The sequence below is a fragment of the Sphingomonas sp. CFBP 8760 genome, assembly GCF_014841615.1.
Lineage (GTDB): Bacteria > Pseudomonadota > Alphaproteobacteria > Sphingomonadales > Sphingomonadaceae > Sphingomonas.
The window spans coordinates 1-57671 of the sequence record NZ_JACYUG010000016.1; the positions used below are offsets into that span (position 1 = coordinate 1).

Sequence of the window (57671 nt, forward strand, 5' to 3'; positions counted from 1 at the left end):
CCTCCGGTTCCGAAAACACCTTATCTTGGTGTCCACGAAACCGGCAGCAGCTCAGCCATCGCGCTCGGACATTGCCGCCGCCGGATAGATCGAGCGCTGAAGATCGTGAGCTTCGGCAAGGAACCCGACGAGGCTGCGCTGCAGCTCGAACTGACCCGGCAGATTAAGCTGATCGACGTCGCTGCCATCGGTCGCGAGGTCCGCCAGGCTCTTGCCGATGCGATCACCGCTCGGGATCTACCGGCTCTGCTGAAGGTCTACGATCGGAAGGATCAGGTGCTGGCCGGTCTCGCAGCGATGAAGGGCGTGAAGAAGGACGCCTTCGTCGCCTGGGTCGCGCGCGCGATGAAGGGCGCCAATCGACCCGAGCTTCGCGACGCCGTCCGGTCGATGCTTCCCGTTCCGATCGCGAGCTAGCGCATGGACCGCGCCGGATGATCGAGCGACCCGTGACGCATGGTCATCGGGCGCTCGCTCCTTCCTTGAGCCTGGCCAAGCGGCTGCATCGCCACCAAAGTCGGTCAGCATCGACAGGACGGTCGGAACGCCGATGCGGAGTGGCCCACGAGAATGGCGGTCGCGATGACCGAAGGAGGAGGGGCGCCGTGATCGATGATCGTTTCATCGCTATCCGTCTCCGTTCTGACATCGAAGATGCAGTGGACCTACGATCGGAACTGCGCCGACCCGATTGGTCGAGCGCTTCGTTGGAGAAAAAGGCCATAACAGGGCGCGCCGGAAGGATTGCCACGTCTTCGACATTCTCGTCGGCGCTTGACATGGAGCGCCTCATTGCGCTCGTCGGCGTCAGAAGCCAGATCGTCGGCGGCAGCGCCGCGCAGGACGTGATCCAACCGCTGGCAGAGGTGATCACGTGATGAAGAACCGATATCAGCTCCGCCAGTACATCCGCTTCCAGCTGGAGCAGATGAGTCCCCGGAACGAACATCACCTCTTCGAGGAACTGGCGTTCGAGCTCGCTCGCCAGACCGTGAGCCGCCGGCTGATACCCGCGACCGGTCCTGTCCAGGCGGGGGGCGATCAGGGACGCGACTTCGAGAGCTTTCGCTCCCATATCGCCAACGGTCGTACCCCCTCCGGCGTCGCGGCCGGCATCGACGGCGATTCCGTGCTCGTATTCGGCTGCACGCTCGACAAGAAGCTCGAAGGCAAGATCAGGGGCGACATCGGAACGATGTGCAGTGGCGATCCGAAGCCCGACGCGATCTACTACTACGCCGGGCCCGACCTAGCGGTCGCCAAGCGGCACAAGCTGCAGGCCTGGTGCCGCAGGGAGCACGGAGCCGAACTTGAGATATTCGATGGGCAGGCGATCGCCAGTCTTCTTGCCGAACCCGAGCACTTCTGGATCGCGGAGCAGTTCCTGGCCGTGCCGGCCGAGATGTATCCGCCCATCGAGGCCGACGGCGAATACGCCCGCCTGAAGGACCGTTGGTTCGATGCCGTACGGGAGATCGCCAATCAGGCCGATCTGATCGAAGTGAAGCGTGGACTGCGCAAGGCCACGTTCACGCCGGAATTCAGGCCCGATCTTGGCAGGTGGCTGACCCTCATGGAAGGCATCGCGCGTTCGCAGGAAGGAGCCATCCAGCGAAAGGCGCTATACGAGATCGCCGTCGCCCACCTACGTGGCCGAGGACAGCTCGATCCGGTGGAGTGGGCTCTCGATCGGTTCTTCGAGAGCTTCGCCGGGGAAGCCGATCCCGACCCTACCGACGTGGAGGATGCGACCGTGCTGGCGTCCTATGTTTCCTCCGCCTGCCGTCAGGGCGACTACTCGGCGCCGCTCGAGAAGGCTCTGGCCTGGACGAAACAGGCGCGGGTCGCCATCGATCGGGCGTTGGCCGGCGATCTCGCCACAGGCTCGCGGTTCCGCCTGCTGCTCGTCCGCGGACATCTCGACTTCGACGCGGCGACGGCCGCCGATACCGGAGACGTGCGTGCCGAAAGGCTGTTGACGCACTGGGAGTTGGCGATGAATCTCGCGGCGGAGTCGCCCTTCGCCGACGCCGACGCACTGGCCACGCTTCTGGAAATGGTCGTCCCGGTGATCGGCGAGCATCCCCGCTTCCGGGCTCTAGCCGACCGGGTGGATGACGTCGTCGCCGAACGGGGCGGAAAGGCGGCAGCGGCGGACCAGGCGCGCAGACGCGCCCTCGGGTATCTGCAGGCCGACCGCCTCACGTCGGCGATCGACCAGCTGCAGCGCGTCAAGGAGGGATGGTTCACCTCCGAGAACATGCATGGCTCGGTGCTCGCCATGCTTCAGCTGGCTCAGGCCTATCTAACGCTGAACTTGCCCCTGGCCGCCCGCTACTATGCCGCTGCGGCGTTCTACGCGATCGGTCATCACACGCGAGACGGACTGCGTCCGATGATCTCGCACGCCGCCTTCCTCTACGCCAACACCTACCTGCTGAACGGCGAGGGCCTGACGTACATGGCGGCGGCCGGGCGCGCTGCGGAACTGCATCTGAGCTTCAGCGCCGATCCCGAAGATCTCGAGAAGCAGGACGAGTTCTCGGCTGCCATCGCCCAGTCGAGCCAGATGCGCGCGATGATCGCGACGATGGCTCCCGCCCTGCTCCCGCATGCCGACGCGATCCTTGACGGCTGGACGATCGACTCCGCCTATGGCCGATCGATCCGGGAGATGAGCGGCAAGAAACCGTGGAGTGCGATGAGCGTCCGTGAGGTCGAGGCGAAGCTCGCCGAACAGACCGGCCAGGGCCTCTTCAACGACCTGGGCGATACGCTGCGCTTCCAGTGGCACGCGCTCGGCATCGACTGGTCGATCGAGGCGGATGCCGGATCGCGCATCCATGCGGAGCGCATAGGGGCGGCCTTGCAGATCGCGCTCGTCGACCTGTCCGACGAAGACCTCCTGATCATCCCGGGCGACGTGCATGTCCGGGTGGAGATCGGCGTGACATCGGAGTCCACGATGCAGCAGCAGCCCGACAACGGGGTTCTGACGTTCGTGATCACGCTTCCCGCTTCCGGGGAAGCCGGGGACGAAACCGCACGGACGATGGCGATGGTATCGACCATGATCCTGCAGGCTACCGCCATGCCGTTCGAGGCATACCGCGCAGTGCTCGAGACCAAGATGAAGCGCGGCCTCACCGCTCGTGCATTTTGGGTGCAGCCGGCCGGACAGCTGCTGAGTGACGTCAGGACGCTACTCGTCGGCGGCCTTCCCGATTTGACCGCGGAAAGTCAGCCAAACCTCGCGGAGCCGCCGCCTCTGGCACACCCGGACCTTGCCTGGCGGGACGGCCCCGCCCCGGGGTACTCCGCCCGGCTTGCGCGGATCGCCCTGCAAAACCGCTACTCGCGGACCGCGGTCGTCGCACGGGAGGTCGTTCCGCAACTCATGGTTAACCCTACGTCACGCCGTGCGATCGATGAGCAGCATCGCTCTGGTGTTCCGGACTGGCAGCTGATCAACGCGATATACAGCATCGTTCTCAACGCCTCGGTGGAAGAGGAATCGAGAGAGACGCCGCTCCACGACTTGCCAGTCCATATTGGGGTCATGCGGCGTGCGATGGAGCGCCTGGAAGCCGGCCAGATCCCCGACGTCGACCCGGCTGCGTTCACCGCTGACGCCCTCCAGTTCCAGATGGACCTCAACGTCCTGGCCACGCTGAAGGGGTGGGGGCTCGAGCTCCACCGTCAGACACCTGATGCCGACGCTGTCCGACGGTTTCTCGATGCTCGCTACAACGGCTCGACGGACGACATTCCACACGAGAATCATTTCGGCTGGGCCTTGCCGACCGACGACGGATCGTCCGGATGAACCGACGCATCGGGCGTTCGTCAGATCATAGCGCCTGAGCGACCGGGGAAGGAGTGCATGACGATGTCATCCACCGTCGGGACGGTGCTAGGGCGATGGCGGCTCCGAATGCTTCCCGCCAGCATGCACTGATCGAATGGCAGCACGTGCCTGGACCAGGCAGCAGCTACGGCTGCCGCTTGGCCCTCATCGTCTCGACTCTCTTCTTATGGACGTTACGGGTCCATCGCGCAGACATCACGATCGCGGCATCAATAAGAACGCACAACGCGCCGAGCCGTTGACAATGCTACGCCCGCACTATGCGATTCCCGAAGATCGATCTCGAGTACCTATGCCGTGACTCGTAATTCGGGTCCTGGGCGCCGAAACGCCCGATCATGGAGGCGTAAGGGCAAAACATGTCGTCGGAAACCGATATGGAGATCTACGAACGGGGACTCAGATGCCACGAGGTCGAGCCGAGGTTGACGATCATTCCTCCGCCGTTCCAGCGCGTCGCAGGTATGACGGCCTACGCTGAGAAGAAGATGTGCTTCAGGTTGACGCCCAGCCTGTCGTCCCAGTACTCCTCAGTGACGTCGTCGATCACGTGCCGGTAGTCGTTGGCGGCGTTGTTCACCAGCACGTCGAACCCGCCGTTCGCCTCGGTGAGCCTTCCGATGACGGCCTTCAGTTCCTGGACGTCCTTGAGATCGACCCGTTCGTACGCGACCGTGCCTCTGCCGCCTCGAAGGCGGTCGACCAGCGCCTTGGATTCCTCGTGCGCGATGTCGAAGAAGGTGACGTTCGCCCTTTGGCTCATGAACGCCTCGACGATGCCCGCTCCGATGCCAGAGCCGCCGCCCGACCCGAGGACCCGCTTGCCATCCAAGCTGGGTTAGCACGCCTGCGTCGACGTGGTTCTGGTCATGCTCGTGCCGACATCGTCCCCTGCAGTGTCCGGAACATCTCTCGAATTCCGAATGTCCATGGCCGTGCATCCTTCGACGTCACGACGCGGTTCTCTAAACGGCCGAGGCTGGAGGATCCGATCCGGACGACGTCGCCGACCTTGTCGGTGAAGCCCAGACCAGGAACGTCCCGGTCCTGGACAGGCGTGAGTAGTGTTCCCAGAAACAATGGGAAGCCATCCGGATACTGATGTTCGTAAAGCGTCTGACGCACGAGTTCCAGAGGATCACGGCTGATCTGGTTTATCGAACTGCGTCCCTCCAGGCGATAGCCATCGCCACCTTCGATCTCCAGTTCGATCTCGGCACAACGAACGTCGTGGATCGTGAACGAAGCATCGAACAGCCGGACGAAGGGGCCGAATGCACAGGAGGCGTTGTTGTCCTTGGCCTTGCCGAGCAGGAGCGCGCTTCGTCCTTCGAAATCCCGTAGGTTCACGTCGTTGCCCAGCGTGGCGCCGATCGCGGCGCCTGCCGCATTGACGACGAGGACCACCTCCGGCTCGGGATTGTTCCAGGACGAGTCCGATCGAACGCCGACGTCGGCGCCCCATCCCACCGTCGACAGGACGGGAGCCTTGGTGAAGACCTCGGCATCCGGACCGATGGCCACTTCCAGGTATTGCGACCACATGCTGGCATCGATCAGGGCTGCCTTCAGTCGTTCAGCCTGCTGACTGCCGGGGGCGACAGCTCGAAGTCCGTCTCCCACTCTGTGTTCGAGTTCGGCGCGGATCGGCTCGCCTCTCCTCGACGGGCTCGTTGGATCCGCCTCGGGCTTCATAGGCTCATCGTCGCCGAATGGGGGACGTAACGCCTTGGCAGTCCGACCGGCGATCGATACCTCGACACATCAACTCGACGAGACGTAGATGCCCCGCATTCCAGCCGAAACCGAGATTCCGATCTATCTCTCGCTGTCGCGCGAGGGAGCGCAACGACGGGCGATCAGGGGACGTGCGCTCGTCGTCGTGCCCGATCGCCGCGGCTTCAACGACTTCGGTGCAATCTACCGGGCCGACCTTCATCTCGTCGGCGTGGAGGACGCAGACGAACCCTTGCGGATGCGCCTCATGATCGACGGCCATCGGGTCACGCAGATCTATCTGATCGATCACCTCGGCGTTACCGGCCGGCACGGTCGTCGCCCACGAACGAGCATCGGTCGGATCGAACAACCCTTCGTCTCGGTGCTGGAGAACGAAAGGGACTATCGACGGCTGGTGGAGCTGCTCGGTTTCGACGACGCGATCGGATGCCTCAGACGGATGCGCGATGCGGTGCTGGCGCGGCTCGAACAGGAAGCCGACGACGTGCAGACCCAGCGGCTCACCCGCACTATCGAGTTTCATCAAGGAGTCCTGCGGGACGTGGGCACGTGGACCGCGTTCCGTCAGGGCGATCGCTATCTCACGCCAAACCGCAGGCCGGACGTCGACGATGCGGCGAGCTCGTTCACCGTCGAGGCCAGCATCCGCGGCATGGTCGGCGAGCATGTGCTGGACGCCGACTTCGGCGAGGACTTTCCCCTGTCGCGCCGGACGATGGTGCTCGTCGGTCGGAACGGCACCGGAAAGACGCGACTGTTCGAAGCGATGATCGACGGATTGCGGATCGCAGCGCCCTGGCAGGCGGAACTCGACGTCGACCGTGCCGCGACGTTCCGTCCGCGGCCCGATTTCTCGCGCCTGATCGTCATTTCGTCCGTCGCATCGGATCCCTATCCTAGCTCGCTGCCGCCCTGGGAAGGGATCGACTACCGCTATCACCGAATGATCGGGGCACGCGGCGGCGAAGACGGCGGACTGACGATGGCGCTGGTCGACTGCCTGCGCGCCGATGGCGACGTCCAGGGCTTCGAGCGTCCAGGGGCCATGGAACTACTGAACGCGGTGCTCGGACCGCTCGGCATCGCCGACGAACTGTACGTCGCCCTGAACGAGCCGACGGGGCCGGACACACTCCCGGCCCCGATACGAATAGGCGAACGCGACTACTTCCCTCTCTTCCGACGGATGAACGAACAGCGCAATCTGCAGCTGTATGCTCGCATCGACACGGACCGTCCGCCCGTCGTCTTGGCAGGGCTACGCGCCCGCAACCTCAGCAGCGGCGAGGTGGCGCTGCTGCGCTTCGCCGCCTATTCGGTGGCGTCGCTGCGTCGGGGAACGATCTTCCTGTTCGACGAACCCGAGACGCACCTGCACCCGAACTACATCTCGCAGTTCATGGAGATGCTGGACCGGCTTCTCGAGGGGTCGGGATCGATCGCGCTGATCGCGACGCATTCGGCGTACGTCGTGCGGGAGGTACCGTCACGTCGGGTGCGAATGATAACCCGCGATGCCGACGACGACACGATCATGATCGATCCACCGACCCTGCAGACGTTCGGTGCGAGCATCGACACCATCTCGCAGTTCGTATTCGGCGACATCGGGCCGAAGCACCGGTTTCAGCACGTCCTCGAGAAGTACGTCGCGGACAATCCGGCAGCCACGCTTCACGAGATCCGGCAGCGCTTCGCTGACGACCTCAACCCGGAGACGCTGTCGTATCTCGCTGAGCTGGTCGATCACCGGGGCGATCTGTGAGGTTCCTGCCGTTCCCACCGGATGCCGGAGACGAGATCATCCGGACACAATGTCTCAAACCCGACTGGTCCGGGCGAGAGGCGCAGTGGCTGACGGCTGCGGCGAAATACCGTCGCTTCAGAGGAAATCCGTGGAGGGTGCGTCCCGCCGGCTTCGTCGACGCGGATGCAGACGCACTGTTCGCCCTCTACGATTCGCGCGGTCGGTCAGGGCCCATCGCGCGAATTCGACGTCCGGCCGTTCCCTTCAAGAGCTGCCCGATGTGCGGCTCGCTAGGCGGTCGCTCCCTGGATCATGCCCTGCCGCGACAGCGGTTTCCCGAGTTCTCCATCCTGCGCGAGAATCTCGTGCCCGCCTGCGAGATTTGCAACAGTAGCGAGAAGGGCGACACCTACCGTGGTCCCAGCCGGCCCACGCGCTTCATCCATCCCTACTACGATCGCTGGGCGTCGAGGGCTTTGTGGCGGATAGCATTCGAGCATGATCTCGACGTGCTGCGGTTCGAACCGGTCGCGCTTCCCGATCTGCTGCCCCGTCGACGTCGCATCGTCGATTTCCATGTGAAGACGTTGCTGGGTAAGGACTGGCGGGATTCCGTTAGACGGGAATGGAGTTCGCTGCCGGGAAAGCTACGTCGCCGGGTCGGTTCCGCTCCGACGTCGGCGGCGGTGCGGGTCGAACTCGGCGTTCGCCTGCAGGACGCGACGGACACGTATGGCGTCAACAGCTGGGATGCAGGCTTCCTGCGGGGCCTGCTTGCCGATCCTGTCATCGTCGAAGGCCTCGTCGATCGCGTCCGTGCGCTTCCGGCCTGAAGCGAGGCGCTGCTAACGCATGATCGGTCGATGAGCGTGGGCGCGCTTCGTGATGCGATTCCGCGTCCTGACGATCGATGGGCCGCCTCTGCTGGAGCATGGCTTTTTCTGGACGCGATCGCGGGCGCTAAGGGATCACGTTCATCAGAGACCATCCGTTCCAGGCGTGACGATGACTGCGATCTCCTTGATGGTCGAACGGCCGGTCGGGGCCTCGCCATCGAGCACCGGGGTCCCGGCCATGTTCGTCCGTCCGTCGTGCACGACGAGAAAGCCCGTCTCGACTCCGCGCATCCGCATGTAGTGCGTAAGCTGCTGCTCGCCGGCCGCGGCATAGCTGCTCGAGTAGGGGCGGCCGCACATCTTCAGTTCGACGATCACCCGCAGGCCACCGTCGAAGCGCATCAGGATGTCGAGCCGGCCACCGCCGGCGACCATCTCCTCGATCACTTCGGCCCGTCCGCGAAAGCAGGCGCTGAGATAGGTCTGGAACAGTGCCTTGGCGACTTCCTCGGGCCTCGACGTCCATACCCGCTTGCCGCCCTCGTTACGCCAGAAGGTCGACCGCCGGTTGCATGCGACGAATTCAGCGTAGTCTCTGATCGCCTGTTCGACCTCCTCGAGAAGGATCGGATGCCGTGACGTCTGGGACGGGGGCGAGGCCGCTACCAGGGCGCCAGGATCGCCGCCTCTGCTGACTGCCATCCGAATCAGTTCGTTGAACTGGACCTTCTGCGGACCGGTCAGATCGTCACGCTCCAGGGCATTCCAGCACGTCCGGATGGCGAGCTCGTTTTTGCCGTCTCGAAGAGCCGCGACGGCAAGCCGCTCGAGCAGTTCGCGGGTGGCACCGAAGAGGGCGATCCGCTCCTCAACCCTGGAGATGAGAGCAGCCCATTCCTCATGCCGTTGCAGCAGGCGCTCGAGGGCCTCGCGCGCCGGCAGCTCGAGTGGATGTTCCGCTAGAAGATCGTCGAGGCGTGCTCGCGCCCGATCGGTGTAGCCCTGCTGCTCGAGGGCATCGGCGATAGCGAGGGAAAGGAGGTTCCTGGAACGTGACGACGTGGTCCGATCGGCGTTCTGGTCGAGCCGTTCAAGATGCTCGATCCGGTCATCCATGCTCAACGACCGATCGAAGAGGACCGTGGCGAGGCGGGCGGCCAGCATGAGTTCGTCGTCGTCGTCCTGGGCCAGTTCGTCGATGATCGCCCGGGCTTCCACCGGATCGAAGTCGTCGAGCAGCCGTCGGACACGCTCGGCTCGTACGAGTACCTGCGACCCCGAGGCGGCGCCCAGTTCCGCGGCTTCCGCCCGATAGGCCGCTGCGTCGTCGTGACGTTCGAGCCCCTCCGCCGCGAGCCTGGCCAGCGTCAGGATCGAGACGAGAGCGTCCTCGAGACCATGCACGCCCCGGCGAAGCCGGATAGCGCGATCCGCCTCGACGAGGGCATCGGCAAGGAGGCCGAAGTCGAAAAGACGCTGAGCGACCAGATGGAGGATGGCGCCTCTGTCGGCATCGCCGAGCAGACCCGGGGCGTCCACGATGTCGACGAGCGAACGTAGGTTCGCGGCTGCTACATCGACGCCCTGATGAGCGACGGTATCGCACACGATCAGCAAAGAACCGATAGCATCATTCTTTTCTCCTGCTTCCAGAAAGGCGTCGGCGGAAGCCCTCGCGGCCTCTACGGTCTTATTCAGATCGACTGAGGGACTCAGGGCGACGTTGCGCCATGCCCACGCCCGGTCGATCGCCTTCGGATCGTCGGCGAGGACGCGACGCCAACGTACGAGCGCGCTTTCGGCACGGCCCTGGCGCATCGCGACGGTGCCAAGGAACGTTTCCAGTGCGTGCCGTTCGTCCGTGGTTGCTTCATCGGCCAGAAGCGTTCTGGCATCCGCCTCGGCGAGTGGTTCGCGCTGTAACGCGGTGGCGATGGCGACTCTCAAACGTCGTATCGGAATGACGTCTCCATCGACCTGATCGAGGTCGATCCGCAGGGCGGCGGCGAGAAGGGCCTCTTTCATGACGACCAGGCCTTCTTGGATGCCGTCGGTCAGCAGGCTAGCCGCCGCCCCATGCATTCCGGCCGCAGTCGCCTCGTCGATGCGGGCGACCAGTTCGGGTGTACGGTTCTCGAAGACGCTCGTGACGATACGTTGGAGACGGCGGGAGAGGTCCGGATCCACTTCCGTGCCATCGTCGGCTAAGCCACGCGCTAGGAACTGACCTGTCCTCAGGTCGAGCTTCCCCTCGAGCCGACGGAGCGGGGCGGCAACCCGCCGCATTCGATAGCCTGCAGAGGTCAGCGCGCCGGTCACGCGATGCTCAGCCTGATCGAGCGGATCGGCATGCGGAGCAGCCGCTTCTGGATCGGCTCCCGGCACGGGGGCGAGTGCGGCCTCGAAGGCCTCCATATCCGGAAGATCCGGGGGATAACGAACTTCGGCCGCCTCGCCCGTGACTTCGATCTCCAGGCGGAAGGGGGAGGGCGCGGCGGGCGAGGAGACCTCGAAGTGACGTACGGATCGGCCCTCGACGGAGCCCGCGTGATCGACCGTCATCTCGCTTGGTATCGGAAGTTCGTCATCCATGGTCGACCGTCCGGACATGGCGAACAGCGAACGAGCTATCCGCGGGAGGAGCGTAATGCTTCATATGACGGTGATGGACGGACCCGTAACCCCCGTCCAGACAAGATACCGCTGCCTTGGCTCAGTCCGATCGCCAGCCTGGAGATCGTCCCGCAGAGCAGCATCCATCGTCTCGGTCGGCTGCTGCAGGCTCTCTCCACAGCCATCGCAGAACGCCACTCCGGCGGAATGCCGCCAGCGTTGTATCCGAAGGCAGACCGGGCAGGTCGAGACGAGCATCTCGCCTGTCTCGTCGTCGAAGGGAAGGCCTGTCGGGATGCATGCTCGTCGAAGCAGTCCGCGCACGATCGGCAGAGGCCGACGTGGAGCCGCCGAACCAGGTTCGCCTCCTGACGACGACGCCCGACCTCACGGTCCTTCTATCGCAGGCCGCGGATCATACCTTCCAGTCGCATCTCCTGCGCTCCTCGACTTTCTGACGCAGGAATGTCCCGATGGCCACCGGTAGTCGGGCCATACTCATATTCTTGCCGTGACCCCTAAACGAGACGAGCCCCGCGCTTCGCGGCTCCAAAATGATCCGCAAACACCAGGAGGAACGAATGACGCTTGCCAGAATTCACTACGAAGACACGGGACGGGAAGGCTATCTCCTACTTCATAGCTTCGACGGTACCGTGCGCGGGATCGTCTTCCGAAGCGAAGAGGAAAAGAGAGGGGCGCTTGCCGATGGCCGCGCGGCCATCGACTGCACCGCGGTCGAGCGTGGTCTGCTGCCGCGTGGAGCGACCCTGGTGTCACGGGCGACCGCGCGCGATGCGGCAGCGCTGATTGAGGAGCTTCGTGATCCCGCCGATACCGCACCTCGTGATCCGCTGGCTGCGACGAGACTGGCGTTCTCTCTGAAGCTCCTGATGGAGCGCAGCGAATACATCGACGGCCAACGTGATGCGGAAGCGCGCCGCGTCGACCCGATCGCGGCGCGACGCTACGACGCCATCGTACAAGAACTGATCGACGTAGGTCCGATAGCCGAGGAACCCGAATAGCACGTCCATGCCGAAACCGTACGTCCCGGTCGGTAAGGCAGGGCGCAAGGGGACGATCGGTGAGCGTGGTGCGCCGGGGCATGGCGGCAGCGAGAGGGGGGCTAGGATCGACTGCAGGCCGGAGCCATGCGGTCGGCCGACCGGGGTTCGCCCGTGCTGTGACGCAGGCACTTCATTGGAGCTTCATGAGAGCGGTGAGCTTCTCGACCTCGGACCCCATCCTCCTGGCTCCCGCCGGGACCGCATAGACGTTCGCGGCAAGCTAGAAATGCTCCGCGATCCGATCATCGTCAGACACTTCGCGCCACTAGACGCGCCGATCGTCATCCCAGCGGTATCGTTGCTCCTTGAGTTTGTCCCGGACGTGCAGGGCTGCGTCCACCGGCCTGAACTTCCAGCTTGGTCGCATCGTCATCGTGATCAGGGCAGCAAGCGCTGACCGGTCGTCGAAGCGATGCTCGACCAGATGGATGACGGCGTCTACGTCCGCGTCGGGAGGCTGGGATTCATGGAACCGTCAGGCTTGATAAAAAAGATAGCCAAGTGCCGTTCCGTCAAAGCCGTACGACCGCCAGTCGATCTGGCTCGTCGAGCAAGGCCATGGGAAACCATCGATGTCCTGAAGGCGACGTTCGATCCAGGGTCGGTCGAACGCGGCGTTATGCGCGATCAAGATGAAAGCCGCACGCAGCGGGCGAAACGCTTCCTCGTCGTCGATCCTTCGGTCGGGCACGTCCTCTTCGTTAAGACAAGTGATCGCTACGATCTTCGGGGAATGGCCATGCCGGGATGCTCACACCACCGTTAGGCAGGCCGACATGGGTGACGACGCCGGTCCGGTCGAACCGTAAGCGACGCACCGCCAGTTCGATGATCGAACTAAGCGCGGCGTTTCTGCCGGTGGTCTCCGCGTCGACCACGATGCCAACCCTGGTGTCCGTCCCGTCGCCGACGCCGGTCGGCCCCTCCTGCACGTCGAGCCTGTAGTGGACGCGTACGTCTTCGCCGCAGTCGCGGCGACGCGACCGACCTCTGCCGGATCCTGCATGGTTCAATCCTTCCATGTTACCAGGCGGCGGCGGGCATTCCGCCCGCCGCCCGCGCAGAGGCTTTGCTTCTACAGTTCGACGCGCTGCTCGATGTCGACCGCGAACGTGCCGGCGTCGAGCCAGCGGCGGTCCTTTTCGACATGCCGGATGAGCTTCGCCAACGCCTCGGGGACGAGCGCGATGACGAGCGGCAACGAGCGATGGAAGCCGACGTGGATCTCGGCGAGCGGAATCACGTCGTCGTCGAAACGGCGGCGCAGTCGGTGGAAGACCTCCATCGGATGCCGGGCTATGGAGGCGTGGAACGCCTGCATCATGATCGGCCCATCGGCGAAGGCAATCGAAGCCGTGTAGAGCCGTGGTTCGGTCTGGGACCGCCCGGTCCTGCCGCGACGAGGTCTGGTCAGGCGGCTGCGGTCTCCTGTCTGCGGGCCGATCGAGATCCGGCGGGAGGCGTCGTCCTGGTCCCCATAGTCCCCGCCGCGGCGTACCGCAGCCCGGATCGCTGGGGCGGGTAGGGGCGTCGGGACGGCTGCCGGGGCCGGGCCGTCTCGAGCAGGGAATGCTGTTAAGGTCGTCATGTCGTCTTTTCCGAAGCGATTCCATCCGGGGGTGCGGCGTGGTCCGACGTGCGTCACGTTCAGGTGGCGGCGTACGTCTCAACGGGGTCGTCGGCGCAGAGCTCGTCGATGACGGCGGGATCGGCGTCTAGGCCCAGTCCCAGGCCATGGAGCAGGATCGCCCTGTTGCAGTGCTGCAGTTCGAGCGCGGCCTCGACGGCATCCCGGCCGTCGAAGATATCGCGCGAGGCAAGCATCCAGGCCATGGGATCCTCGTCCATGCCTTCGCGCTGGAAGCGTGCGCCCGTCTCCACCGCGACCAGCGCGAGCCGGATCAGGCGACGACGGGTCGTGATCAAGGGGAAGTCGCACGGACTGTCCGGGTCAAGCGGATCGGGTAGCAGGCATGTCGCGTCCGGTTCGTGGATACTGGCGGCCCGTAGCGGATCAAACGTCGTATACATGATGCGCGTCTCCATTCATCGTGCATTCGCACTGCTGCACATGCCTGTTCGGAACCTCGGCCGAACGTCAGAAAGGTAGATACCATCACATATAATTCAACCCTTCTAGAAATATCATTGTTCTTGGATGGTTGACCTGTCGTTCATGCTATCTGGGGCAGCCCCTTGCACGCCAAGAATTGCCAACTATTCTAGCAGCATGGAAATGGACGATGCGATACCGGTGCTAAGCGCTCTAGCGCAGCCGACCCGCTACAGATGCGTATCTCATCTCGTCGACCGAGGAGAGTGCACGGCGGGGGAGCTCGCGCAAGTGCTAGGCGTCCCGGCGAACACGATGTCCAGCCACCTGACGATCCTCGCTCATGCGGGACTGGTGGCTTCGCAGCGTCATGGCCGCAACATCGTGTACGCGGCGTGTGTGGAAAAGATCGCCGATGTCGCAGGCATGCTGTCGGCGCTGGTCCCCGACCCGGCCGGACGGTAGCGCCATCGCCGCCTACGGTCATTTCCACGTCTTCGCGGATGCGACGCGGACGTTCTACGCTAGGCGTTTGCTGGCATGATATTCTTGCAGACCGGAGGTCCGGCATTCGCTCGCCCCTCGTTCGACATCAGCCGATATTGTTCGCCCGTGACCAGCTTCCCGGCGACTACTACCTGCATCATAATCCGGCTCCACGTTATGAATATGCCCGCCGGTAGGGCCGGCTTCTGCGTCGAACTGGCAGCCTTCCATTAACGGATGGTTCTTCGTGCCTCGAGTCAGGCCCCGAAGGCACGACCCAGCCGGATGGCGGGGCGTCGTCCGGTCCTATCGCTGCGTCCAGCATGCGGCGGCCATCTAACAATGCGTCGGGTCGAAGGCCTGATCTCGTATGCCCGATCGAGGGCCGGCTTATGTGCCGGTGGGGTGATCAAAGGCGGCATGGGCGCATTCGTGATCTTCCCATGTCGGTCATTCCTTCGGAAGGGAATGGGCGGCAGGACCTGCGTCTCGACCGTGGTGCAGCAGGTGATCCATCTACGACCCGTCGATCCATGACGCGTTGGGGTTGGAGCAGAGCCCTATGGCAAGCATCGATACCGACGTCATATGCGCTATGCCGTCATGGCCGAAGACGACCAGGGAAGCGACGCCACGCCCTGTGTTCTGACGATTCCATTGCGGGGCGGTCGCACGTCGTGAGATTCTGGTCGCTTGCCACGGCGCCATGGGATGTCTTAGCCGTTGTTGGGTCCGAGCTCGCGCATGTGCTTGCGCAGCTGGTTGCAGGCTGGTGCCATCGCGGCGCCTGCATCGTGCCCCTCCTGAAATCGGTAGGTGATCGTAGTCACGCCGGCGAGGTCGCTCGGCAGCTTCACCTTCTCCCCCCGAGGCTCCATCAGCAGCGCACGCGCTCGACCTAGTCGTCCCATGAACAGGCCAAGCTCGAACACGACGTTGTCCCGTGGGCTGGGCCACTCCTGCGTCTTCTTCTCGTCGCTCGTCACGTCGTCCGGATGGGCGATGGCGATGGCGAAGTCCGCGCGGTCCACCTCGTCCTCGAGGGTCTGCAGCGTGTAGCCGGTGGCTCGGAACACGCCGTCGGTCCAGACCACGACGTTGAAGTCGTCGTAGTCCAGCGCGTTCTGGATCTCGCGTGCTATCGATATCGCGCCGACGGACGAGATGACGAACACCCGGATGCGGTCCCGATAGGCTCCGATGCCAGCGTTCCGCTGTAATAGACGACGAGCGAGTTCCTTGGCGATCGTGCGGTAGATTTCGGAGTATCTGTCTCCGAGATCGGCGAGGTCGTCCTCCGTCAGCTTGGCTGCGACGACCTCGTCGACTGCGACGACGTCTGCCGAACGACGTTGCGTCGGCTGGATCGCCGACATCTCGCCTACGTGGTCTCCGGCCGACCGCTTTGCCTGGTGGCGGCCGTTGACGATCACATCGACGGTACCGGCCAGAAGTAGATAGAGGTCATTGTCGTCGGCGCCCTGCTCGATCAGCTTGCCGCCCGGCTGGACCTCCACCAGTTCTGCCTTCTCGGAGATCTCGTTCGCCAGTTCCTTGTTCCCGTTGACGAGCTTGTTGACGCCGATCGCGTCCAGACGCCGCCGTCGGCCGGCATCGCCGGCCAGTCTGTCTATCAAACCCATTTCCGATCCTCGCTATATGTCGGTGGTACAGTCGAAGTCGCGGCGGCGGCCTCGCGATCACGGATCGGGCAGACCCGCATGGTGCGGCAGCAGCGAGGGCCCCAGTTCAAGTATAGGTCCGCGAACGCCACTTCGGCCTCCCGCCGTCGGATCTCCGCGTCGACCAGCTCCTCCAGCGCGAGGCGGCGGGACGATCTCCGTTCTGGCGGACGCCTGCTGCATCCACCTGCCGGTAGTGGACCAGCCAGCCGACCGATGCCGAACTCGAGTGCCTCCCGATACCGGCGTGCGAGACCTGCGCGCTCGGCGGCAGCTTCGGCCGCAAGCTGATGATGCGCGGCTTCGCCGTGGGAGAGCCAGCGTCCGGTCGGCCACAGGCCTCTCACGTCCGCAAACTGCTGACAGAGCAGATACGATCTCAGCTTGGCCCAGAAGTCGTCGACCTGGTCGACGGTGCAGCCGAACGGTTCGAGTCCAAGGCAGAAGCTGCCGTCGGAATTGACGTGACGTTCCGGACAGCTTCTGGGCAGCAGGGAACCCGGAACCGCCTCGGCCACGATCAGCCGGTCGCTCGCCTGCACGCGCAGCTGGTAAGGCCTGCTCGGCCTACCGCTGGGATGCGGCGGCCGCGCCGTCACAAGAAGGTCGTCACCGTCCCCCTCGATCGATGCCCAGTCCGGTTTTCGTATGACCGCCAGAAGGAGAAGCGCCCGGCTCAGAAGCCACCGTAGGAACGGTTGTCAGCCACGGGCGCCTCCGCCTCTCCGGAGGCCGCGGCTGCGGGCTGCGACTGGAGGACAACCGCGTCGAAGTCGAGATACTGCGACTTGCCGTTCGAAGAGAACAGGCGACGCGTATCGGGTGAGGCCACGGCGTACGCGCGATCGCCTATTTTCGTCTCGGTACCCGAGCAGACAGCCTGACACTCCTCGGACGTCAGTGTCGCATGACTGGACGCGACGCGTACCGATCGATCGCCACGGATGCCGATCCGGCTGATCGGCGTCGAACCGATCTCGAAGCCGATGGCGAGTCCAAGACCCTTCGCCGTCGGCAGCATCTCGATGCATAGATCGAAGGAGGAACGCAATGCTCCCGCGCATGCAGTCGCCCGTTCCACGCTGGCACCTTCGTCCGTCTGCTGATCGTCACCGACCGCGAGAACGCCGTGGATGCAGTCGCCGATGAACCGGACCTTCCGCCCCCCGAAATCCTGCTGAAGCACGGCGTCCAGTTCGGTCCTTATGACATGGAGGTCGCGGACGGCATCCGCAGTGCCGCCGTTCGCCATGGCCGCATCCACGTAGGCGGTATAGCCGTCCAGATCGGCGAAGATCGACACGAGGGGCATGCGCACGCTTCGGGAAGGACTCAGCCGGGAGTAGTCGATGGACCGCAGCGGGGGCGTATGATGGTGGAAGGCGAAGCCCGACATGCCGATAGTGACGTCGCGATGCGTTCGCATCGCGGCTCGCAGTTCGTCGGCCCGCCGCTCGAGCTGTTGCGGATCTAAGACGATACGTGCTCCGAGAGATGCGATCTCCACCTCGCTCGCCGAACTGGTCCGCTCCGCCAGAATGCCTCCTACCTGCCGCAACCCGAAGAGCGCTCGGACCCGATCGGAAGGGTAGATGCCGGGAGCCGATCCTTCGGCGAGCTTCGCCGCATGATTGGCGGCACCGCCGATGAACAGCGGTTCCCGTTCGTCGTTCCGGCCGGAATCGATGGCGACGCAGCGCCCGATGTCGATGCCGATCCGGAATTCAGGACCGGTCCGTCCACGAAGGATGTCCCGGCTTGCGGCAGCGGAAAGCGAGACCGTCTCGCGCGCGAGACGGAGCGCTCGCGCCACTGCCTCGCGAAGGGTGGCGGCATCCCCAGGATTGTCGATCGGCACGACGGCATGCATCCGGGGGCCATGATAGTCGATACGCTGCACGCCCACGCCATCGGAGGCCCGGTCCAGCGCCGCATAGTGCAGATGAAGGAACGAAAGGGCACGGGCGTGGCTGGCGGCGGTTTCGACACCGGCGTCCCGCCGCATGGCGTCGTAGTTGATTACGTTGATGTACAGCTGGACGGTATCGGTGAGCACGGCGTCCCCTGGGCCGAGATCCCTTACCAGCCTCGGGGCGTCGGGTTCGCCCATCCGGGCGCGGATCGCACGCACGCGTGGCAGATACTCGGTCTCGAAGAGTTCGACCCGCATCCGCGGTGTGGACGCTATGGACGCCGCGATTCTATTCGTTGCACGCAGATGGCTCCAGCTCATGAGTGATCCCCCTTTCCATTCGACGGCTTAGAGCCAGTTCCAAAGTAAAGATGACTTGGTCCGCCGTTAGCGGGCCAATAGCATATCATCGGTCATAAGGGGGACGAAACGGCACCGAAACGGCAACGATCCTTGTTGACAGGGCATGCTCGACACCCGGCGCGTCGAATAGCACGTCTTCGAGTATGGGCCCGACCAGCACCGTCGACATGAGAGTTGTATGTGGCCAGGATTTCATCGCTCTGCCTTGTGAGGGAACGATCGCTGGATGTCGCGGAACCCAGTTCTCCGAACAGAATGACGGCCGACCCACCTCTCACTGACGACCGTGATCGATCAACCGGTCATATGCTGAGCTGTGGAGCAACTGCATCCATTTCGGTGCAATCTGCTGTCATTGTGGATGCTTGTCAGCCCCGACATGGTAATCGAGCACGCGAGTACGGACAACCGTGCGATTTCTAGATTGCGCGCTGTCGTGCTTGTTAAGAAGGGCGGGCGGATGACCATCGAAGGTAATGAGCAGTACTATGCGAGGCGGGTCGAGCAGGAGCTTGGCTTAGCATCTGCCACTCTCGATCCCGCAGCAAAGGCCATCCACCTGAACCTGGCCGCTCGATATGCGACGCTTCGCGAACGAGCGGTGCGGCTCATGCGGGATCCGTCGACGGTATAGACAACAGCACGATAGCGATGGGCGGGGGCTTTCAACGATGAGCCTGGACCTGATGTCTTGGCTTCATGCTTCCGATTTCCAGAATGCCCATCTGGTACCATCATCACCGAGTGCGACATTGGTACAGGAGCACACCGGTCGTATGTTTCATCGGGATCGATTGGTTGTCTGAAACACGTTCCGCGCGACATGCACGGGCTGGCACGACGGGGTGATCGCCACGTTGATGCTTCTTGCGTCGTCGACAGTCGTCCGCGGATGGTTCGCCGATCGTACCTGGACGGTCGTGATAGGGACGGCCCTTGATGCTGGCACGGTGGGCGAATTCGGGGCGGGAGCTTTATCGCGACGCGCCTCGCGTTCCGTGCCTTCGACGGATTGCTCATAGCCGATAACCTGCACGCGCAGTGGATTCGCGCAGCAGGGTCAGAAGGCGTACCGCACCTCGCAGTAGGGCAGGGCCTCGCCGAGCCAGCCGAGATACCGGTCCAGCCACCGCCGCTTCCAGGAAGCCTTGTAGCGCAGGTTCTGCATGCCGGACTGGCTCCACTTGCGTTCTTGGATGTCGGCCGCCACAACCATTCCTCGGCGCGGGGGTGCCACTGGAGGTTGAGCTCGTGCAGCCCCTCGTTGTGGGTCAGGAAGATGACTTCGCACTTGAGCTGCGCCCTGGCCGCCGGTGAGAGCGCCGCGTCGAGTTCGGCGAACAGCGCCTTCCATTCCGCCTCCCAGCCCTCGTGTACGATGACGGGCGAGAAGTTGACGTGGACCTCGTAGTCCGCTGCGACGAAGTCGTTGATGGCGGCGATCCGCTCGCTCATGGGTGAAGTGCGCACGTCGACGATCCTGGCGATCGTCTCGGGCATGAGGCTGAAGCGGATGCGGGTACGTCCTTGCGGATCGTAGTCGAGCAGGTCGCGGTTGACGTATTTGGTCGCGAACGAGCCCTTGGCACCCGGGATGGTGCGGAACGCGGCGACGAGATCGCGGACGTTGTCGGACAGCGAGGCGTCGACCGACAGGTCGCCGTTCTCGCCGAGATCGTAGACCCAGTCGACCGGATCGATGGTGTTCGGCTCGGGCTTCGGTCCGAGCTTCGTGGCGTGGCGCGCGATCGCGCGGCTGATCTCGTCGATGTTGACGAAGACGCTGATGGGGTTGGCGTAGCCCTTGCGCCGGCCGACGTAGCAGTAGGCGCACGCCATAGCGCAGCCGTTCGACGACGAGGGCGCGATGAAGTCGGCCGATCGCCCGTTCGGCCGCATCGCCATGCCTTTCTTGACGCCGAGGACCAGGATGTCCCGCTTCACCCGCAGCCAGTCCTCGGCGAGCGCCGGATCGGACAGCTGCGGTATCCGCCAGTGGCTCGCCACCTCGACCAGTTCCGCGTCCGGGAAGCGTGCCAGCACCTCGCGGCCGCGGCGATGGTCGCGCACCGCCGGCTCAAGGTAGATCAGCTTCGGATCGATCAGCGTACGGGGCAGCGCCATGTCGACGATATGGGCATGGCGGCCTCGTATCACCATCTTCGACGGCGCATGTGACGATGACGGGATCGGGAAGGAGAGGGGGCCCTACCGGTTCGGCGCTACATCGCCGGGAGCTTCCATGTCGGCAGCTGTCCCACAGGATCGCCGCGCGGATACGTGAAGCCGCTCCCGGTGAAGGGGCCTCCAACGGCCGCAGGCCTGCTCCTGACGACCTCGCTGGTACAGTGGGCGATCAGGGCTTCGGTACGAGGTCTTCCTCAAGGGAAAGCACCTGTCGCTCGACGTCGACGGGAAGAAGGTTTTGGTGGAGACCTGGATGGCGCTGAAGGGAGCTGCTTCGATCGACAACGCGAACGAGACGATCGGGCTGGCCTCGTCTTTGCACCCGATACAGAATGGCATCATCAGGGGAGAACCCGGCACCTTCGACGTCTCCGCTGCGGCGATGCTCGCCGAGCAGATGGCACGGTGATGGTGGGGATACGGCATCGATCGATGGCAATCGGGATAGGTGTTGCGTCTCGTGGTCGGCATACGAGCCGGCAAGGCGATCGGGATGCCGCTCGAACCCGTCGGGTGGATGTCGTCGTTCTCTTGGATCCGAACGGCGGAGTCCTGCCGACGCTTGACGATCCATGCGTCGTCCTATCTCATGCCGCCGGATGATGGCTGAGCGCTCATGACGACGACGACCATGAACGTGGCGGCCATGTCCACCACGAAGCGGCTGGATATCGTGCTGCGCAAGGCCGCATCGCTGCTGCCCGGCGATGTCGGCCGACGCCTTCTCGATCTCCTCTCACCGACTGCGCTCGCCGTGATGGCCGGCGTGGTCGTCATCTGGGCGGGCTCGCACTTCGTCGGCGTCGGCGAGGTGGCGGACGTGGTGTTGCTTGCAGCTGGATGGCTGGCGATCGGGGGTGCCGCGCTCGATGGTGGCCGCAAGCTCGTCTCGTTCGCCACTGGTACGGCATCCGCGAAGTCGGATGCCGATCTGGACCGCGCCGCACGTGATCTGGCCGACGCCGTGACGACCCTCGGGGTCGATGTCGTGCTCGGGCTTCTGCTTCGGGGCAAGCCGAAGACGACCTTCCGCGAACCGTTCCGGCCGGTGGTCTCCTTCCCGACGTACAGGCAGTTCGCCAGCGTGATGCCGAAGGGCGGTCCTACCCGGATGTACGAGGCGAAGATCGTCTTCACCAAGGCGAGGGATGCCGGACGTGGCGGTACGGGCCCCGTCGACAACGTCGCCAAGGTCGGTCTCGGCTACTATCCCGAGGCCAGGTCAGCCACGGACGCGATCCGCGACGTGCGTCGGACCGTGCATCACGAGCGCGTCCACCAGCGTCTGACCCAGGCGTTCTCGCTGCTCGGCCGCCCCGCACTCTACATGAAGATGGGCGCCTACAAGCGATCGTACATCCTGCGGTACATCGAGGAGGCCGCGGCCGAGGCCTATGGGATCGCGAAGTCGGGCGGCGTGCGCCCCGGCGAACTCACGGGGATGCAGTTCCCGCTCAACGGCAACTATGGCATAACACTGGCGAAGATGGGCCATGAGGCGAAGGGCATCCTCCTCGGTCCCGTCGTGGTCGGCGGGGCGACGCTCAACGCGACGTTCGGGATGATCCACGATGATCGATGAGGCGGTGGCGATCGACGTGGCGCTGCGGTTCGCGGCCGATCGACAGGGCGACTTGGGCGACGTCGAGGTGGAGGCCACGCGGGAACGCATCAGGGAATCGGATGTCTGGGCCGTCAAGCTGCGGGAACGGCGGACAGGTGATGACGCCTGGATGGAGATCGACTGGAAGCCGGTCTCTTATTTCGTCGACGATGATGGACTCGTCATAGGCTTCGCCACCGAACGATCCACGACGATGCTACGATAGGTCAGCGATCCCATGTCCTACCGTTTCGACATGATCCTGATCGATAGGCCTATCGCATTTCGCATCATCGGACACTGCGTCTGGTCGGCCACCATCGGTGGATGGCACTCGCGATCCATGAGAGTCCGTTCGCCAAGCGCGCCGGTAGCCTCCGGTTCCACTACGAAGTATTCCATGCATCACCTCGGAAGATTGGATCTGAATCCATCGACCTGGTCCATCAGGCCATCACAACGGCCTGATGCCGATAGAGGGGCTGGTCGGCCTGCTGCTACTGGAACCAGACCGGCACGGCGGGCCGATCGCCGTTGGCGGCCGATGCATGACGTGCGATGGGCGCGGTTTCGCGGACGAAGGCAGGCTGATGACGAGATCGGAACTGGTCGAGAGGCTGGCGGAGAAGCATCCCGACCTAGCGGCGGCGCACGTCGAAGCACTGGTGAATGCGTTCTTCGACGTCATCTGTCGGAAGCTCGTGAACGGGGGGCGGGTGGAGTTACGCGGCTTCGGTGCATTCCAGACAAGGTTGTGTCCTGCGGGCTCAGCCCGCAATCCGCGCACGGGCGAGAAGATCACGCTGAAGAGGCGCAGGGTCCCAGTCTTCCGGCCAGGACGGGACATAGGCCGACGCATCAACGGGCAGGGGGCTGGCCCAATCGGATTCCCCTTCGAGGACGACGTGGAATAGTCGGTCTGGAACCCGGACTCGTGGCAGAATGGGAGTCGCTTCGGGCCTGAAGGTCCCTTTGGACGAACGGGGAGCTACCCTGTCGAATGGATCGCCCGATAGTCGGGTCGCGATCGGGAGCGTGCCTGACCGCTATCCGCCCTACCGATCACGGACCGCGATCGTGGCAGGCTTCGACGAAAGATGGGGAACGCCGCCCGTTCGCAGCGATGGAGTCTGGCTGATGCATTCTGCCCTGATCTCGGTCCTTCGCTCAGGAGCAGGACAAGTCCAACTTCCCGGATCTTCAGGCCGACCTGCGAATGGAAGGGCAGGCCGGGTGCCGCTGTCGACGACGAAGGTCACGCCACGTTCGTGACGTTCACGAGCCTGATATTCGCGACCACCGGGCGGCTTGCTGTCGCCGAGGTCTCGTTCCGTGAAAGGGCATCTTCGGATACGGCCTGATCTGCGTTGTCCGCAAAGGGCGTGGCGACTGAAAGGTGGACCGCATCCGTAGCTGGATAACCTGAACGCGGCGGATCGAATCGAGGATGCGGGCTTGCCCGTGAGATCAGCATCATGCCACAGGAAGCAGGGACGTTCATCGCGCCAGAAGGGCGAACGATCGAGGTGTTCGATGTCGAAGAGTATCACGCATTCTGGAAGGTCGTCGCATGCTGTCCTCTGAGAAGGACGTGATGGACGCGGCCAACGACAATGCGATCGTCTCCGTTCTGCCCGCCGAAGTGCGGGAGATGCTGGACCGGTGCGACGAGGCCGGTCTCGGCATGGATTTCGTGATCGACGTTCTACGAGCCCGCCTTGTCGGGGAAAGGCTCCCCAGGGGAGTCGACCCCGAGGTGATCCTGGCATCTGTCCGCACCGTGTTCGAACGAAACCGGTAGCACGCATCGCCCATTTCCGGCGCACGGAATGGATCGCCATCGCATGCCTCGAACGCCTCGTCCGTCATGAGCGGTCAGGCAAGCTCATGCATGTCGATGGCGAGAGTCTGCGTACGGATCGGGGAGGGAACAGGCCGCCCTCATGCTTGGCCTGTTCGTCTGGGAGGCGTTCGACCGGCATCCGGCCGACCGGTTCGCGACGAGGTTTTCCGCCGGTGGCGAGAAGGATCGGTTCCGGGTGTACCTCAGGGCCGGTGACGAGTGAACAGGGAGGCGGCGGCACCGGCAGGACCGGCTCATCGGCGGATCGGTCGTGCATGCGCATCCTTCGTTTCCCAGGCCGCCAAGCCCGGATCCGGATGATCGATGCTGGTCATGACCTAAGCCCGCGGAGGCCGCTGAACGCTCCACTCAGCATCGTCCCTGCCTTGCTGGTCAGTGCGTTCGCCTTCGAGGCTATGGCCGCCGCGGTGGGCAGCTCGATGGACAATGTCATTCTTTCGGAAGCCACGTCGATCACGGGGTCTACCGCCGCGTCTGACGGGATGACGGTCGGTTCTATCCCCTCTCGTTCCCGGACGATTTCGAAGGCTTCGACGTTGAATGCGCGAGCACTGTAGGCGAACCATCCTGCGGTACCTGCGGCGTAGGTCGCTGTGGCGATCCAGCCCCAGGGAGTTCCCCGGCTTGCGGCCGAGCCGCCCGCGGCAGCGGCCTGAGCGGCTCGCGGACCTGCCCTCATCAAGGTCGCGGCCATCGTCTTCGTCGTCCCGTTCTGGATCGCGGTTCTGGCGATCTGCATCGCCTGCCCCGCATTCGGATCCGTTTCCTGACCGAAAAGGCCGGTCGCCATCTTCTGAAGGCTGGCAACCGTACTGCTATCGTTACGTGGCTGCAGGCGTGCGACCTCGTCCTCGGTCAGACCGTAGAGGGCGGCGATGTCCCGAATGGTGTCTTCCAGGCTCTCGCTGCTGAACAACAAGGCCTTGCCTGCAGCCGACGCGCTGCGTTTTGCGATCAGCCAGTTCGCCTCGGTATGTTTCCGATTCAGTTCCTCCAGCGTCATGTTCCCTCCCTACGGCGATACGCGAAAGCTAGCAGTGTCCGTGGAATTTGATAGCAGGCCGTCTCCACTTTCACCCCACCCGAGCATGGTCTGAAGCCGGTGATCGGTCAGACGTGGAAGCCCCCGGATGGGGGCTGCGGGTTCGAGCGGGAGGCCGGGACGATCGGCGGATAGCCATATGCCACTATGAAGGAATGCACGTACGGGGCCTGAACCGCTTCGACGATCCGGTGGCGCTTTCACGGGTGGGAATGGCTGCCGGTTCGCGCATGCGGTGCGCGACACGGCGGGAACGCCGCCGTCACGGTGTCCGGGATGTCGGCGAATAGACGAGCCGCACGTCGCTCTGGCGCCTCATGCCGTCCGCCCTCGCGACCAACCGTCGGCGCGGTGCCGCCGCCGCGTAGGCGAGCCTGCCGGCAGGCGGGGCGTCGACTATCTCCTCGTGCGGCCACTCAGGCAGCAAAGACATGCAGCAAGATCCGTGGTCATCGCCCGAACGGCATGGATTCGCAGTCTATATAGTTGAATTCATGGCCAAGATCGTTCGTGACCGATGCGCATAGCTTGTGACGTATACAAAGGTGGCGGACGGATCGGCCCTTGGGAGTGTGTTCGATGACCACCTTCGTACGCGACCCTTCACAATAGAGGGGTTGTTGATGGATGAGGAATAGTTCAACCTGCGGTAGTATTAATGGTACGAGTGATTCGCCGTATAGTCGATCGCACGTTAAATGCCGTAATACATCCTAAGTCGGCGTCTGGGGTGCCGGCAAGTCGACTTGTCTGACCGGGGGCGGGATGAGCAAGGTTCTTGGCACGGATATGATATGTTACAGGCGGCGCGTCCAGGCGTACAGCCGTAGGCGTACTGCCGGAACCGACCGAAAGGGGCGTTGGGCCATCGATCATGCGATGGCCGATGGTCACATGCGGTCGGTCGGTCCGGGGACTGAATCCGGCCCGGTCGATCCGGGGACCGGATCCGGCCCGGTCGATCAGCATGCGGATCACGAGATACCCGCATCGATCGTTCCGGCATCGCGCTTCATGCTCGTCGCCCTTCCATCCGTGGCGGGAACGATCGCCGTGGACCATGCCATGACGACGTACGACAAGGCCTGGGCCATCTTCGGCGAAGCGTTCCCATGCTTCACCTCCAGGATCGACGGGTCATCACCGCTGCGAGCTGGCCGATGACGACCACGACTGCCCCGGCGTACGATCCGGCGGAGGCGGACGGGGTCGTGCGTCCCTCGCGCAGACACATCATCCTGTTCTCGGACGGCACGGGCAACAGCAGTGGCAAGGTGTTCAAGACCAACGTCTGGCGTATGTACGAGGCGCTCGATCTCGGGCCGGCCGCACCGGATCGTGAGCAGCAGATCGCCTTCTACGACGATGGCGTCGGTACGTCGCTTTTCAAACCCCTAGCGGTGCTGGGCGGTGTCTTCGGCTTCGGCCTGAAGCGCAACATACTGGAGATATATCGGTTCGCATGCCGGAACTACCGTCCAGGCGCGAGTTCGGAAGAGGGCGATCGCATCTACGGCTTCGGCTTCAGTCGTGGCGCCTTCACGATCCGTCTGGTCATCGCCCTTATCGCCTCGCAGGGGCTCGTGGTCTCGAGGAACGAAGCCGAGCTTCGACGTCTGAGCGAGGACGCCTATCGATGCTTCCGCCGCGACTTCAAGCCCAGACGGCTCGAATGGCCTACCGTCGCCTTTCGGAAGGCGCGGGAGTGGATGATCGGCGGATGGCGAAAATGGCGTAGGATACCGCTGTATGACACCGTCGAAAGACACGAGCCCGATATCGGGTTCGTAGGCGTCTGGGATACAGTCGCAGCCTACGGTGGGCCGATCACGGAGGTCGTCCGGGCGATCGACAACTGGTTCTATGCGCTCAGCATGCCGGACTACAGGCTGAGCACCAAGGTCTACCGTGCCGCCCACGCGCTGGCGATCGATGACGAACGTGATGCCTTCCATCCGCTCGTCTTGGACGAGGTTCACGAGAACGACGAGGCGGCGCGAGGCAGCATCGAGAAGGGTCGGCTGAAGCAGGTCTGGTTCGCGGGAATGCACGCAGACGTGGGCGGGGGCTATCCTGACGAGAGCCTGAGCTACGTCTCGCTGCTCTGGATGATCGACGAGGCGCATGCCTGTGGGCTGCGCACGCTGGAAACGATCACCGCACGCTACCGCGCGCTTGCGAACAGCGCCGGCCCCATCCACGACAGCCGGTCGGGCCTCGGTGGCTACTATAGGTATCAGCCGCGCAAGATCGCGGCGTGGATGACCACGCCCGATGCCGGCAGCCTGTACCAGCGCGACCCGGCCAACACCGACGAGAACGGGGACCCGAGAGGCTATCTGCCCGAGGTGCTGATCCATGCAAGCGTAGCCGCTCGCATCGCCGATGGCACCGATCGATACGCCCCACTGACGTTGCCGTCCCGTTTCAGAATCGCTCCGCTGGAGAGGGGAGGCGAAACGTCTCCACAGCCCGATAGCGTCACCCCGGGTACGCCGGCGTCACCCAGCGGGTCCGGAGCGCCGATGATCAGTGCCGAGTTACGCAAACGCTTCGAGAACCTGCGGCGAGGTGAGCAACGCGTCGCGGCAATGGAAGCGGTGTGGGATCTCGTCTGGTATCGACGGATCGCGTACTTCGCCACGCTGGCCAGCACCCTGGCGCTCGTCATGCTTCCGGTCTGGGTGGACCTTGCGCCTGATCCTCCCGTCCTAGCCGATGGTCGGACGTGGTTCGGCGAGATCGTCCGCGGCACCGGTCTGTTCCTTCCTGCCTTCGTCGAGGGCTGGATAGACGCCGCCGCCGCCAACTCGTTCTATCTGCTGTTGACCGGCATCCTGGTCGTCGGATGCCTACGGGTGGGGAGCGTGCTGGAAGCAAGGCTGCGCGATCGGACCAGGGCGATCTGGTCGGACGCCCTGCTTCGTGATCGTGAAGAGGACGGGTTGCCCGATCCGGTCGAGCCACCGGATCCGCGGCTTCGTACGTCGCCCGTCTATCAGCGTTTCGTGAGCTGGATGAAGTGGTCGCTTCTGCCCGGCGTTCTCGGGGCGGCGATGTCGGCTATTCTATTCTGGCTCGTGGTGGGTCTCGTCACGCAGGTGCGACTGCCGGCCCTCGAAAGGGGCGGTTCGCTATGTCCCAGCCATGCAGGGGGGAATCGCGAGCTGACGCGCGTCGACGTTGTGTTCGACACCGGATCGCTCTGCGCTCCTGTCGGACGATCGGTAAGGAGGGGGCACCGGTACTTCCTGACGCTGGACACCAAAGTTTCATGGGAGGATGGCGGTCGCCCTGCCACTCCCGCTGGGATAAAGGCCGGGGATCTTCCTTTTCCGATCGGCTATCTGGGCGTACCGCTGCGTCGAGTAGTGAACGCCGGCTTCCTACAGCCAGCCTACCTCATTCGATCGCCGCGGCGATGGTGGCAATGGCGTGAGCCCATCTTCATCGAGCCGCTTCGGTTCACCTGGGATCCAAGCAGGTCGGTCTGGCATGCTTCGTTCGAAGCTCGGCGCGATGGCGAACTATCCCTGTTCGCCAACGACGCCATCCCGCCCGTCGGACCGCTGGACTACTTCTATGAGGGTGGTCTGGGGAACAATACGGGGCAGGCGAGGATCACCATCGCCGCCGCGCCTAAAGGAAGCTGAACGGATAATCGGCAAGTCGGCAGCACCGGACCTGTCGACCGGGCAGACCGACATTCCAGAGGCATGCTATGAAGCCGATCTCAGGTTTCGTGACGGGAAGTCGGGCTTTGACTTCGAGCTGCTCTGCAGGGCGCTTGCCCGAATGAAGGCGGTCGGTGCCATGGTCCAGCTCTTCGCTAACGAAGGGGCTAGGGTCGAACGCTTCATGGACGGCTGCGCTACCGACGTCGAGCTGTTCCAGGTTCCGACGATGCCGACGTCGGAGGTCGTCATCGGCGTGCCCCTGACGGGGAAGTCGCAGGCCGATCAGCTCGGGTGGTTCGACCGCCGTGAGACGGATCCGGATCGGTCAGCCATGCGACATGGCACGGGCTTCTGGAATAGTCTGTCGACGTCGTCGAACTTCAGCACGTGCAGCGCATCGTCGTTGGCCATCACGAACTGTCGTTCCGCCGTATTGCCGATCCGGATGCCGACCACCTCTACGGACCCTTTGAGACGATAGCGCGAACAGACGGGCTTTATCGACGCGACGTCGTCCTTCAGCATCTTCGCCGTCCTTCGGCCGGAGGCGTCCGCGGGCAAGCCGATCACGAGCAATGCAGTCACACCGGCGAGAGTGACGATCATTGCGATCGCCGAGGCCAGAATGGACATCCTGAAACCGTCGTTCTTCCTGATCTCTACCAGAACCGCAGAAGGGGTTGGCCGCTGCACCGGGAACCCGAACCTGGCCACGAACCTTTCGAGATAGTGGCTGCCGAACAGGACGAGCGAGACGTAGATCGCCGCCATGGCCGCGAGGATCGCTACGAACCACAGGACGTCCTCGTTGATCCCGAGGAAGCCGTCGACGATGGCATCCTGTACCGCGATTGGAACAGCGTTGGGATCAAGCCCGAACGAACCGAAATATGCCAGCCGCTGACTCCGATTGTAGAAGTAGCAGAGGCCAAGGAACAGGCTGAGCAGCGCAGCGGGGGTGAGCATGGCGAGTATCGCCCCTAGGTTCCGACCGGACGTACGCCCATTCTGCGACGTCGTCCTCGATCCTCCCTCGGTCCCGTCTTCCTTCGACGTATCGAATGCGATGTTCGGTGATGTCATGTTCGAAGGTCCTTCGGTCGGCCCGATCCAGTGACGGACGGTAGCGTCGGACCGACCATGTCGCCTCCGGAAATCGCATCCCATCGACCGATGCATGGCTGGGACGACCTCGGTCGGGGCTCCAGCCTCGACCCTTCATAGCTGTTTTATCCGGCCGGCCCGGCAGCGTGATGCGAGCGCCTTCGCCGGGTGCGGGGCTACGTCGTGGGTGAACGCATGAAGCGTCTTGGCCGTAGGTGCAGGTGCTCGGCAGACGTATCATGCGCACGTCCTATTTTATCCGCAATAGCACGAAGACGACGCAGACCGTGCAAAACGCGATGCCTTCCTGGCGTCGTCATACACAGACCGGGATGGGATACACGAGGCCCCGGAACGGATGGGCACCGGTCCTCGATGCCTGTTCGGGTTGACGCCCGACCTCGGCTCAACGCCATCAGGCGAAGCGGGGCAACCCAGATTCTTCCTGTCGACCGGTTCCACTAGCGATGAACGTTCGACCCAACTCGTCCGCCGGGGCAATGGACGATCGGCTGGCGTGCCCGGGCGCCGCCGGAGAAGAAGCGTCTGACGGCATGGGCCTATCCAGGCGGATGCGCTGCGGACCCGGCTGCCGGAAGATCTTCCGTCGGCTGCGCTTGCGATCCGGTTTCAGTCGAAGGTAAGGCGATGTCTCCGAGGGCGGGGTCGACTTCGAGAAGCTGCTGGAAGAAGGCGGAACGATGATATCGACAGCAGGGACCGGGACCCCGCCCACAGCCTCGTTCGACGGCGGATTCGCAATCGCTGCGGCGCTGCTGCTGTGCGTGATTGCTGTCTATGCCGGGAGAAGCATGGCTGGAACGCCTGTCGAGGACCCGGTTCGCATGCGGACCTTCCTTGCCAGACTTGGCGATCTGAGCTGGTCCGGTCCTGACGTGACGGCGTCGCTCGACGCTCTGTTCGGCGCTCTCACGGAACTGTTCGAAGCGGAAGTGGTCTACTACTACGCTCGTCGGGTCGCGCAGCGCCGTTGGGCGCTGGCATGTCGGATATGTGCATTCGCTGCCGCGACGGCCGGAATAGTCTGCCCGCTGCTTGCATCCGCGGATCCGTCCTGGGCCTACCTAGGTCGATATGGATACGTGCTGCTCGCGCTGGGCGCTGCCGGATTTGCCGCCAACGAACTGTTCGGTGGTTCGAATGGGCACATCAGATCGGTGACCACGCAATATCACCTCGAACGCCTGCTGACCCACCTCTCGATCGACTGGCAGTCCTGGCGTGCGCGCAGCCTGCGAACCGCTAACCGGCCTGAGGCACGTCGACGGATGCGGCCATGGAGGGCGGTGGTTCCCCAGATGACCGGACCGCCTCCTGATCTCGCCGACGAGGGATTCGCGATACTGCGGGCGTTCACGGTCGAATGCTATGGCCTGATCTCGAACGAGACCGGCGAATGGGGAACCGCCTTGAGGGAAGCAGAAGCAGCCTATCGGCAGAAGCTCGGCGAGAAGCATGCCGCGGCCCAAAGGTCGGATGACGTCTCGTCGAAGGCGAAGGCGAAGACCCGATAGCTCTGTCATTGGCCTGTCCGCGTCGTGACGCGGATGGGAACGGTCGGCTTCGTCGCCATCGCCACGTCGGTATCCTGTCCAATGGCTGCATACGGACAGGCGATCCCCCCGTGGGTCCGGTGCCCGCATCAGGTGACGGATCGACGCCTCGACGTCGCCTTGGTGACGCCGGGCTTCAGGTCCGCATCGTCGATCCCGCCGTCCGCCGGCGATCACGTACCGATCGGATCGCGCCATGTCCTCGCAGCGCGACATCATCGAGGATCACCTGACGACGTACTCGGCCGTCTGACCGATCTTGCCGGCTGTACCGAAAGTCGAGATGAGGTATCGATCTTCGTGTCGTTCGGGACATACGGGATCATCCTTCCTCTGGTGACATGATGAAACTGACGGAGAGTTTTAGACCCGCATTGAACGACTTTCGGATGACCGGAACGACCATGGTCGCGAACGGGAAGGGGCGATGACGAGCCTCGTGACGATCGACGTCACGCGCCTTTCGGTGTCGATCTCTATGACAGGCATCGCCACCGACCGCCTGGTCCTCCCGGAGATGCCGTCGCGATGACCGACGCGAAGAGACCGGTGGTCCCCCACGTCTTCGACGACGGCGTCGATGGCGTGGCCCGGCTTGTTCGCGACGTTCGTCGTCCGCCAAGGTGTGCTCGGATGAGGGCCGTGGTCTTCGCCATTGTACTGTCGTCGAGCACGACGGATGCCCAGACCTATCGGAGTTCGCCCGAACGACGTGTCGTCGTCGACAGGGACTGGGGGCCTTGGCTAGGGCCGTTCCGCGCGAGACTGATACCTGGTCTGATGCAGGATTTCGGCGAGCGCTACGTCTACGAGGCGGCCAATGCCGCCCTGCCTCCACCCCGGTCCGGCGAGCCTCGGGTCGTGTTCCTCGGGGACTCGATCACGGACCGCTGGAACCTCGCGTCCAGCTTTCCGAACCGCCCCTACGTCAACCGTGGGATCGGCAGCCAAGTGACCGCACAGATGCTGCTGCGCTTCCACCAGGACGTCATCGCACTTCGGCCACGAGCGGTCGTCATCCTTGCGGGCGTCAACGACGTGCAGGGATTCCTGCAACAGGAGACGCCCGAGCAGATCGAGGCGAACTGGGAAGCGATGGCGGATCTCGCCGACGCTCATCAGATAAAGGTCGTGTTCGGATCGCTGCTGCCAGTCAACGACTATACCGAGGCGGCACGGGATGTCGTGAGGGAGCGCAGACCTGACCAGCTTCGGGCGCTGAACGTCTGGCTTCGCGCCTTCTGCGCTCGGCGCGGCTATGCCTATGCCGACTACTACGCGGCACTGGTCGACGCCCATGGTCTGCTCGGTCGCGACTACACCGCCGATGGCATCCACCCGCTCGACGTCGGCTATGCGCGCATGACCCCGATCGCCGAACGCGCCATCGCCACCGCGCTCGAAAGGAAGTGACATGCATCCTTCTGTCCTCGCTGCGACCCCGTTCCCGGTGTCTGCCGCCCAGGCGCGGACGCATCGCCATTCACGAACGGTATCGACCGAGGCGTCAGCACGCGGACCATGCCGCGGATGTCGATCCGCTTCCGCCGCGCGACGATTCCTCTACTCCCCTGGGGCCGTTAACGTCATGGCTGGCACCGGCGACATCGTTGGAAACGGCGGTGCCACGAGGATGGCGACCGGGCAGGGGAGTGTCGCCAGCATGGCGGATCTCGCCGGTCTACGAGGTCGAGGTCGCTCTCGATCCGTGCCGCCCCGCCGCGCCTTTTCCATGAATCCTTCGGTTCGGCCCGCCCCGCAGATCGCTGGACCCGGCGCCTGAGTGTGCAGCAATTCAAGGGCGAACGGGTTCACCTATGTCGGCTACCATGCTCAGCCGGCCACGCGATCATGCAGTAGCTCGCGTTCGCCGCGATCGGAAGCAGGTCCCGAGGCGACGGATCGCGTTCGGTCGTCGAGGAACCCGGGCGGGCACTGTCGCTCTTCATCCTGTCGCCTTCGCGTCTGACAAGTTGAGGCCGATCCGGTCGGCAAGCCACTGATCGGATGTCGAAACCGGTCCGATACGCCCGGGCGTATCGAACCGATCCTACATTAGCGGGATGGGCCTGACGCCGATGCGCGTGTCAGGCGCGCAGGCTCTTGGTCGCTCAGAGAATCGGTGATGAAGTCGTTCAACGACATGAAGATATCCATGAAGATATCGCTGCTGCTGCTGTCCATCGGGGTGGTCGCACTGGGTCTGGCATGGGCGGCATCCGGCCGGCTGATGGTGACCGATACCCAGTACAGCGATCTCATATCGCGTACCATGGAACCGACCGTGCATCTGGTACGCGCCGACCGGTCCGTGTCGGACATGGGCTATCAGGCCTACAAGACGCTCGTCTATGACGGCGGCTCCAGCGAGGCTCGCATCGCGGCCAGGACGCAGGCGGCTGCATTCGAGGCTGCGATCGAATCTCTGAAGAGGGCGAAAGGCGGCGATCCGGCAGCCGCGGCGACGATCGACGCCCTTGCCGCCGACGTGTCGGCGGCACAGGCCGTCTACGCCCGGGGTGTCGCGTTCGGCATGCGCAACGAGAACGACGCAGCCCGTCGCGAGCTGGCGACGGGCGACACGCTGATCGATAGGCTGAAGGCGCGCTTCAAGCCATACAACGATAAGCGTATCGGCTTCGCCCGTACGTCGTCCGATGACCTCACGGCTTCCAACCGTCGGACGTCCATGACCCTGATCGCGGTCGCCGTGGCGAGCGTGATCGCCGGGCTCGGGCTCGCGATGGTCGCGACGCGCAAGAGCATCACGGGACCACTCGATGGACTTCGTGGCCAGATGGCCGACATGGCCGGCGGCCGCTACGCCGCCGAGATCGTCGGCATCGGACGCGGCGACGAGGTCGGCGCGATGGCGCAGGCGGTGCAGGTGTTCCGCAAGGACGGCCTCGCCAAGCTGGCGGCCGACCAGGCGAAGGCACGTGCCGATGCCGAACAGAAGATGGTGGTCGACACGGTCTCGTCGCATCTGTCCAGTCTGTCGAATGGGGACCTGACCGCGACGATCGACATCGACTTCCCCGCCGAATACGCGGCGCTGAAGGCGAACTTCAACGAGGCGCTGGCCAAGCTGGACGACCTGATCGGTTCGGTATCGGCGAGCGCGGCGACCATTCGTACTGGCTCCGGCGAGATCGCGCAGGCGTCCGAGGATCTCGCACGCCGTACCGAGAGCAACGCCGCCTCGCTGGAGGAGACGGCCGCCTCGGTGACGCAGATGGACGGCCGCCTGCGTGCGTCGGCGACGGCGGCGACGCGGACGGTGGAACGCGCCGATCAGGCGATCGCCACGGTCGGTGGCGGCCGGGCGGTGGCGGACGAGGCGGTGCAGGCGATGGGTCGCGTCAGCGACAGCGCCAAGGGCATCGACAGCGTCATCGAGGGGCTCGACAAGATCGCGTTCCAGACCCGGGTGCTGGCGATGAACGCCGCGGTCGAGGCGGGTCGGGCAGGGGATGCCGGACGTGGCTTCGCGGTCGTCGCCGATCTGGTGTCGGCGCTGGCGATGCGTGCCGAAGAGGAAGCCAAGCGCGCCCGTGACCAGTTGACGGTGACGCAGACCGATATCGTCACCGCGGTCGAGGCGGTGACCAAGGTCGATGGTGCGCTTGCCGACATCTCGGGCGACGTGACGCAGGTGCACGAACTGCTGGCGACGATGGCGGCGGACAACCAGGCGCAGTCGGCGGCGATCACGCAGATCTCGGTCGCGATCGGAACGATGGACCAGTCGACCCAGCAGAATGCCGCGATGGTCGAGGAAACCTCCGCCGCCGCACGCAATCTGGCCAGCGAGGTCGCCAGTCTCGCCGACCATGCCAGTCGCTTCAAGGTCGGTCAGAACGCTATGACGGGACATGGCACAGCATCGGGCAAGCCCGACTACATCAGGCCGGAAGCCTATATCTCGCCAGCAAGGCGGCTACCCGTCGCCGACATTCCGACAAGGGGACGTGGTAACGACGACTGGACGTCGTTCTGAATTCGACCATGCGATCCGACCCGGAAGCTCGCCGAGGTCGTACCACTCGGCAGGCATAGGGGCATGACGACAAGGCCTGGCATGCGGAACTACCTACACTCGGCCGGATGTCTTCAATGCCGGCATCGCTTCGGACGGCCGGTTCGAAGGGCCAGTCATCCGCGACCCCTTCGAACCACGCCTTGATAGGGTAGTCCTGTTCCCCATCTGTCCCGAATCGCAGGCGTGCGCAGCGGATTGGAGAAAGGCCGATGGAAGAGCAGGAAGGCAAACCGAGCATCACGATCACGTTCCATGAGGAGCATGTTCCCATCGGACTGATCATCGGCGCTCTTCGGGAGGGGCTACGGACCAGTCACGAGATGAGGTTGGTTGGGATCGACAACGAATGCGAGGCGGATGATGTCTCGGTCGTCTCCGTGCAGCTTCGAATAAAGCCGGTGGAGCGGGATGGGCAGGACGAGGCGTCGGTCCGCTTCGACGCCTCGGACAGGTTGAATGCCCACTGTGACCTGCTCGATGCCCTCGACGTTCCGAACGGCAAGAAGGCGATCGCCATCGCTCTTCACACCCACTGGTCGGAAGCACATCAGGTGCGCTTCGGCGATCCGGCCAACCCCGTCACGGTGAAGCGCTGGCGGACCGAGCGTTCCTCACGCCGGTCACCGGGCGGCAAGGCGGTTGAAGCTGGCGGCGGCCGTCTCACGAGCGCGAGACGCGACGCGCGCCGACTCCGGATACGTCACGCCATCCGGGTCGACGCGTCCGGTGGGCGGATGCGGGACGGGTATCGTCTTGCCCTGGACGAGCTCGAGGTCGTCAATGCCGGTCGCCACGGCTCCCCTGGCAAGCCCGACACCCCGCTTCCGTCCTTCTGCTACGAGACCTTCCGCCGTGACTGTCTGAAGATAAGGGACGGCAGTCGCAAATGGCCGTCCTCACGCCGCCGGAGGCGCTGACGACCATCGGCATCGCGTCCTAGGTGACTGGCCGTATACGTCGAGCCAGCCACCGATGGCGTCCTACGATCCGCCGCAGCGGAGCCGCCTTCCGTCTTCGCCAGCAACGTAGCGGCCGGCAGTCCGTCTCTCGTGCAGCTCGAGCATGGACATCGCTGCGGTCGATCCCACCACGGCTCCGTCATGCACATCGGTCCGCCAAATGCCAGCATCCTATTGGTTGGCGATTCCCTCGCAATCCTACGAGACGGCATCGTTCCGGTGATCGCCTTCCCCGCCGGACGGCGGCGAATGCGAGCGGCCTGTGCAGACCTGAACGAGGAAACAACCGGGCTGCGCCTCATATGGCATCGGAGTGCGCCGCGTCCGTGCTGGCCCTTCGTCCGTCATCACCTCAAATATGCGGTCCAGAGAATAGGAGGATCCGGACCATGAGCGACGACGCCCCCAACTGGAACTGGGTGATGCCCACGGAGCCCTTCGATCCGGAAGTGCCCTGGGGCCAGCACCTGACGTCTGTTCCGAATCTGGGCGGCTGGCTCGTCCATGACGAGGCCGAGCACTTTCCGGGAGATCTAAGAGGGTACTTCTGGTTCGAGAGGCTGAAGATGGGCGCGGTCCAGAACGCTCGCGAACATCTCGATCTCCTACTGGCGGTCCTCGACACGCTTCATACGACCGGGGCCGAGCTGGTTCACGCCACAGCCGCCAGGAACGTGATCGGGTACGAAGGGTACTGGCAGCACTACATGTGCTGGCTCTCCTCGCAACGGCTCTGCACCTATGTCCTGCATCCGCTGCACAAGGTGCGTCTCACCGACGAGGGACGTGCCGTGAGGCTCATGCTCCGGCTGACCAGCACGCTCCATTCGGACGTGGCGCCCCGGCTTGGCACGCTGGACAGACGCGACGTGCCGGTTCTCGGCATTCTCGATGGAACGCCCAGGTGACCCGCCTCAGCGCGTTCTCGGCTCTCGCCGTGACGACCGTTCAGCTTCCCCAATTCGCATCGAATTTCGACTGGTCGCGTCAGCCGACCGCGATGGGCTTTCTGTCATATGATCCGGACGCGCCGGACCAGACAGGACTGGATCTCGCAGTGCGCATCCGCACCTATGGAGAGAGAGCAAGCCTTCTCAGGCGATGGGCAGTACTCAACATGCCGCCGCGGCCTTGCGTCGGCTGGGATCTCCGTGTCGAGGGCTTCGGGGCGGTGTCCCATATGAAGGACCGTCCGCTGGCCTCGCTCTGCGCGAAGCCGCAGGCGGCGGGTCTGGTCAGCCTGTCGAGAGGAGCGCGTCACGGTCATGGTTTCGTCAGGGCCTGCGACGAAGCAGGCATCAGATGCGACATCCGTGCGCCCGAGGAGAAGCTGGACGACTACTATACGTCCAGCCACGAGCGTGCCGCTGCCGGGATCATCATGGATACGGTGGCGATATTCCGGATGGCGCTCTGCAGCGTCCTTGGCGAGCTGAGGGGTGGGGCGTCGTTGCAGCATGAGATCGAGGCGCAGATGCGTGCAGGTTTGGCCCGGCTGGTTCGCCACGCGGTCGCCGAGGTTCCGGTGCTTTCCCATCTTTCGCATAGCGGAACGTCAAGCACGGACCCGTTGGCAGGCCAGGTCATATCGCCCAGACGTGCGTGACCATCGTCGAAAGGCATCCGTGGCCGGGTCGCCAGTTCGCCATGGAAGCAGAAGTCCACGGCATGGCGGCTTGGCAACGCCGGTGGACTTCGTCATCTGGTCCGTCAACGACGCGAGCGGCACCGAACGGCCCCGACGGACCCGAATGTCGAGTCCGGCATGACCGCATTCCCGTTTCTGAATGCTTCGACGACGTTCGTCGTAGGATTGGTCGGTGGCTTCGAATGGGGTACCTCGGTACTCCGGATCGGTCGGCAGGAGTGCCGCAGCGGAAGGCAATCGGCATGGCTCGTCGCAGCGTACGTTTCGAATTAGGCGGAAACTACTGGGTCCCGGACCGGGATAGCGTCGGCTTCGTCGGCACGACCGACCTAGGCGAAGTCGAATTCCTCATCACCAGCGCGGCACTGGCGCAGATGCTCAATCCCGACTTCGAAATCCTGGATGTCGAGACGGCCCTGGAGGTCTTCGCGGAATTCGAAAGCGACATCCACCGCATCGCGCAGCTCGAGTTCGTGAAGCGGCTGGGGGGCGAGCCTCCGATCCTGCTGACGGCTGCCGACGTCGAGCTGGACTGATGGCCTGAACTCGTCGCATGGCCATGTGGGCCGACCGCAACCGATAGCGCGCCGCCCCATGCGAATACGGATACCCTGCCTGGAGAAACGTCTCGTCCAGTCCTCCTTGGCATCGACCGTTGGATGGAGCCAAGTGACCTTTCCGCACCGGCCGAGCTTCCTCATGCGAGCATGGTGCAGACGTCGGCAGTGGGGAGCAGAAAGGGAAACGCCCGATGGGCACGGGACACGGACGGCGTCGAGCCTGTCGTCAACTATCGAAACCGGGCCGGGCTACGACACATTGGGTGAAGTCATACCAGCCTCTGACCTTCGGGTAGTACGTCTGATCGTCAGGAATGGCGCGTAGCCGCGTCGCACCCCCGTCATTCGCAGGGTCGACATCTGAACGCTCCCCCATCAGCAGACCGGGTACGTGCGCAAGCAGGACGGCATCGTCGTCGAAGCGATTGCCGGTAGCATCTATCAGGACATGTCCACGAACGCGTTGCCTGCAGGGATCGGGATCCGCGGCGTCCTGGGCAAGCGAGAATTTGGTCACCCAGACGTAGCGTGGAAGGTGCATGGAGGTGACCTCGTCGCGCACCGCTGGCGACGTAGTGTTGCGTATGACCCGATGCTTGTACTTCCATCCGGTGGTCAGATACGTCCGCGCGAGGAGGCTGTCCGGCCTGGCACCATGGAAGTCCGGGTCGACGTGCCAGTCCGGCTTCTTCTTCTTCAACGCGATGTTGATCATCTGCGCCCGAAGCCGGAATATCTGCTCCATCTTGTCGCGGGCGATCGCTTCGGCAACTTCAGCCTTCAGGTAAATCTTGGCGGGCAGCGGCACTATGAGGAACATGGCATCCCTGACGCCTAGAGCATACTCCTCCGATTTCGGGGTATCATTCAACGGCTCGTTCCTCTCATGGCCCGGATGATGGAATCTTCCGACGCCGCGATCAAGCGCAAGGTCGGCGAGGATCCTCGGGACCATCCCGATTGCTCACGGGCTCCTTAGGCAGGATCGATGCCGATCGGGCATCCGTTCGGTCCATTCCAACAGGTAGGCCGTCGCGATCCGGTCGTGGAGGCCTGAGCGCTTGCGATCAGGCCGAAGCCGCCGAGGGCAACAGCAACGCCATGGAGCTGGCGAACGCGCGCGCCTCGGGGCGGCCATCCAGCAGCAGACGAAGAGGCGTCGCCACCTCGCGCTCCAGATCCGCGCGGCTGTGCAGGTCGACTAGGCGCAGGCAGAAGAACCACGCCTCCGACATGCCGCCCGGGCCCGTACCCCGCCACCGGCGTTCCGTCATGGGGGCGACGTCGAGTGACTGCCCCGTGCCATCGAGGACGAGGTTCTCCGTCGACCACCCCTCGGCCTTTGGAGGGGAGTAGCCGACGTAGAGCTTGGCGACCCGCGCTCCTGGCCAGCCGTCGCCGCGCTCGTCCTCGGCTCGCCAGAAGCTGATCCCGAACGATATCCACCCACGGTTCACTGCTCGTCCACGCGCTGGCACGACCTTGAAGCTGTAGAGGCAGTAGCCATGAGCCCAGCCCTGACCGGTCTCGTGATCGTATTCCTCCTCCGTGTCGACGTCGGCCCGCAGGCTGCCGAGACCGCCGTCCGCGAGGACCTCACGAAGGGCCGCGACCAGCGAATCGATCTCCTCGCCCGCCCGACACGCATTGGCGAAGCTCCGCCATAGGACGTCATCCTCACTCGTCATTCCACCATCCCCGAAGTTCCGAAACGCCAGACCGAACACCGAACCAGGGCTGGACGTAGCGCCAGTCGAGCTCTTCGACGGCACGAAGGCCGATCTGATCCCAGCCGTGCATCGAGAAGCGATGCTCGCGCCTCACGAGGTCTGCGACCGCGGTGGCCCAGAGCCGGACCGCTTCCGATCTCCCCTGGCTCGCGGCGGCAAGGGGCAGGGCGGTCAGCGACCGCCAGCTGCGCACGACTGGGCGCCATGGCGACAGTCCGCGCCGTTCGAGAAGCGCCGCATCGATCTCCACGGCTTCCCGGTACTGCTCGGTCTCGTGCACGAGCAGCAGATGGGACGACCGACGACGTTCCGAAGGGGAGAGCGCCTCCCACTGTGCCGCCAGTTCGTGCTTGCCCAGCGGCGCGCCCCATTTGATCTCGATGACCAGGACCGCTCCGTCAGCATCGGTAAGGACGAGGTCCGGCTCCACGTATCTAGCGCGCAACGCGTCATGCGCGAGTGGCAGTCTAGGCCAGAAGCGAAGCTGGACGTCACCGGTCGACGAGGGCTGCCGTATCGCGAACGCCTCGTGAAGACAGGCGACGGCGGTGCGGCGGTCTTCTGGCGACATGAACCCGAGCGGGCCGAAGATCGTCGACGTGACGACGTCCTCGATCGGCACGCGGGTTCCTGCACCTCTGAATGCGCCCAGGCGCGCCTTCCGGCCATTCAATGCATGGAGCATGGGGCAACACCCCTTTCGCACCGAAGGCTAGCATGGAATTCATTCCGTGCCAGCCGTCATCGTCCTGCGGTTGTCGAACAGGCGGTCGGCCTCCAACCAGTATGGCTACGGCCAGGGAGGCGATCACGACGACGGAGCGCTAGCAGATGCTAGCCGGTCGCTGATCGCTTTGCGCGCTCGCTTTCACAAGTTACCATTCGATCTTCATGCTGGTTCTGGCAGATGGCAGAACGCCGCCGGCAGGGGGGGGGCAGCTGGTCGTACGTGACGGCAAGGCGACACCATCTGTAGGCCTATCGCGCCAGCGATGCGGCGGTTTCCGCGATGCCGGTAGCGGCCTATTGCACAGCCGCCACTCCAGCCCGGCCAAGGGCCTGGATGTCGGCTTGATCAGTCTTTCACGATCTTCTCCCGCTTGCCCGCGCGCTTTACCGGTCTTCTGCTACGGGCACCCTCCGACGTCAGAAGGTCCGTCAGCTCCCGCAGCTGTACCTGGATCGAACCGGCGATCCGTCTGATCCTCATGGCCCTGTCCGATACCGGCGGCGGCGCGTCGCGACGGACTGCTCCTTCAAGCCATGCTTCGACGACCGCGGCTCTCTGCGGCGTCAGAGGCACGACGCCGCCGACGATCTTGCTATAGTGCGGCTGCGTGACGCCGAGGCCTTTCGTCCAGTCGTTCAAGGATGCGGCTAGATCAGCCTGCTGAGGCTCTAGAGGCTGTTCACCACGACCCCGAAGCCGACTGCCGCACCGAAGCCAAGAGCGAGAATCCAGAACAGCCGCTGAGCATTGGACAACTCGTTGGTCTGTTCGTCTCCACTCGGATACGGCAGTCCGAGCCTTGGCCTGCTGGCCCGCCCGTCCTGTCCGAAGCCCTCCTGGTCCGGACCACCGTCATCGCTTACGTCGGCGGGGCCGGGGATTGCCACTGACTGGTGCACCGACGACTGGTGGGGGTCCGCATCCGTCTCCGGAAAGGCCATGCGGGCCGCCTCGCGACGACTGGCGGCTCCCAGGCGCTGCATGGCGTTCTTCACGTGCATATCGATCGTATCAGGGGACAGCTGGAGGACCCGGGCGATCTCCTTGGTCTCGTAGCCCTTCCGAACCCATTCGAGACATTCGCGCTGGCGTGGGGTGATCCGCGCGGAGGCGTTCACGGCTTCGACTGACATGGTGCCCCCTCTATCGCCTGCACGCTCCGTCCCGTCCGTATGGCGTGCGGCATGGTTTGCATATGCCCACGTGACCTGCGGAGGAATCCGGCATCCCGCCGCCGCCATGAGGCACGCGTCGAGGTCGTGCGGACCGACCGTCTCCCGGGATCGCTCCGACGTTCGTGGAGGACGGCCGTCACGAACGCCCGGCAGAGGGAACGGGACTGCGGCGACGTGCCTGTCGATCTGCGATCCGAACGCGCCGTCCGCCACCGGCGTGACGGGTTCGCGATACTAGGGTCTTCCCTGATGATCCAAACCGGCCGAAAGAGGAACGATGACGAAGGAAGCCAGCAGGCCGACCATCTGGTCGGACGAACGACGCAAGGCGCGTGAACCCCGGCCGGCGGATGCGGCCGAGGAGCCCGGCATGAGGTCGGTGTTCCAGCAGGACTACGATCGTCTGCTCTTCTCCTCTCCGGTCAGGCGAATGTCGGACAAGATCCAGGTCTGGCCGATGGATGCCAACGACGGCGTGCGGACCCGCCTTACCCACTCGCACTAAGTGTCGAACCTCGCCCGGTCCATCGGCACCCGCGTGGCGGGCAGGATCGGTGACGGCGCCTTCGGCGGGATGGATCTGCACGAGACGGTTCAGCCCATCCTCTCCGCCATCGGGCTGGCGCACGATCTCGGAAACCCGCCGTTCGGACATCAGGGCGAAGCGGCGATCTGTCGGTGGTTCGAACGGCGGCGCGAATGGATCTTCACGCACGTCGACGACAGGCGATCGGAGACGCTCGAGGACCCCGTGAACGGTCGCCAGCGAGCCGAGTTCACTTCGTTCGACGGAAATCCGCAGACGCTGCGCATCGTCACCAGGCTACAGACCTCCCATCACCATGTCGGCCTCGACCTGACGGCCGCGACCTTGACGGCGTCGCTCAAGTATCCGGTCGACGCGAGACACGCCTCCAAGGACAATGCAGCGGTCAAGAAGGCGGGCTACTTCGAGTCCGAGCGCGACGTCGTGGAATGGATCCGGCCCAGGGCCGGTCTGGCCGAGGGGCAGCGCCATCCGCTCACATGGATCATGGAGGCATGCGACGACATCGCCTATTCGGTCCTGGACGTCGACGACCTCCTGAAGAAGGGCATCATCTCGCCGGACGACGTGCTCGTCGTGCTGAAGCATACGGCTCTGGTCGCCGATCTTCCAACGGTTAAGGCGCTCGAGGTCAAGTTCGACGAGATAAACAGGGACGCCCGACGCGCCGAGATCAGGCGGGACATCAAGGAGCAGTACGTGCGGGCGTACATGATCAAGGCGCTGATCGACGACGCGGGCGGGGCCTATGCGGCACAGGCCGACCGGATCGAGAGGTACGAGATGATTCTTCCCCTGATGGATAACAACGCGCTGTGTGACACGCTGAAGGACATCGCGGGCCGCTACGGCTTCGCCAATCCAGCCGTACTCAGGTCCGAAGCGTTCGGTGCGGCGGCAATCGACGGGCTGATAACCGTGTTCTGGAGCGCGATCCACAACAGGAAGGACGCGACGAAGCTGATGTCGAAGCGACAGGAGGCGCAAGACCGGTATGCCCTGTCGCTGATCAGTCCGAACTATCTCGAGTCCGCGTGCCGCGAGGCGAAGGCGTCGGGGGGCGCCACGGGCCGTGTCGGCCGCTACCATGAACTGAGGCTGCTTACGGACATGATCTCGGGAATGACCGACGGCTTCGCCACGGACGTCTGGCGTGATCTCCAGCAGGTGCCCCTGTGACGATGGTCGCGACGGACGTGCATGGCCTGAAGAGGCGCCTGGACGCATTCGTGTGGACCAACCGGTCGACCGAAGCGGCGCTGCTGCGCAGCCTTCTGGACGAGCATTTCGGTTCGTTCGATCGGATCGGGATGGTGGGCGGTCTTGTCCGCGACCTGGCCCGCGGCGGACGGGCGCCGTTCAAGTCCGACGTGGACCTCGTGGTCGAGGGAAGCGCAGCCGACGTGGAGGCCCTGGCCGTCAGGGTAGCCGCCGGGTCCGGGCCCTGAAGTCGCGATCCACGTCCATGAGGTGGAACATCGCCCCCACCTTCCGACCTTGGTGCCACCCGATCCCGACGACGCACGTCGTTACCAAGGACCGGCGCGCCACCGTTGCGGCTCGGGCGCGGTGAAGAGAAAATCGGTTATTCCCCTGCCTCGAGCCGATCATCGATGTCCGGAGCTTCCGCCTGCCCGCCAGCGAGCAAGACGCACCTCGGCAGATCCCCGGTCGATGCGGTCGCGCATCATGATCCATCTCACCGCATCCCCGCCTGCCCCGCAGCCGAAGCAATGGAAACGGTCGAGCACGGTGGAGACGTACAGACTGCGCGATGGATCGCGATGTGCCGGACAACGGCCCCGGAGGCCCGAGGCATGCTCCTTGAGCATTACCGTCTCCTGGACCAGAGCGGGCAGGGAGACGTCCTCACGGCCTCCGCACGGATGAAAAGGCATTTCGGAATTCCTCGCTCTATGCAGTCACAGGTGACGAGGGCGCCTCGCGTCATGCGGGAGCCCGGCCGGACCCATGCGGTTCGGAACGTCAATCCGCCGTGCCGCCGATCGGGTACCGTGGCCGGGCGGCACCGCGGGACATGGGGTCTCGTCCGGACGCGGTGATTGGACGAAGTTCGGCAACGCCACCGTCGTCAGGCCTCTGCGGCATGGAAGCACCTTCGATCGGTTGCGTTCCCACGACGGCGGCGTTGAAGGACCTTATGGATCAGAAGGGGGGAGGGGGCCCTCCTCGGCGGCCTCGTCCGAGCAGAGACGGTCGATCAACGCGGGATCGGCATCAAGACCCATGCCGAGACCATGGAGCACGAGGGCGCGCGTGCAATGCCGCAGCTCGGCCGCCGCATCGATGGCGTCCATGCCATCGAAGATGTCCCGTGGGGCCAGAAGCCATGCCATCGGATCGTGTTCGACGCCGTCGCGCTGGAACCGGGCGCCGGTCTCGGCGGCCACGAGAGCCAGACGGGTGAGGCGGCGTCGCGTGGTGACGACGGGGAAGTCGTTCAAACTGTCAGGATCGAGAGGATCCGGCATGGTGTCGATGGAACGCAGGATGGGGGAAGCGGTCTCGGTGATGTCGAATGCGTGTCGCATGGTCCATTACTCCTGGAGTGCGCTGGCTGCGCAGCCTGTGTCTGTCTGGACTTCGGCCTGACCGACCGACGATAGATAGGACTCATCGAGTGATGATACAACCCTTCCAGAAACACAGAAATGAATCTGGTGCCTTGGAATGTGACGAAGGAGCGTTTGGGCTGTTCGAACCGAATGTTATCTGACGAAAGCCCGTTCCACCCGCCCCGGTTCGGCCGCCATGACCGCCTCCTCATCGAAGCAATCGACGTACAGGTCCGGCATCGCCGCATGTCCACGGCTGCCGGATTTCGACAAGGCTACCGGACTGCGCGATCCCGTGGCGTCCGACGGCTAGTCGAGGCCCATGCCGTCGAGCATGCCTGGGTCGATCAGGGCTATACCGGCAAGCGCGCCGTCAACGTCGCTGCAAAACATGGCAGCGCCCTCAAAGCCGTCAAGCTGCCAGAAGCCAAGCGTGGTTTCGTACTCCTGCCGCGACGCTGGACGGAGCCTGCCAAGAAGTTTCGGGCGATGCGAAGCATCGTTGGAAGGCGGGCGGAGGGCGTCGAGCGGTCCTTCGCATGGGGCACACGCTTCCGCTCCTTCGTGAAAGATTACGAACGCTATGCCGAAACACCCGCGTGACTTCACGTCGTTGCCTTCGCCTGCCTCATGATGAAGCAGGCCATCACATCGCCGCAGGTTCATAACAGCCTCTAGGGCCGCGCCTACGTGTTCCGGGCGTTCGAAGCCGACGTCCGGTGGTGCCGATCGTGCCGGCCGCCGACGCGATCGGCACCACCGGAATGCTCGTCGACCGCTCCGCACAAGACCTCCGAGCCTTGCCGGGGTCGCCTCGTCACGCCAGACGAACGTCATGCTGGTAGATCGATGCCCCCATTCGGAGATGGTCACCGGCAAGCCCGGATAAATCCGTTTCTGTCACGGTGAAGGTGACTGGAATTCCTCGACGTTCTGCTACAGCATGCAATTCTCGAGGGGGACGCATGGCAGGTCTGGGCGGTTGGCTCGCGCGTCTCGCGCGACGATTTGGGATGGCGCCGGATGCGACGGAAAATTCCGTATCCGTACCGGAAGGTGGTCGTTTCCCTGCGTCGACGACGGCGGACGTCGCCCATCCGTCGACGAACCCTGCCGAGCCGTCACGAGACAAGCCGGCTCCGTTTCAGGGAGCCCATCCGATCACGGCGATCCCGATCGCCATGTCTGCAGCGTCGAACGTCACGGTGTCCACTGCGGATGAACACGAACCGCAATCCATAGCATCTGCCGACGCGGACCTCGCAGCGATCGACCCCCCCGGCGTCGAAGCCGACATGCCCCCGAACGCCGAAGGACGCTACGTCGTCGGCGGTTTCTCCTTCGCTACGCGTACGCAGGCCCTTGAATACAGGGAGCGACGTTCGCGCCAGGGGGCCGGGGCGGGTAGTCGAACCCCTGAGACGCCCGGCACTACGGCCGCTCCGTCGCCCCCTTCACGGCCTACCTCCCGGAGCTCCGCCGGCGTCGCGAGCGGAACTCCGGGAGATGCATGGATCAATGGCTCCGATGATGATCCGGGTGTCCGCGCCACGGCCGACGGACGCTACTCCTTCGGCGGCTTCTCGTTCTCGACGCTCGCCCAGGCCCTGGAGTACCAGAAGAGGCGCTCGCGGCCCGCGCCAGGTCCGGCCGCTGCCCGAGTGGGTCTTCGACAGGAATCCGTCCAGCATTCCCCCGGAACGGCGGTCGAACGGCCAAGACCGGCTTCCGCCGACGGTCCGGTGGCTCCGGTTCGAGACAATGCAGGCGTTGGGGGCTTCTCCGTACCGACCCGCGAACGGGCGTCGGAGTACGGAGACCGGTCCTTGCGGCCAGAAGGGCCCAGACACATCCCGCCGGCGAATTCCAGGGTCCTCGCTTCGGCGTCGACGAGAACGTCGTCGCGAGAGGCGCCTCGATGGATCGCGGATCGTACCTCGCTTCACGCTGGCGGGCAGGGGTTCGAAGCGGACATGGTGCAGTACGGCACGCCATCATCCTTCGAGCCGCGACGTGACCATTCTCGGATCGATCCCACGCTCCCGGTCGATCCTCGAGGTGATCCGAACGGTACGACGCTGGGCTACTGGCCATCATATCCCGGTCTCGATCCACGAGCACGGGCCACTTATCTGCGATGGCTCGACGGAGCGCGCGCCGACCGGTCCATTCCCATCGGCTACGTCTTCGTCTTCTTCTACGGTCTCGAGCAGCGCCTCTTCGTCGAAGAGGCGCGGGACGAAGCCGCCTCCATCATGAAGGAGGTCCGCCGGCTCCTGGCGCTGCACGACGACAACCACTCGTTCCTCGGGTACGCCTCCAAGCTCCTGGCACTCGCTCCCTTCTTCGAGAAGGTGGACGAGACTCCGCCGACCGTGGGCTGCGCGCGCAACTACGATCTCGAGATCCCATTGGACGTCAGGATCAGGCTCGGCGAGAGACTTCGCGACGGTGTTCCGTTCGGCCCTGACGACACGTTGCGCTGGGTGCTTGCCCTCCCGGATACGTATCTACGTACGCCAGGCGAACGCTGCTTCGACGAGCTTCGCGAACTCTGGAGCAGAAGGCACGTCGGACGATATCCGAACGGGCTCGCGATCCGACGTCCGAAGAGGACGATCCAGCATTCGTACCGTGCGGCGAGCGGAACCTTTACCGTCGAACTGTCCGTCAAGGAGCTTCCCGACATCTCGAACACGACGGCTCCGCTGACCCAGCTTCGGACCATGCTCGACGAATGCATCGAGGATCTGTCTAGCTACAGCAGGCTGATCGGTCGCGACCCGGGCGCCCGGGGCCGGATAAGGGCCGACATGCTCCTGCCAGGCGAACTGCGCGAGGATCGAGATTCCGTGTCGGCATGTCGTGCCCGCCTCGAAGAGGCGACCGCCGCCGAGGCCTTGCCGACGACCACGATGCGCGAGCTAGCCGACATCCTCGACGTCGACCTCGGACCGGAAGGCGGGAAGGTCGCCGCCACGGTCTCCCGTCAGATAGGGGCGATGCTCGACGTGCTGGATCACGGCTGCGAACCTGATCGCCGCTACGGTCCGAGCGGCGCGCTCCGTCACGACGCCCCCGTCGCCCTCTTCCCATGCGCCAGAGGCGGCCCGGTCGAGCATGAGCGGCCCGCTTACGCCTCCGCCCGTACGTTGGTCGAGGTGGCCATGCTGGCGGCCGCGGCCGACGGCCAGGTGGTACGTTCGGAGATCGAGGTGACGGAGCGGCGGCTGCGCGGACTTCCCGATCTCGCGGAGCACGAGATCAGCCGGCTCATGGCGTACGGCCGCTCGCTCGCGGCCGATCCGCCCAAGGTGCGGGCAGCTCTGAAGCGTCTTGCGGACGTGCGCCCGGAAGCCAGAAGCGCACTGGCGTCGTCGGCGGTGGAGGCGGTGCTGGCCGACGGGCGGGTGGAGCCGGCCGAGGTCAAGTTCCTCGAAGCACTCCATCAGGCGCTCGGTCTTCCGCTCTCGTCCCTCTATTCAAGTCTGCATCGCGGTGGGATCGAAGACGTCGGTCCGGTGCTCGTCGCGCCCGCGAAGCCCGAGAGCCTCGTTCCCATCCCGGACGAGGCGAATGGCGCCACGGTCGTCTCCATCGACCTGGCCCGACTGGAGCGCATCCGGGGCGAGACGTCGCAGGTGTCCGCCCTTCTTGCCTCGATCTTCGTCGAGGAGCAGCCGGATGCGGCTCCGCCAGCCGCGATCCCACCCGCGGCGGATACGGCGTTCCTCGGCCTCGACGCCGCCCATTCCGATCTTCTGGCGAGGATACTGGACGCCGCCATGACCCGCGCAGACTTCGAGGCCTATGCGTCTCGTCTGCGTCTCATGCCGGACGGAGCGATCGAGACCCTCAACGAGTGGGGTTTCGACACCTTCGACGAACCAGTCATCGAGGACGACGAGACGATCGCCGTCGCCCCGCACCTCGTCGATCAGATCAAACCGATTGGAGCAGTCGCTTGAGCAGCATAAGACAGAAGGACCGTGATCTCATCGTGCAGGCCCTATCGGCCGGCGTCGTACCCAGGGTCGGTCTGCGACACATCCAGGTGGGCAGATCACGCGAGGTCGAGGCCCTCGTCCGCGACATCGACCGGATAGCCGATGCTGGTTCAGCGGCACGGTTCGTGATCGGCGAGTATGGCGCAGGCAAGACCTTCTTCCTGAACCTCGTCCGCCTCATCGCGCTGGAGCGGAAGTGCGTCACGGTCCACGCGGATCTCGCGCCGGACCGTCGACTGCATGCGACAGGTGGCCAGGCCCGGGGCCTCTATGCCGAAGCCGTGCGCAACATGGCGACCCGGACGCGCCCCGAGGGCGGCGCTCTGCCCAGCGTCGTGGAGCGGTTCGTGACGGAATGCGTTCGCGAAGCCGAGGGCTCAGGCACACCCGTGGAGCGGGTCATCGATCGTCGGCTGGCACCGCTGCTCGAGATGCTGGGTGGTCACGACTTCGCGACGGTGATCAAGGCCTACTGGCGGGGACACGAGGACGGCGACGACGGGCTCAAGGCCGCGGCCCTGCGCTGGCTGCGTGCGGAATACCCGACGAAGACGGAGGCGCGGCAGTCTCTCCCGGTGCGCAGCATCATCGACGACGCCGACGTCTACGACACCTTCAAGCTGCTCTCCGGATTCGTGCGCGTCGCTGGCTATGCCGGCCTGCTCGTCGTGTTCGACGAGATGGTGAACCTCTACAAGCTGCAGAGCGCGCAGGCCCGTAACCAGAACTACGAACAGATCCTCCGGATGCTGAACGACGTCCTCCAGGGAAGCGTCGAGGGGCTTGGAATCGTGTTCGGCGGGACCCCCGACTTCCTGCTCGACAGCCGCCGCGGCCTCTATAGCTACCAGGCGCTCCAGTCGCGTCTCGCGGAGAACACCTTCGCCACGGAAGGGCGGATCGATCTCAGCGGCCCGGTGCTGCGACTGCAGAGCCTGTCGCCTGAGGATCTGCTAATCCTGCTGTCCAACATCCGCACGGTCTTCGCGCTAGGAGACGCCGACGCGCACCTCGTGCCGGACGAGGCGCTGACCGCGTTCATGGATCATTGCAACAGGCGTATCGGCGAGGCCTATTTCCGGACGCCGAGGAACACGATCAAGGCGTTCGTGCAGTTCCTGTCGGTCCTGGAGCAGAACCGCGGAACCAGCTGGCGCGAACTCCTCGGCGGCGTGTCGCCCGATGCGGAGAACGAGTCCGAGGACGAGGCGGACGACGAGCTTGTCGATCTCCGGCTCTGACGTCTCCTCCTTCGACCGGCTGCACCGCGAGGTTCAGCGCTGGATCCGAGAACAGGGCTGGTCGGGCCTGCGTGAGATCCAGGATCGGTCGATCGGAACCATCCTGGGCACCGAAGCCGATGTGGTCATCATGGCTGGCACGGCCTCGGGCAAGACCGAAGCCGCCTTCCTTCCACTTCTGACGAAGGCGGCCGAAGCAGGCCCGGGCGGCCTCCGGGTGCTCTACGTCAGCCCTCTGAAGGCTCTGATAAACGACCAGCACCGGCGTCTCCAGACGCTCTGCGACCGGATGGACATGCCGCTGACCCGGTGGCACGGCGACGCGCCACAGGCGGCGAAGACGCGACTGCTTCGCCAGCCGAACGGCGTCGCTCTCATCACGCCCGAATCCATCGAGGCGCTCCTGCTACGCAGGCCGGCCGATGCCGCTCGGCTTTTCCGCGGGATGCAGGCGATCGTCATCGACGAGCTGCACGCCTTCCTTCAGGGGCCCCGAGGCCTTCATCTCGCGTCGCTCCTGCGACGTCTCGACGGGCTCGCCTCGGCAAGGCCGCGCCGCATCGGATTGTCCGCCACTCTGGGCGACGCGGACATGGCGCGACGCTGGATCAACACGCCCCGACCGGATGCGGTCGTCGTCCTGCAGGCCGCTTCGGGCGGTCCGGGCATCCGTCTCCAGATCCGCGGATACGAAGAGCCACCCGAGGCCAGTAGGATCGACGATCTGGCGGAAGAGGGCTCGCAGGACGGGTTGAGCCAGATAGCGGATCACCTGTTCGCGAACCTCCGAGGATCGAACAATCTGGTGTTCGGGGGATCGCGACGCACAGTCGAAGCGCTCGCCGACCGGCTGCGGCAAAGGTGCGAACGGGACGCCGTTCCCGAAGAGTTCTTCCCGCACCACGGCAGCTTGTCTAGGGATCTGCGCGAGACGCTGGAGCTTCGATTGAAGGCCAGCGACCTCCCGACCACTGCCGTCGCGACGACCACCCTCGAGCTCGGGATCGATCTGGGTAGCGTCAAGTCCGTGGCGCAGATAGGCGCACCCCGCTCGCTGGCTGGCCTGAAGCAGCGCCTGGGCCGCAGCGGACGCCGAGGCGATCCTGCCGTCATGCGGATCTACGTCAGGGAGGAGCGGCTCGAACCGGACACCGATCCGCTCGACCGGCTTCGGCTCGACACCGTCCGCGCGGTCGCATGCATACGTCTTCTTCAGGAGAACTGGGTCGAACCCGCCGCAGAGGATGCATCGCTCGCCACGGTCGCGCTGCACCAGACGCTATCCCACATATCCTCGCAGGGCGGCATCAGTCCGGCTGGTCTGCACCGGGCGCTATTCGGCAGGGACAGCTACCTCGCTATGCGAGGTGGCGATCTCGCCGACCTGCTGCGAGGGGCGGCGAGGGAAGGCGTCGATCTGCTCGAGCAGTCCCCCGACGGTCTGATCATGCTGGGCCCTGCCGGAGAGCGCCTCGTCGAGGGTCGCGAGTTCTATGCCGTCTTTTCCAGCGACGAGGAGTGGAGGCTCGTGAACGGCGGTCGGACCCTCGGCACCCTGCCCATCACCAACGTCCTCGGCGTCGGGTCTCTCGTCGGATTCGCCGGGCGTCGCTGGCGGGTCGAGACCGTGGACGATAGGGCCAAGGTGCTGGACGTGGTAGTGCATCGGTCCGGGAAGCTCCCCCGCTTCGATCGGCCGGCGAACGAACCGCTGCATGACCGTGTCGTCGCCATGATGCGGGAGGTCCTCGGAGACGACGACGCCCCGGCCTATCTGGATCCGACTGCCCGAGGCTTCCTGTCACAAGGCCGGGCGTCCTTCGCAGCTCTTGGTCTGGAACGGAAGACGATGGTCCCCTCAGGTCGGGATACGCTAGTCCTCACCTGGCGGGGCTCGGCGGTGAACGGCGTCTTCGCCATCCTGCTCACGGGGGCGGGTCTCGAAGCGGCGGTTCACGATGCAGGGGTGACCGTGCTGGACATCGATCCTGCCGAACTGCGTCGTGTACTCCAGTCGGTCGACGTCTGCCCGTCTGCGGAGGATCTTTCTGCCTTCGTCGGAAATCTGCGTTCGGCAAAGTACGACGACTTCATAGAGGAAGCACTGCTCCGCAGGTTGTGGGCGGCTCGGAACCATCATGTGATCGACGACGTGTCGGCCCTGCTTCGGACCATAGCCGGATCGCCGTAACCGAGAGACGAGCCTTTATGCGACCGGCCTAACGCTCGCGAACGTGCTGACAATCGCACTTCCGACGACGGCACGAAGCTCGCGTCCATCCAGCCGGCATCGTTCCGGCTTCCGATGTGCCTCGAATACCCTCACGTCATCGATCATGACGCGAAGGCTGCCGCCGACGGGCCGTGGCTAGCAGGTCGACTACCGCTCGATCCGACTGCGGATCTGCCGTCCATCCCGAGATTTCGGCATCGCTGGTGATAAGGCCCAAGCTACCCGCCACCATCAGCGCATTATCTGACAATCTGTAATTATTTACGGACCAAACCTTTGCATTTTTCAATGATAATGGAGAACATGACATGAAGGAATCCGATAAATCTAACATCGAATTTATAGAGGTTATTAAGTATTATCTAAACTCGAACGATTCGTGCATTATGAATGATTTCCGCAATAGGATATTTATTGATACGGGAGCAGAGCACGATATCGAGATAGTCGTAGTCGTAGCGACCGCCAATCCAGGTCACATTTTTGGGCACGTCATGTTCGATCCCGTGCTTGATCAATGGCGAATATTTCTACTCCACTCAGATGCGGACATTCATTGCAAGCCCGACGAGGACGAGATGACGGCTTACAGAGATATGGTAGTTCATCATCAGAACTATAGCTTGGTATACTCGTTCGAACAGGCGCGGACGTCGGCCTGTGCCGACAGCTTCGGGGAGGCGATCAGAGCCATGTGCGAGATCATCGCTGCATTCGAACTATCGTCGGCATGGCCAGATCAGCCCGGCCCTGGCCATCAGATCGATTTTGCTCCCTTCGACGCCTACGGCTTTCTGAAACGTCAGCTGCGTTGACGTCGGCAGAAGGCCATTAGTCCGTGTTCGAGGCCTGATCCCATCCATGACGTGTTGACACCCGATCTGTCGGTCGTCGACAGCCACGATGGATCGGCGACGGTCAACGATCTGTCGGCTAGCCGACCGACGCTGGCATTCCCGTCGACGTCCTTTCCAATCCCTGCGAGGCCGGGGGGATGGGATGGACGCTGGACATATAGCCGATCTGGTAAGAGACCTGACGGACAGACTATCGGCCGTGGCTGGAGAATTCAGCGAACGAGCGGCCTCGGTAGCCGGTGGCTCGTCACAGATGGACGAGCCCGCTGCACCTCCGCAGTCTCCCAGAATCGATGCCGTGAGAGAGCTGATCGACCAGAGAAGACTTCGGCACCGGTTCCTGCCGTCCGAACTCTTCCACGAACCGGCCTGGGACATGCTGCTGGTACTCTACGTATGCTGGCATGAGAACAGAGTGATCAACGTCAAGGCGCTCGTCGGGCTGGTGGGGGCGCCGGTCACCACCGGTCAGCGCTGGATAGATCACATGTCGAAGCTGGGTCTCGTGATCCGCACTGCGGACATGATCGACAGGCGTCGGATCGAAGTGTCGATCAGCGATACCGGCCGTCGACTGCTCGAGCAGTATCTAGGCGAGATTGGCTAGGGCTTGCTGTCGCCCGTCGACACGACGTGGTATCGCAAGACAAGCGACTTCCTGGCGGTGACTGCCGCGCGTGCTGTTGCAGGGTGGACGGTCCGACGTCCCCGGTCGACGGCGTGGCAAGCCCCGACACCGCATCGTGCCTGGGCTGCGGAAACGCCGTCCCGTCCTCTGCCGGACGGGACGTTCGAGCCGCCGAGCCACGCGATGGTCACCCCGGTAGCCAGGCCGATGAATGCCGCCGGTCGATCCATCCCGCTCGTCTGGTCGGTTGTAGCTCCATGAACGATCCGGTCGAGCGCGTCGACGCCGCGCCAGCCGGACCGCGAATCCGCTACAGGCTGATTCCGCGTTTTGTCATCTGCTCGTGGACGATCTCGGTCAAAGCGGTATGCGGCATGTCTCTGAAGATGTCGGCCAGATCGAGAACGTCCTCGTCGTCAAGATTCCTGATGGATGTCTCGATCTCTGCAAGCCGTTCGACGGCACCACCAGCATGAGCAGCTATCCGCTTCCTTCGTCTCTTCAGCATCGTATCACCATTAGCATGAGGCGTTCACTCGGGGCAGGGGGTTTCCATCGTCGATCGGCCCCATGCGTCCATTCCGATCCGATCATGAGGTGCTTCACCGTTCGGTAACCACGCATGGCTATCACGGTCGCAGCAGCGGATTCGAGACGGTCTCCTCTGCGCCTCCGCCGGCCCCCCCCAAAAAACAGCCGGCGGGGGCTCATCGCGGTCCCTGAGCGCCGCAGGTCGACGACGAGCGGTGCCTCCCTGCCTCGGGCTGCCGCTCCTGACTCTATCCGACGTTCGGACGACTAACGGTGGAAGGCAGGCGGCAAGGCACGGTGGGCGTTGCGAAGCATCGCGCGACGCCAGTCCCTGGATCGGTTCGTTTCCCGGCTATGCACGAGGCCGGTTCCACCGCGGGCGGAGAGTACGGGATGTCGATGGCCGTGCCGTCAGGACCCGACCATCCGGCAGTGACATTCGATGTTCGAGCCGGCGACGCCGTACCCTTGCGCTGTATCTTACGGGCACGAAGCGCGTCATCGGACCGTTTCAGCATCGTCCTGAGGTCGGTATCGATCGGCCATGGCCCGCTCGACCCCACGCTGGCGCCGACCACCAGCAGGTGGCCATCCAGCCGTAACGGCATCTGGAGGGCGGTCTCCAGCCGAAGCGCCCTTTCGACGACGTCGGCGTGCGAGCATACCATCGTCTGAACGTACACGAACTCGTCGCCGCCGATCCGGACGGTGACGTCGTCCTCCGTCAGCTCCGATCGCAGCCGACCGGCGAGCGCCTGAAGCAGCGCGTCGCCGGCCAGGTGGCCCAGCTGGTCGTTGATCGGCTTGAAGTCGTCCAGATCGACGTAGTGTACCGCGATCTGCCTGCTCTCCGGACCCGATCGCCGCAGCATGGCAAGCGTCTCGGACAGGGCCAGCCGATTCCCCAGGCCCGTCAGATGATCGCGCTGCGCCAGCTGGAGGGACGCCTCGCGGGTGGTCGCACCAGCATGCTGCGACTGGTTGCGCCGATCGATGCTTCGTAAGCCACCGGCCAGCAACGCTACAAGGCAGACCGCCGATACGATGTCCTCAGGGGTCGTCTGCCATCCGATCGCAATGGCGACGGGGCCCACGCTCAGGACCAGGCTGGGGAGGGCGATGAGCGGCCGCAGGGCCATCGTCGCCGCGACGCCTGCGGCGTAGCCCACGATCAGGATGGCGACCGGCGTGTGGAGATCGGGGGATGGCAACGTGATCACGCGTGCGGCGAAGGCGCCTAGCATCGTGGCAAATCCGACGTAGAAGACGGCAAACGACCGTTCGAACCGGCGGGCGGCCGCTGCAGTCATCGCCTGCGCGTCGAAGCGCTGCCGACCTCTGAACATGATCAGCAGCCGACAGACGCTGAGCAGTACGCCAAGGATCGACATGACGGCAAGCGCATGGTCGCCGGTCCGGACCGTCGCCAGGGTTCCGACCAGCACGAACAGGCCGGTCATTATCGTCGCCGGAAGTCGCGTGGCGCATAGGCTGCCGACAAGTTCGAGGTACGTACCGTCGGATAACGGTCGTCGGGCTGAACGATCCAACAGAAACACGCCTGGCCCCTACGATAAAACCGTAAATGGATCATTTCCGATCGCATCCGATCCGGCGACCACCGCCTGCGATGCCGAGTGGAAGCCGGTTTCCGTCATCCCGTCCGGAAAGCCATGGAGAGCGAGACGATGACCGGCCGTTCCGACGTCCGGCGGAATGAAAGGAGCGATAGTCCGGCACGAGCGCCATCGAAGCGGCTCGACGCGATACCGGGGCGTGGCATTCAGTCGAGGACGGGACATCCCGTCATCTTCCTGGGAAAATTAATGTGGCGGACCTGGCCATGCAGGCTTCATATCGAGATAATCGCCGTCGAAGCCTCCGACCCTCGCCAGTCTCGCTCGGTCGGGCAGTTGGATACGCCGGCCTTTTCGAACGACGAGCCCTGTTTTCGTCCAGCTGCTTCGTCATGCGGTTAACGTGTGCCGCCGTGAGGCCGAGGATGTCGCCCATCTGCTCCTGCGTCAGTGGCAGTTCGTAGCTCTTGCCGATGGCCGGACCAGCCGCGTTGGATCGTGCAGCAAGCTCGCAGATCAGATGAGCGACGCGGGCGAGAGCCAGCCGCCTGCCCATGTCGAGCAGCCATTCGCTGCTGATCGGGGCATCGGTCAGCGTCGTAATCAGGATGGACCTGGAGACGGACGGTCGAGCTGCCATCAGATCACAGAAGACATCTCGAGGAATGACGGCGGCTTCACCGGCGGTCAGAGCCTGCGAGCCGTGATCCACCCGATCGAGGAGCAGGCATGTCCACTATATGGCGTCGCCAGGCATGCGGATCGCGACGATCTGGCGACCGCCATCGCTGGCGACCTTGTACTTGTGCACGTACCCCGACAGCAGGACGAGGTGTTCGTGCGTCGGGTCACCTTTCCGGGCGAGATGCTCGCCCATCTTCATCGTCCGGCGGACGAAGGGTGGCTCATCGACAGCGCGACGATCGTCGTCGCTCAGCTTCGCATGGCGGCCGAGCTGACGAACCATTGCTTGCAGGCGCATGTCTGAAACGTTCTTCCTCCCCTGTCATGGTCTCGCCTGAGGACCGGCCTGTGGCTCCTCATCATAACGGCCTGTATGAGCGCGGACGAACCGGTGGTATGGTACGAAGGCGCAGGCACCGGCGACCGGCGTTGGCTGCATGCCGACGAGCGCGGCTCGGTGGTCGCGGTGACCAACGGTGGCGGCGCTGCCGTCGCGATCAACACCTATGACGAATACGGCATCCC

At 64.2% G+C, this 57671-nt stretch carries 54 protein-coding genes and 2 pseudogenes (1 of these 56 running past the window's edge); 33 read left to right on the plus strand and 23 right to left on the minus strand.

Annotated elements, in window-relative coordinates; translation table 11 throughout:
- The 3 genes from IFT82_RS16130 to IFT82_RS16140 form a co-directional block, all read left to right on the plus strand.
- A partial coding sequence (locus IFT82_RS16130; RefSeq protein ID WP_199860547.1) for a hypothetical protein occupies window positions 1–417 on the plus strand: 417 nt, incomplete at its 5' end.
- Window positions 418–605: 188 nt separating this feature from the next.
- Window positions 606–878 (plus strand): hypothetical protein, encoded by a 273-nt coding sequence (locus IFT82_RS16135; RefSeq protein WP_192128709.1) that lies wholly within the window; start codon window positions 606–608, stop codon window positions 876–878.
- The gene (locus IFT82_RS16140) at window positions 878–3826 is read left to right on the plus strand and encodes a hypothetical protein (RefSeq protein ID WP_192128711.1); all 2949 of its coding nucleotides are present in this window, start codon (window positions 878–880) and stop codon (window positions 3824–3826) included. Before IFT82_RS16135 ends, IFT82_RS16140 begins: the two co-directional genes overlap by 1 nt.
- Before the next feature lie 514 nt (window positions 3827–4340).
- Here IFT82_RS16140 and IFT82_RS16145 read toward each other — a convergent pair.
- Together IFT82_RS16145 and IFT82_RS16150 are read right to left on the minus strand one after the other, a co-directional pair.
- Entirely contained in the window at window positions 4341–4700 is a 360-nt protein-coding gene (locus IFT82_RS16145; RefSeq protein ID WP_192128713.1) for an SDR family NAD(P)-dependent oxidoreductase, read from the minus strand.
- Window positions 4701–4735: 35 nt separating this feature from the next.
- Window positions 4736–5515, minus strand: a pseudogene (locus IFT82_RS16150) (fumarylacetoacetate hydrolase family protein); the annotation flags it as partial.
- Window positions 5516–5750: 235 nt separating this feature from the next.
- Here IFT82_RS16150 and IFT82_RS21370 point away from each other — a divergent pair.
- Together IFT82_RS21370 and IFT82_RS16160 are read left to right on the plus strand one after the other, a co-directional pair.
- Complete coding sequence (locus IFT82_RS21370; protein WP_192128715.1) at window positions 5751–7373, plus strand: AAA family ATPase; 1623 nt, start codon at window positions 5751–5753, stop codon at window positions 7371–7373.
- Window positions 7370–8188: an HNH endonuclease gene (locus IFT82_RS16160; protein WP_192128717.1), complete on the plus strand. Its 819-nt coding sequence runs from the start codon at window positions 7370–7372 to the stop codon at window positions 8186–8188. Before IFT82_RS21370 ends, IFT82_RS16160 begins: the two co-directional genes overlap by 4 nt.
- 144 nt (window positions 8189–8332) lie before the next feature.
- Here the strand turns inward: IFT82_RS16160 and IFT82_RS16165 are convergent, their stop codons facing one another.
- On the minus strand, window positions 8333–10783 hold the full coding sequence (locus tag IFT82_RS16165) for a hypothetical protein (protein WP_192128719.1): 2451 nt from the start codon (window positions 10781–10783) through the stop codon (window positions 8333–8335).
- A 602-nt stretch (window positions 10784–11385) separates the two neighbouring features.
- Here IFT82_RS16165 and IFT82_RS16170 point away from each other — a divergent pair.
- Together IFT82_RS16170 and IFT82_RS20590 are read left to right on the plus strand one after the other, a co-directional pair.
- On the plus strand, window positions 11386–11832 hold the full coding sequence (locus IFT82_RS16170) for a hypothetical protein (RefSeq protein WP_192128721.1): 447 nt from the start codon (window positions 11386–11388) through the stop codon (window positions 11830–11832).
- A gap of 454 nt (window positions 11833–12286) precedes the next feature.
- Window positions 12287–12640 (plus strand): hypothetical protein, encoded by a 354-nt coding sequence (locus IFT82_RS20590; RefSeq protein WP_207105812.1) that lies wholly within the window; start codon window positions 12287–12289, stop codon window positions 12638–12640.
- A 309-nt stretch (window positions 12641–12949) separates the two neighbouring features.
- Here IFT82_RS20590 and IFT82_RS16185 read toward each other — a convergent pair whose 3' ends face one another.
- Window positions 12950–13198 (minus strand): hypothetical protein, encoded by a 249-nt coding sequence (locus IFT82_RS16185; RefSeq protein ID WP_192128727.1) that lies wholly within the window; start codon window positions 13196–13198, stop codon window positions 12950–12952.
- A gap of 323 nt (window positions 13199–13521) precedes the next feature.
- Window positions 13522–13920 (minus strand): hypothetical protein, encoded by a 399-nt coding sequence (locus IFT82_RS16190; RefSeq protein ID WP_192128729.1) that lies wholly within the window; start codon window positions 13918–13920, stop codon window positions 13522–13524.
- A gap of 190 nt (window positions 13921–14110) precedes the next feature.
- Here IFT82_RS16190 and IFT82_RS16195 point away from each other — a divergent pair, with 190 nt between their 5' ends.
- The gene (locus tag IFT82_RS16195; RefSeq protein WP_244646865.1) at window positions 14111–14392 is read left to right on the plus strand and encodes an ArsR/SmtB family transcription factor; all 282 of its coding nucleotides are present in this window, start codon (window positions 14111–14113) and stop codon (window positions 14390–14392) included.
- Window positions 14393–15129: 737 nt separating this feature from the next.
- Here IFT82_RS16195 and IFT82_RS16200 read toward each other — a convergent pair.
- From IFT82_RS16200 to IFT82_RS20480, 4 genes are all read right to left on the minus strand, one after another.
- Window positions 15130–16056 (minus strand): TIR domain-containing protein, encoded by a 927-nt coding sequence (locus tag IFT82_RS16200; RefSeq protein ID WP_199860548.1) that lies wholly within the window; start codon window positions 16054–16056, stop codon window positions 15130–15132.
- The gene (locus IFT82_RS16205; protein ID WP_342355136.1) at window positions 16047–16694 is read right to left on the minus strand and encodes an E2 domain-containing protein; all 648 of its coding nucleotides are present in this window, start codon (window positions 16692–16694) and stop codon (window positions 16047–16049) included. The genes IFT82_RS16200 and IFT82_RS16205 overlap by 10 nt, the downstream gene beginning before the upstream one ends.
- A 77-nt stretch (window positions 16695–16771) precedes the next feature.
- Window positions 16772–18265 (minus strand): hypothetical protein, encoded by a 1494-nt coding sequence (locus tag IFT82_RS16210; protein WP_207105813.1) that lies wholly within the window; start codon window positions 18263–18265, stop codon window positions 16772–16774.
- Between the two features lie 591 nt (window positions 18266–18856).
- Entirely contained in the window at window positions 18857–20494 is a 1638-nt protein-coding gene (locus tag IFT82_RS20480) for a spore photoproduct lyase family protein (protein WP_207105814.1), read from the minus strand.
- A 304-nt stretch (window positions 20495–20798) separates the two neighbouring features.
- Here IFT82_RS20480 and IFT82_RS16225 point away from each other — a divergent pair, with 304 nt between their 5' ends.
- The 4 genes from IFT82_RS16225 (at window position 20799) to IFT82_RS16240 (ending at window position 23074) form a co-directional block, all read left to right on the plus strand.
- Entirely contained in the window at window positions 20799–20966 is a 168-nt protein-coding gene (locus IFT82_RS16225) for a hypothetical protein (protein WP_207105815.1), read from the plus strand.
- Window positions 20967–21173: 207 nt separating this feature from the next.
- The gene (locus tag IFT82_RS16230) at window positions 21174–22139 is read left to right on the plus strand and encodes a hypothetical protein (protein WP_192128742.1); all 966 of its coding nucleotides are present in this window, start codon (window positions 21174–21176) and stop codon (window positions 22137–22139) included.
- 4 nt (window positions 22140–22143) lie between these two features.
- Window positions 22144–22386 (plus strand): hypothetical protein, encoded by a 243-nt coding sequence (locus tag IFT82_RS16235; RefSeq protein WP_192128744.1) that lies wholly within the window; start codon window positions 22144–22146, stop codon window positions 22384–22386.
- Between the two features lie 241 nt (window positions 22387–22627).
- Window positions 22628–23074, plus strand: a complete 447-nt coding sequence (locus IFT82_RS16240) for an HU family DNA-binding protein (RefSeq protein WP_342355137.1) — start codon at window positions 22628–22630, stop codon at window positions 23072–23074.
- Between the two features lie 341 nt (window positions 23075–23415).
- On the opposite strand, the gene IFT82_RS20595 is transcribed toward IFT82_RS16240, so the two are convergent.
- Complete coding sequence (locus IFT82_RS20595) at window positions 23416–23637, minus strand: hypothetical protein (RefSeq protein ID WP_207105816.1); 222 nt, start codon at window positions 23635–23637, stop codon at window positions 23416–23418.
- A 93-nt stretch (window positions 23638–23730) separates the two neighbouring features.
- Between IFT82_RS20595 and IFT82_RS16245 the strand changes: the two genes are divergently transcribed.
- Window positions 23731–23961, plus strand: coding sequence for a hypothetical protein (locus IFT82_RS16245; protein ID WP_192128748.1), 231 nt, complete (start codon window positions 23731–23733; stop codon window positions 23959–23961).
- A gap of 142 nt (window positions 23962–24103) precedes the next feature.
- Complete coding sequence (locus IFT82_RS21235) at window positions 24104–24226, plus strand: hypothetical protein (protein ID WP_274602256.1); 123 nt, start codon at window positions 24104–24106, stop codon at window positions 24224–24226.
- Window positions 24227–24334: 108 nt separating this feature from the next.
- Here the strand turns inward: IFT82_RS21235 and IFT82_RS16250 are convergent, their stop codons facing one another.
- A complete protein-coding gene (locus IFT82_RS16250) occupies window positions 24335–25027 on the minus strand; it encodes a hypothetical protein (protein WP_192128750.1) in 693 nt (230 codons plus the stop codon).
- A gap of 918 nt (window positions 25028–25945) precedes the next feature.
- On the opposite strand from IFT82_RS16250, the gene IFT82_RS16255 reads away from it, so the two are divergent.
- On the plus strand, window positions 25946–26230 hold the full coding sequence (locus tag IFT82_RS16255; protein WP_192128752.1) for a hypothetical protein: 285 nt from the start codon (window positions 25946–25948) through the stop codon (window positions 26228–26230).
- Complete coding sequence (locus IFT82_RS16260; RefSeq protein ID WP_192128755.1) at window positions 26227–28719, plus strand: DUF2235 domain-containing protein; 2493 nt, start codon at window positions 26227–26229, stop codon at window positions 28717–28719. Before IFT82_RS16255 ends, IFT82_RS16260 begins: the two co-directional genes overlap by 4 nt.
- A 306-nt stretch (window positions 28720–29025) precedes the next feature.
- On the opposite strand, the gene IFT82_RS16265 is transcribed toward IFT82_RS16260, so the two are convergent.
- Window positions 29026–29826 carry a hypothetical protein gene (locus tag IFT82_RS16265; protein WP_192128757.1) on the minus strand — a complete coding sequence of 267 codons (801 nt, stop codon included), beginning with the start codon at window positions 29824–29826 and terminating at the stop codon, window positions 29026–29028.
- Between the two features lie 866 nt (window positions 29827–30692).
- Here IFT82_RS16265 and IFT82_RS16270 point away from each other — a divergent pair.
- The 7 genes from IFT82_RS16270 to IFT82_RS16300 all read left to right on the plus strand — a co-directional run bounded on the left by IFT82_RS16270 (window position 30693) and on the right by IFT82_RS16300 (window position 38606).
- Complete coding sequence (locus tag IFT82_RS16270) at window positions 30693–31382, plus strand: SLATT domain-containing protein (RefSeq protein WP_192128758.1); 690 nt, start codon at window positions 30693–30695, stop codon at window positions 31380–31382.
- 567 nt (window positions 31383–31949) lie between these two features.
- Window positions 31950–32834 carry a GDSL-type esterase/lipase family protein gene (locus tag IFT82_RS16275; RefSeq protein WP_244646854.1) on the plus strand — a complete coding sequence of 295 codons (885 nt, stop codon included), beginning with the start codon at window positions 31950–31952 and terminating at the stop codon, window positions 32832–32834.
- A 742-nt stretch (window positions 32835–33576) separates the two neighbouring features.
- Window positions 33577–35421, plus strand: a complete 1845-nt coding sequence (locus IFT82_RS16280) for a methyl-accepting chemotaxis protein (protein WP_244646856.1) — start codon at window positions 33577–33579, stop codon at window positions 35419–35421.
- Between the two features lie 251 nt (window positions 35422–35672).
- Window positions 35673–36380 carry a hypothetical protein gene (locus IFT82_RS16285; protein WP_192128762.1) on the plus strand — a complete coding sequence of 236 codons (708 nt, stop codon included), beginning with the start codon at window positions 35673–35675 and terminating at the stop codon, window positions 36378–36380.
- 431 nt (window positions 36381–36811) lie between these two features.
- Entirely contained in the window at window positions 36812–37330 is a 519-nt protein-coding gene (locus IFT82_RS16290; protein ID WP_192128764.1) for a hypothetical protein, read from the plus strand.
- Window positions 37327–38028 (plus strand): hypothetical protein, encoded by a 702-nt coding sequence (locus tag IFT82_RS16295; protein WP_192128766.1) that lies wholly within the window; start codon window positions 37327–37329, stop codon window positions 38026–38028. The genes IFT82_RS16290 and IFT82_RS16295 overlap by 4 nt, the downstream gene beginning before the upstream one ends.
- A 284-nt stretch (window positions 38029–38312) precedes the next feature.
- Window positions 38313–38606 carry a hypothetical protein gene (locus IFT82_RS16300; protein ID WP_192128768.1) on the plus strand — a complete coding sequence of 98 codons (294 nt, stop codon included), beginning with the start codon at window positions 38313–38315 and terminating at the stop codon, window positions 38604–38606.
- Between the two features lie 250 nt (window positions 38607–38856).
- Here IFT82_RS16300 and IFT82_RS16305 read toward each other — a convergent pair whose 3' ends face one another.
- The 5 genes from IFT82_RS16305 to IFT82_RS16325 all read right to left on the minus strand — a co-directional run bounded on the left by IFT82_RS16305 (window position 38857) and on the right by IFT82_RS16325 (window position 42223).
- The gene (locus tag IFT82_RS16305) at window positions 38857–39450 is read right to left on the minus strand and encodes a hypothetical protein (protein ID WP_192128770.1); all 594 of its coding nucleotides are present in this window, start codon (window positions 39448–39450) and stop codon (window positions 38857–38859) included.
- Between the two features lie 247 nt (window positions 39451–39697).
- On the minus strand, window positions 39698–40318 hold the full coding sequence (locus IFT82_RS16310; protein WP_192128772.1) for a hypothetical protein: 621 nt from the start codon (window positions 40316–40318) through the stop codon (window positions 39698–39700).
- Complete coding sequence (locus IFT82_RS16315) at window positions 40308–41045, minus strand: hypothetical protein (RefSeq protein WP_192128774.1); 738 nt, start codon at window positions 41043–41045, stop codon at window positions 40308–40310. The genes IFT82_RS16310 and IFT82_RS16315 overlap by 11 nt, the downstream gene beginning before the upstream one ends.
- A 390-nt stretch (window positions 41046–41435) precedes the next feature.
- Window positions 41436–41729 (minus strand): hypothetical protein, encoded by a 294-nt coding sequence (locus IFT82_RS16320; RefSeq protein ID WP_192128776.1) that lies wholly within the window; start codon window positions 41727–41729, stop codon window positions 41436–41438.
- Between the two features lie 29 nt (window positions 41730–41758).
- On the minus strand, window positions 41759–42223 hold the full coding sequence (locus tag IFT82_RS16325; protein ID WP_192128778.1) for a helix-turn-helix domain-containing protein: 465 nt from the start codon (window positions 42221–42223) through the stop codon (window positions 41759–41761).
- Window positions 42224–42542: 319 nt separating this feature from the next.
- Here IFT82_RS16325 and IFT82_RS16330 point away from each other — a divergent pair, with 319 nt between their 5' ends.
- From IFT82_RS16330 to IFT82_RS16340, 3 genes are read left to right on the plus strand one after another with little or no spacing between them, the layout of a single operon-like run.
- Window positions 42543–42770, plus strand: coding sequence for a hypothetical protein (locus IFT82_RS16330; protein ID WP_192128779.1), 228 nt, complete (start codon window positions 42543–42545; stop codon window positions 42768–42770).
- The gene (dgt, locus tag IFT82_RS16335; protein WP_192128782.1) at window positions 42771–43991 is read left to right on the plus strand and encodes a dGTP triphosphohydrolase; all 1221 of its coding nucleotides are present in this window, start codon (window positions 42771–42773) and stop codon (window positions 43989–43991) included.
- Entirely contained in the window at window positions 43988–44260 is a 273-nt protein-coding gene (locus IFT82_RS16340) for a hypothetical protein (protein ID WP_192128783.1), read from the plus strand. Before dgt ends, IFT82_RS16340 begins: the two co-directional genes overlap by 4 nt.
- A 159-nt stretch (window positions 44261–44419) precedes the next feature.
- On the opposite strand, the gene IFT82_RS21515 is transcribed toward IFT82_RS16340, so the two are convergent.
- Window positions 44420–44710, minus strand: coding sequence for a CHC2 zinc finger domain-containing protein (locus IFT82_RS21515; RefSeq protein ID WP_446740979.1), 291 nt, complete (start codon window positions 44708–44710; stop codon window positions 44420–44422).
- Between the two features lie 261 nt (window positions 44711–44971).
- On the minus strand, window positions 44972–45364 hold the full coding sequence (locus tag IFT82_RS16350; protein ID WP_192128787.1) for a hypothetical protein: 393 nt from the start codon (window positions 45362–45364) through the stop codon (window positions 44972–44974).
- A gap of 348 nt (window positions 45365–45712) precedes the next feature.
- Here IFT82_RS16350 and IFT82_RS20485 point away from each other — a divergent pair.
- The 6 genes and pseudogenes from IFT82_RS20485 to IFT82_RS16380 all read left to right on the plus strand — a co-directional run.
- A pseudogene (locus IFT82_RS20485) lies at window positions 45713–45988 on the plus strand (hypothetical protein); the annotation flags it as partial.
- Between the two features lie 695 nt (window positions 45989–46683).
- Complete coding sequence (locus tag IFT82_RS16360; RefSeq protein WP_274602260.1) at window positions 46684–49356, plus strand: TerB N-terminal domain-containing protein; 2673 nt, start codon at window positions 46684–46686, stop codon at window positions 49354–49356.
- Window positions 49353–50636 (plus strand): ATP-binding protein, encoded by a 1284-nt coding sequence (locus IFT82_RS16365; protein ID WP_192128791.1) that lies wholly within the window; start codon window positions 49353–49355, stop codon window positions 50634–50636. The genes IFT82_RS16360 and IFT82_RS16365 overlap by 4 nt, the downstream gene beginning before the upstream one ends.
- The gene (locus IFT82_RS16370; protein WP_244646857.1) at window positions 50617–52827 is read left to right on the plus strand and encodes a DEAD/DEAH box helicase; all 2211 of its coding nucleotides are present in this window, start codon (window positions 50617–50619) and stop codon (window positions 52825–52827) included. Before IFT82_RS16365 ends, IFT82_RS16370 begins: the two co-directional genes overlap by 20 nt.
- A 350-nt stretch (window positions 52828–53177) precedes the next feature.
- The gene (locus tag IFT82_RS16375) at window positions 53178–53684 is read left to right on the plus strand and encodes a hypothetical protein (RefSeq protein ID WP_192128794.1); all 507 of its coding nucleotides are present in this window, start codon (window positions 53178–53180) and stop codon (window positions 53682–53684) included.
- Between the two features lie 295 nt (window positions 53685–53979).
- Entirely contained in the window at window positions 53980–54333 is a 354-nt protein-coding gene (locus IFT82_RS16380) for a MarR family winged helix-turn-helix transcriptional regulator (protein ID WP_244646859.1), read from the plus strand.
- Window positions 54334–54664: 331 nt separating this feature from the next.
- Here the strand turns inward: IFT82_RS16380 and IFT82_RS16385 are convergent, their stop codons facing one another.
- From IFT82_RS16385 to IFT82_RS21525, 4 genes are all read right to left on the minus strand, one after another.
- Window positions 54665–54862: a hypothetical protein gene (locus IFT82_RS16385; RefSeq protein ID WP_192128798.1), complete on the minus strand. Its 198-nt coding sequence runs from the start codon at window positions 54860–54862 to the stop codon at window positions 54665–54667.
- 271 nt (window positions 54863–55133) lie between these two features.
- Window positions 55134–56345: a GGDEF domain-containing protein gene (locus IFT82_RS16390; protein WP_192128805.1), complete on the minus strand. Its 1212-nt coding sequence runs from the start codon at window positions 56343–56345 to the stop codon at window positions 55134–55136.
- Window positions 56346–56691: 346 nt separating this feature from the next.
- Window positions 56692–57102, minus strand: coding sequence for a helix-turn-helix domain-containing protein (locus IFT82_RS21520; protein WP_446740982.1), 411 nt, complete (start codon window positions 57100–57102; stop codon window positions 56692–56694).
- A 96-nt stretch (window positions 57103–57198) separates the two neighbouring features.
- Window positions 57199–57444 (minus strand): cyclic nucleotide-binding domain-containing protein, encoded by a 246-nt coding sequence (locus tag IFT82_RS21525; protein WP_446740980.1) that lies wholly within the window; start codon window positions 57442–57444, stop codon window positions 57199–57201.
- A gap of 75 nt (window positions 57445–57519) precedes the next feature.
- Here IFT82_RS21525 and IFT82_RS16405 point away from each other — a divergent pair, with 75 nt between their 5' ends.
- Window positions 57520–57671: the 5' portion of an RHS repeat-associated core domain-containing protein gene (locus tag IFT82_RS16405; protein ID WP_192128812.1), read on the plus strand. The gene runs 670 nt beyond the window's last position; 152 of the gene's 822 nt are visible here — the first part of the coding sequence; its start codon is at window positions 57520–57522; its stop codon lies beyond the right edge, outside the window.

Coding starts and splice junctions, on each gene's coding strand:
- IFT82_RS16140 (WP_192128711.1), top strand. CDS start 878: ATGAAGAACCGATATCAGCTCCGCCAGTACATCCGCTTCCAGCTGGAG.
- IFT82_RS16165 (WP_192128719.1), bottom strand. CDS start 10,783: ATGGATGACGAACTTCCGATACCAAGCGAGATGACGGTCGATCACGCG.
- IFT82_RS16170 (WP_192128721.1), top strand. CDS start 11,386: ATGACGCTTGCCAGAATTCACTACGAAGACACGGGACGGGAAGGCTAT.
- IFT82_RS20590 (WP_207105812.1), top strand. CDS start 12,287: ATGCTCGACCAGATGGATGACGGCGTCTACGTCCGCGTCGGGAGGCTG.
- IFT82_RS16185 (WP_192128727.1), bottom strand. CDS start 13,198: ATGATGCAGGCGTTCCACGCCTCCATAGCCCGGCATCCGATGGAGGTC.
- IFT82_RS16190 (WP_192128729.1), bottom strand. CDS start 13,920: ATGGAGACGCGCATCATGTATACGACGTTTGATCCGCTACGGGCCGCC.
- IFT82_RS16195 (WP_244646865.1), top strand. CDS start 14,111: ATGGACGATGCGATACCGGTGCTAAGCGCTCTAGCGCAGCCGACCCGC.
- IFT82_RS16200 (WP_199860548.1), bottom strand. CDS start 16,056: ATGGGTTTGATAGACAGACTGGCCGGCGATGCCGGCCGACGGCGGCGT.
- IFT82_RS16210 (WP_207105813.1), bottom strand. CDS start 18,265: ATGCGGGTCGAACTCTTCGAGACCGAGTATCTGCCACGCGTGCGTGCG.
- IFT82_RS20480 (WP_207105814.1), bottom strand. CDS start 20,494: ATGGCGCTGCCCCGTACGCTGATCGATCCGAAGCTGATCTACCTTGAG.
- IFT82_RS16230 (WP_192128742.1), top strand. CDS start 21,174: ATGACGACGACGACCATGAACGTGGCGGCCATGTCCACCACGAAGCGG.
- IFT82_RS16240 (WP_342355137.1), top strand. CDS start 22,628: ATGCCGATAGAGGGGCTGGTCGGCCTGCTGCTACTGGAACCAGACCGG.
- IFT82_RS20595 (WP_207105816.1), bottom strand. CDS start 23,637: ATGATGCTGATCTCACGGGCAAGCCCGCATCCTCGATTCGATCCGCCG.
- IFT82_RS16245 (WP_192128748.1), top strand. CDS start 23,731: ATGCTGTCCTCTGAGAAGGACGTGATGGACGCGGCCAACGACAATGCG.
- IFT82_RS21235 (WP_274602256.1), top strand. CDS start 24,104: ATGCTTGGCCTGTTCGTCTGGGAGGCGTTCGACCGGCATCCGGCCGAC.
- IFT82_RS16250 (WP_192128750.1), bottom strand. CDS start 25,027: ATGACGCTGGAGGAACTGAATCGGAAACATACCGAGGCGAACTGGCTG.
- IFT82_RS16255 (WP_192128752.1), top strand. CDS start 25,946: ATGGCCGATGGTCACATGCGGTCGGTCGGTCCGGGGACTGAATCCGGC.
- IFT82_RS16260 (WP_192128755.1), top strand. CDS start 26,227: ATGACGACCACGACTGCCCCGGCGTACGATCCGGCGGAGGCGGACGGG.
- IFT82_RS16265 (WP_192128757.1), bottom strand. CDS start 29,826: ATGACATCACCGAACATCGCATTCGATACGTCGAAGGAAGACGGGACC.
- IFT82_RS16270 (WP_192128758.1), top strand. CDS start 30,693: ATGCGGACCTTCCTTGCCAGACTTGGCGATCTGAGCTGGTCCGGTCCT.
- IFT82_RS16275 (WP_244646854.1), top strand. CDS start 31,950: ATGACCGACGCGAAGAGACCGGTGGTCCCCCACGTCTTCGACGACGGC.
- IFT82_RS16280 (WP_244646856.1), top strand. CDS start 33,577: ATGAAGATATCGCTGCTGCTGCTGTCCATCGGGGTGGTCGCACTGGGT.
- IFT82_RS16285 (WP_192128762.1), top strand. CDS start 35,673: ATGGAAGAGCAGGAAGGCAAACCGAGCATCACGATCACGTTCCATGAG.
- IFT82_RS16290 (WP_192128764.1), top strand. CDS start 36,812: ATGAGCGACGACGCCCCCAACTGGAACTGGGTGATGCCCACGGAGCCC.
- IFT82_RS16300 (WP_192128768.1), top strand. CDS start 38,313: ATGGCTCGTCGCAGCGTACGTTTCGAATTAGGCGGAAACTACTGGGTC.
- IFT82_RS16305 (WP_192128770.1), bottom strand. CDS start 39,450: ATGTTCCTCATAGTGCCGCTGCCCGCCAAGATTTACCTGAAGGCTGAA.
- IFT82_RS16310 (WP_192128772.1), bottom strand. CDS start 40,318: ATGACGAGTGAGGATGACGTCCTATGGCGGAGCTTCGCCAATGCGTGT.
- IFT82_RS16315 (WP_192128774.1), bottom strand. CDS start 41,045: ATGCTCCATGCATTGAATGGCCGGAAGGCGCGCCTGGGCGCATTCAGA.
- IFT82_RS16325 (WP_192128778.1), bottom strand. CDS start 42,223: ATGTCAGTCGAAGCCGTGAACGCCTCCGCGCGGATCACCCCACGCCAG.
- IFT82_RS16330 (WP_192128779.1), top strand. CDS start 42,543: ATGACGAAGGAAGCCAGCAGGCCGACCATCTGGTCGGACGAACGACGC.
- IFT82_RS21515 (WP_446740979.1), bottom strand. CDS start 44,710: ATGCCTTTTCATCCGTGCGGAGGCCGTGAGGACGTCTCCCTGCCCGCT.
- IFT82_RS16350 (WP_192128787.1), bottom strand. CDS start 45,364: ATGCGACACGCATTCGACATCACCGAGACCGCTTCCCCCATCCTGCGT.
- IFT82_RS16360 (WP_274602260.1), top strand. CDS start 46,684: ATGCCCCCGAACGCCGAAGGACGCTACGTCGTCGGCGGTTTCTCCTTC.
- IFT82_RS16375 (WP_192128794.1), top strand. CDS start 53,178: ATGAAGGAATCCGATAAATCTAACATCGAATTTATAGAGGTTATTAAG.
- IFT82_RS16380 (WP_244646859.1), top strand. CDS start 53,980: ATGGACGAGCCCGCTGCACCTCCGCAGTCTCCCAGAATCGATGCCGTG.
- IFT82_RS16385 (WP_192128798.1), bottom strand. CDS start 54,862: ATGCTGAAGAGACGAAGGAAGCGGATAGCTGCTCATGCTGGTGGTGCC.
- IFT82_RS16390 (WP_192128805.1), bottom strand. CDS start 56,345: ATGACCGGCCTGTTCGTGCTGGTCGGAACCCTGGCGACGGTCCGGACC.
- IFT82_RS21520 (WP_446740982.1), bottom strand. CDS start 57,102: ATGGCAGCTCGACCGTCCGTCTCCAGGTCCATCCTGATTACGACGCTG.
- IFT82_RS21525 (WP_446740980.1), bottom strand. CDS start 57,444: ATGCGCCTGCAAGCAATGGTTCGTCAGCTCGGCCGCCATGCGAAGCTG.